A 57,671-nucleotide genomic window follows, 5' to 3' on the forward strand; every position below is an offset into this window, starting at 1 on the left:
CGTACCGGCTCGGCATGCGGCTGTACTTCGCGGGGGCGCTCCACCGGCGCTCCGGCCAGCCGTTCCGAATGCAGCTGCTGCGCCGGTGCGTGGGCCGAGCCGCCAGGATGCTGGACGAGTCGCGCGTGGACGCGGACTGGGGGGACCCGGACAAGGGAGACCCGGGCGGCCGGCACCTGACGGCAGCCCTGGCGCGGCTGAGGACCCGGCAGGGCTATGTCGACCCCTACCGGCTGACCGCAGCCATGCAGGGGAAGCGCGCCGCCCTGTCGGCCGCCGCACTCCGGACGATCTACACATGAGCGCGACCCGCCAACGGGAGCGGACGCCGGACGGTGAACTGCTCGCCGCCGCCGCACAGCTGCGCGTGGACGCGGTGCGCGACGGGCTGGGTGAAGGACCGGTCCGCTGGGGGCTCGGGGTCGCGGTGGTGGTGGCCGACCTCGATGTGGAGACGTTCATCGCCGGGGCCGCCGGCTTCGCCCTGACACTGCCGGACGACGCCCGCGAGGGCTGGTACCGGTCGTTCACCAGAACGGTGTTCCTCGCGGGCCACCCCGCCACGGTGGCCGCCCTGCACCCGTACCGGCAGGCCACCGACGACGCCCGGTGCGCCTGGTACGGGCCGGCCCGCCGCAGCGCCCTGCAACCCCTCTCCCGGTTGCTGCGCGCCTTCCACGGGCCGGTGCCGGTGGAGGTGGCGGACGGGCCGCTGACGGTGCGCCTGCCGGGAACACCGTCGGGACGCGTCGTGGACATGGTGGTGGCGGTCGGCGGTGTCAGCACCGGCGAGTACCTGGTCCACGTACACCACCTCATCGCGGAGGCGGCCCTGCGCGGCCTGCTGCGACCCGGCGACGCGCTCAGGGTCGAGCACCGGCAGACCCTGGACGCCGCCGAGTTCCGCGACGACCTCGCTCCCGCCCGTGCCGACCACGTCCAGACGCGGATCGTCCCCAGCCGCACGGAGCCCGAACACCTCCGGCTGTACGGCTTGTTGACCCCGAACCGACTCGAAGGAACCAACTGAATGCAGCGCGAACGAATCCTCGCGGAACACCGTCGGCTGCTGGCGAGCCTGGACCGTCCGGAGGAGGTGCAGAGCGAACTCCTCGGCACGATCCTGGACCAGAACGCGGACACCGCCTTCGGCCGCGAACACGGTCTCGGCGCCGTCCGCACCCTCGCCGACCTGCGCAAGGCAGTGCCGATCCGCACCCACGAGGCCCTGATGCCCTGGATCGGGCGGACCATGGACGGCGAACCGAAGGTGCTGACCGACGACGCCCCGGTCGCCTACTTCTCGTCGAGCGGCAGCACCGGCCGGGAGAAGCACATCCCCGTCACCCGCGCCTATATGCAGCAGACGTTCCTGCCCTTCTACCACGCCGCCTTCGCCCCGCTGCTGCACACCCTGCCGCAGGCGCTGGCCGGATCGGACGGGGTGCTGAACCTGTGGCAGGACCCCTCCGCGCCGGTCGCCAGGGCCCGCAACGGACAGCCGCACCTCGGCACCAGCCAGCTCGACTACCGCCAGTTCGGCGAGGACTCCGCGGTCGGCCCCGGCAACGCGGCCCCGTGGAGCCGCATACCCGACGAACTGGCCGACGCCGGACCCTGGGACCGCAGCTACTACAAGCTGCGCCTCGCCGCCGAACAGGACATCAGGACCGTGATCGGCGTCAACCCGGCGATCATCAGCGGCCTGCCCTACCAACTGGCGCAGCTCTGGCCCAGGCTCGTTGAGGACATCAGGGCCGGCACCCTGGACGGACAGCCGCACACCACCCCCAACCCGGCGCGCGCCGACGAGATCGAGCGGTACGCCAGGACCTTCGGCACCGTCCTCCCCTACCATCTGTGGCCGCGCCTGTCCGCCATCCTGGTGTGGAACAGCGCGCTCGCCTCGCTCTACCTTCCCCGGGTACGGGAGACCTACGGGCCGGGCGTCCAACTGTTCGCCGCCCCCATCGCCTCTTGCGAAGGACCGGCCGGAGTGCCGGTCGACCGCCACCCCAGCGGCGCGCCCCTGTACCTACCGGGGTGCGTGTACGAATTCGTACCGGCGGACGGGCCGATCAGTGCCGACAGCGACACCCTGCTGCCCACCGAACTCGAACAGGACCAGGACTACCACCTGGTGTTCACCCACGTCGGCGGCATGTACCGGTGCGCCGTCACGGACGTCGTCCGGGTGGTCGGCCGGGTCGGCCGCACACCCAGGATCGAGTACACCGGACGCAACGTGGTGCGGTCCGCCGCCGGAGAGACCCTCACCGAGGCCGCCGCCCTGCGGGCGCTGCGCGCCGCCTGCGAGGACACCGGTGCGGAGATCCGCAACGCGACGTACCACCTGGACGCCGCTTCGAACGGGGCCGCCGGGCGCTATCGCGTCGCCGTCGCCTTCGCGGGCCCACCGGTCCCCGCCCTGGCCGCGGCCCTCGACTCCCGCCTGTCGGAACACTGCGCCGGGTACCTGGCGGGCCGCCGGGACGGGGCCATCGCCCCCGCCGAGGTGGTCACGGTCCATCCGGACGCCTTCCACCGCGAGTGGGAACGGACCATACGGGCCGGGCAGCGCCCGCCCCGGGTCAAGGACCGGGTCTTCCTGCCCGCCGAGGACGCCTGGCAGCGGATCGTCTCCGCGCGGCCCGACGACTCCGGCTGACCACCCCCATGCGAGCGACCGGACGAAGAAGGAAGAGAAGAGGAAGCGCGGCATGACCGATGCCATACCCGGCCGGGGACAGTACACCGAGGACGCCCGCCGGCAGCGGCTGAGCTGGTGGCGCGAGCGCAGCGGCACCGCGCTCGGCTCGCTGGAGAGGACCGGGCTGAGCGCGCCGAACCTGGTCGGCAACGTGGAGAACTTCATCGGCTCCGTCGAGGTGCCGGTGGGCCTCGCCGGCCCACTGCTGTTCGCCGGGGACACCGCACGCGGCAGCATCGTGGCCCCGTTCGCCACCTCGGAGGGCGCACTCGTCGCCTCGGCGTCCCGCGGCGCACGCGCCATCAGCGCATCCGGGGGCGTGGTCACGTCGGTCCTCTCGCAGCGGATGACCAGGGCGCCCGCGTTCGAGTTCGCCGACATCGCGACTGCCCGGCGGTTCACCGCCTGGCTGTACGAGCAGCGCGGGCAGCTGGAGGAGCAGGTGGGCCTGGTGTCCCGGCACACCCGGCTGGTCGGCATCGACCCGTACCAGATCGGCCGCTTCCTGCACGTGCGCTTCGCCTTCGAGACCGCGGACGCCGCAGGACAGAACATGACGACGGCGGCGACCTGGCAGATCTGTCGCTGGCTGACTGACGCACTCGCCCTGGAAGAGGGGCTGCGTCCGCGGAACATGCTGCTGGAGGGCAACCTCAGCGGCGACAAGAAGGTGACGGCCGGATCCATGCTGGCCGGCCGCGGCACCCGGGTCACCGCCGAGGCCCGGCTGAGCCGGGAGGCGGTGGCGTCCGTCCTGAAGACCACCCCCGAGGCGATGGTCAAGTGCTACACCACCACGGTCCTCGGGGCGCAGCAGGCCGGCATGACCGGGTACGGGGTCAACGCGGCGAACGTGGTCGCGGCGCTCTTCGTGGCGACCGGACAGGACGTGGCGTGCGTCCACGAGTCGGGAGTGTCGCTCTTCTCTCTGGAGCTGGACGGTGACGAGCTGATCGCCACGATCCTGCTGCCCAACCTGGTGGTGGGCACCGTCGGCGGCGGCACCGCGCTGCCCGGCCAGCGCGATCTGCTCACCACCCTCGGCTGCGCGGGCGCCGGAGGGGTCCGCAGGTTCGCCGAGATCGTCGCCGGGTTCGCCCTCGCCCTCGACATCTCGACCATGGCCGCGGTGGTCAGCGGCCAGTTCGCCGAGGCGCACCAAAGGCTCGGCCGGGCCAGACGGGTCGACTGGCTGCAGGCGGGCGATCTGAACGCCGCGCTGCTCCAGCCGGTACTGGCGCAAGGACTCGCCGACCCCGGACTGCACGTCACCGAGGTCACCGGGGCACCCCAGCTGTACGGCGACGGCATCGCCAGCGAACTCGGCGCGATGGGGGAGCGCCGCAAACTGACCGGACTCCATCCGCTCACCGTGAGCTGGACCTCCGGCGACGGCTCCTCCACCACGGCCGACCTGGTGGCCAAGGTCAAGCCGCGCGGCGAGGAGGTCGTCGCCGGCATCGCGATGCTGGTCTCGCTGTGCGGCCCCGAGGTGGCCCGCGCCTGGAGCCGCTGGGGCGGCGACACCGAGTTCACCGATACGCACCGCCGCGAACTGGCGGTGTACCGGCGGCCCGAGAGCGTACTGACCCGACTCCTGCCGCGCTGCTACGGCGTACTCGAGGACGAGGAACGCGAGGCCTACGTCGTCCTGATGGAACGGCTGCCCCGGGACGACCGGCCGTGGTCCCCCGACCGGGTCGAGCAGGCGCTGGCCGCCATCGCGCGGGTCCACGGCCACTGGCTCGGCCGGGACCGGCAACTCCTCGCCGAGGGGTGGCTGCACCGGGTGCCGGAGCCGACCGCTCTGGCCAAGGCGGGGGACCTGTGGGAGTCGCTGGTACGCCATGCCGCGGCGGAGTCGCCGCTGCTGCTCGACGCCTCACGGGCGCAGATCATGCTCGGCATCGTCGAGGACGCCGGCTACTGGACGCAGGAACTCCAGGAACAGCCGCGCAGCCTGGTCCACAACGACTTCAATCCGCGCAACATCGCCCTGCGGGACGGACAGCCGGTCGTCTACGACTGGGAACTCGCCACCCTCGGCGTGCCGCAGCGGGACGTCGTGGAACTGCTCGCGTTCTGCCTCCCGCCGGAGACCACCACCGCCGAGGTGGACCGGCTGCTCGACCTGCACGCGCGGGCCGTGGCCGCGGTGTCCCCAGAGGCGGCGGCCGTGGTCGCCGGCTGCGACTGGCGTCGCGGATACCAGCTGGCGCTGCGGGAGTTCATGACGACCCGGCTGGCGTTGTACGCGGCCGGGCACAGCCAGCGCGAGTTCGACTTCCTGCCACGGGTGCTGGACACGACGTTCGCCCTGTGGTCCCTCGAACAGGCACGGGACGGTGAGTGAGGTGCGCACAGCCCTGGTCGGCACGGACGGGACGGGCAAGACCACGGTGCTGCGCCGGATCCGCGAGACGCGGGAGGTGGGCGTCGTCCACGCCATCCGGTGCCACGACGACCCGCACAGCCCCTTCGCCGAACTCTCCCTGGCACTGGCCGGCGCGTCCGCCGCGGCGGACGCGCTGGGCCGCGTACAGCTCAAAGTCGCGGTGCTCTACCTCCAGCTGTGCCTGTACGGCCCGGCGGAACGGCAGGCGGGGGCGGGCCGGCGGATCCTGCTGGCCGACCGCCATCCGCTCATCGACCCGCTGGTGTACCTGCCGTTGTTCGCGCGCCTGGCGCGGGACGAGGAACCGGGCGACGACGTGCAGAACTGGTGGCGCAAGCAGGAGCCCGGCGCGGCACGCGCGGTGCGCGATTGGCTGCGGGAGTGCTCCGGCGGCACCGACCCCTGGCCGCTGGGCACCGAACTGCTGCGGCTGGGCACGCGATCCGGGCCGGAGATCCACCACGAGCTCGGCCGGCGGCTGGGCGTCACGACGCCCGATGCGGTGCTGCTGCTCGACCTGCCGGTCCAGGAGGCGCTGCGGCGCATCGGGGAACGCGCCGGCGGCAGCGAACTGCACGAGACGGTGTCCTTCCTCTCCTCGACCCGGCAGCGCTACGGAGAGGTGCTGGACTGGCTGGGCGGGGCGGGCGCCGGACGCGAGGTGGTGGTGCGGCGCATCGACTGCTCGGGGCTCTCCGTCGACGAGGTGGCGGGCCGGGTGTGGGAGGCGCTGGAGCAGCTGTAGCGGGGTGCCGGGCCCGGTGACGAAGCGTCCGCGGGCGTTCAGTCCTGGATGTTCCAGCCGTGGTCGCGCAGGCTGGCGGCCAGTGCCTTGGCCGAGGCGGGGGCCACCGCGAGTTGGACGTGCCCGGTCTGCCGGCCGGTGGAGTGCTCGACGGCGACGTCCTCGATGTTTACCCCGAGGAAGCCGACCTCGCCGAAGAGGCGGCCGAGTTCGCCGGGCTGGTCGCCGAGCACGACGGTGACGGCCTCGTAGGAGGCGGGCGGCGCGCCGTGCTTGCCGGGAATGCGGGCCTGGCCGGTGTTGCCGCGGCGGATCAGGTTCTCGATCCCGGCCAGGGAGGCCTGCCGTTCGCCCGCGTCGGCGGCCTGGAGCCCCCGCAGCGCGGCGACGGTGTCCGCCAGATCGGCGGCGACCTCCGCCAGGACGTCGGCGACCACGCTCGCGTTGGCGGCGAGGGCGTCGACCAGCAGGGCGGGCGTGGCGGCGGCGATCCGGGTGACCTCGCGGATGCCCTGGCCCGAGAGCCGGACGGCGGTCTCGTCCGCGTCCTCGAGGCGGGTGGCGATCAGGGAGGAGACCAACTGCGGTGCCTGCGAGATCAGCGCCACGGCGCGGTCGTGCGCCGCGGCGTCCATCACCCTGGGCGTCGCACCGCAGAACGCGACGAGTTCGAGCACCGCGTTGAGCGTCCCGGTGTCGGTGCCGGCGTCGGGGGTGAGCACCCAGGGCCAGCCTTCGAACAGGTCGGCGCGCGCGGCCAGCGGGCCGCGACGGTGCAGGCCTGCCATGGGATGGCCGCCGAGGTAGTGCGCGGTGTCCAGGCCGAGCGCGGCGATGTCCGCACGCGGGCCGGCCTTCACGCCGGCCACATCGGTGTAGCAGCGCGCGAGGCGGCGTCGCTGGCAGTCGGCGAGCACCGCGCCGACCTGTGCCGGCGGTACCGCGATGACGGCCAGGTCGACGCGGCCTCCGGGCGGTTCGGAGGTGCCCGCACCGAGGGAGGCGGCGGTCCACAGGACGTCCGGGTCGGCGTCCTCCAGGTATACGTCCAACCCGCGCCGGGTCAGTGCGAGGGCTATGGAGGTGCCGATCAGTCCGGTGCCGATGACGGCGGCATTGCGCATGGGTTGTTCACGTCCCTGGAACAGTGGAGTGTGAGTGGGTCCGCGCATTCGGCCCCGCGTGCGCTCTCCGTCCGGCGATCACGCCGGGCGGGCCGACCGCGACAGAGCATATGTCCCATCCACGGAGAGCGCCAGCGACGCCTGGCCGCAAGGGTGTTGACGGAACGTCAGGTAATTTTGGCCCGCGTCGGTGCGTGGCCTGCGGCATACGGCATGTGCGTGTCGTATGTTGGTGCATTGATTGCGCTTTTGCCCCTGTAATTCTGGTGACAGAAATCTCGCATTCCGCTTGTGGTTGACTCTGTAACTGCTTGACGCCGCCTGGGGTGCTCATTAGAGTGAACAGCAATTCAAAAGGCTTTCAGTGTGCGGGCTGATGTGCGCTCGCACGGCTGGTCGGCCGGACGAGTCTCGCACGGGGGAGTGGTTCAAGTTGAGGTATGCGGTGCGGACGGATGTATTGAGCATCCGCTGAGGTGCCTTCGGGTTGTGGCGTGAAATTTGACCCGCCCTTTACCCTCGGTCTACCGATTTTTTCCCCCGCCGTTGAAGGCGGGTCACCAGTGGCTCTTCATATGGGCCCCCATTTGTACCTTTCCGGCTGCTCCATTCAGCGCGAGAAAGTGTGCCGAGGAAGTCTTGGTGGGAAATTTCCGTGTTCATTTTTGATGCTATTGGCGCGCGAGCGGCCGAGCTGTCCGAGAAGCCTGCGATTGTCATGCTGGCCGCCGGTGAGGGCGAGGCCGAACGGCTGTCCTTCGCCGAGTACGACCGGCGCGCCCGCGCCGTCGCCGCCGGGCTCCAGGCCCGCGGCATGGCCGGCGAGCGGGTGCTGATCCTTCTGCCGCAGGGCGTGGACTACGCCGTCGCCTTCCTGGGCTGCCTCTACGCCAAGGCCATCGCGGTGCCCGCCTTCCCGCCGACCAGGAGCCGCAAGGGCGCGCGGGTCGACGGCATCGTCGACGACTGCGCCCCGCGGCTGGCGGTGGTGGGCGCCGACCGGGTCGAGCCGATGTCCCGCGACCTGCCCGCCTCCTGCGCGGTGACGACGACGGCCGAACTGTCGGCCAACGACCCCGAGTTGTGGCGCAGGCCCGAGGTGGGGCCCGACGACATCGCCTACCTCCAGTACACCTCGGGCTCGACCGGCCGTCCGCGCGGTGTGATGGTCACCCATCGCAACATCGTCCACCAACTCGACATGCTCGACGAGGGGCTGGGGCTGCGACCGGACGAGGTGTCGCTGTCCTGGCTGCCGCTCTTCCATGACTTCGGACTGGTCGCGGGACTGCTGTACCCGTTGCGGGCAGGTTCCACCAATGTGCTGATGGCGCCGATCGACTTCGTGCAGGATCCGCTGCGCTGGCTCACCGCGGCCACCCGCTACCGGGCCGCACTCGCCTTCGGCCCCAACTTCGCGCTCGACCTGTGCTGCGACCGCATCCGTCCCGAGGACCGTGAGGGCCTGGACCTCTCGGCGCTCCGCTCGTTCATGATAGGCGCCGAGCCGATCCGGCCGCAGTCCATCGAGCGCTTCGCCGGAGAGTTCGCGCGGTCCCGATGCGGCGCCGACGTCTTCACCCCCGCGTACGGAATGGCCGAGTCGACACTCGCCGTGACCCTGCGGCGGCGCGGCGAGCCGCTTGGCATCGCCTCCTTCGACGCCGCGGAACTGGGGCACGGCCGACTGCGGCAGGTGCCCGACGGCACCCCCGGGGCGCGCCGCCTCCCCAGCAACGGCGACGTCCTGCTGGACACCGAGCTGCTGATCGTCGATCCGCGGACGCACCGCGCACTGCCCGACGGGGAGTGCGGCGAGATCTGGCTCCGCGGCGACACCGTGAGCCCCGGCTACTGGCAGAACCCCGAGGCGACGGAGGCCACCTTCGGAGGCCGGCTGGCCGACGGCAGCGGCCCCTACCTCCGTAGCGGCGACCTCGGCGGACGTCTCGGCCGGGCGACGTACATCACCGGCCGGAGCAAGGACCTCATCGTCGTCCGCGGGGTCAACCACTACCCGCAGGACATCGAGCTGACCGTCGCCGACTCCCACCCGGCCCTCGAACGCGACAAGGGCGTCGCCTTCTCGGTGGAGGACCCCGAAGGTGCGGAACACCTGGTCGTGGTCAGCGAACTCACCCGCAGCGCCTTCCGGGAGGCCGACCGCGACGAGGTCGTGCGCAGCATCCGGCTCGCCACCGTCGAGGAGCACGAACTCGCGCCGCAGACCGTGGTGCTGATCCGCCCGGCCCAGCTTCCCCTGACCTCCAGCGGCAAGGTCCGCAGGCAGGAGTGCAAGCGGCTGTACCTGGCGGGCGAACTCAAGCCCGTGCACGTGTCGGCCGAGACCCCCGCCGCCGCCTCCCCGGCCGGTCCGGCCCGGTCCCGGGTGGCCGTGGCCGACTGGCTGACCGAGGCCATCGCCCGCCGCCAGGGGATCGACCCCCGCGAGGTCCAACCGGACGTCCCGTTCGGCTCGTTCGGTCTCGACTCCGTCTCCCTCGCCTCTCTCGCCGGTGACCTCCGCTCCTGGCTCGGCACCCCGGTCGACGCCAGGACCCTCTTCAACCACCCCACCGTCGCGGCCCTGGCCTCCGCGCTCACCGACGGCGCCGTAACCCCGCCCCGGCCGGCCGAGGCGGCCGAGCCGCAGGCGACCGCGGACCGGCCGCCGTCGCGGGACCGCGAGCCGATCGCCGTCGTCGGCATGGCGTGCCGGGTGCCGGGCGCCGGGGACGTGGACGCCTTCTGGCAGTTACTGCTCGACGGCCGCGACGCGGTGCGCGAAGTACCCGCCCGCCGCAGGCTGCTCGGCTACCGGCTGGAGCACGGCGAGCCCGGATGGGGCGGATTCATCGACGGCGTCGACGAGTTCGACGCGGCCTTCTTCGGCATCTCCCGCGACGAGGCCCGGCACCTCGATCCGCAGCAGCGTCTGCTGCTGACCACCGTGTGGCGGGCCATGGAGGACGCCGGCCTCGACCCGGCCGCGCCGGGCGCCGGCAGGACAGGCGTCTTCGTGGGCATCAGCACCCACGACTACGGCAGGCTCCAGGACCGGGCAGGCCGCACCGCCACCGCCCACGACGGCACCGGCCAGGCGGCCAGCATCGCCGCCAACCGGATCTCCTACCAGTGGGACCTGCGGGGCCCCAGCCAGGCGGTGGACACGGCCTGTTCGTCCTCCCTGGTCGCCCTGCACCAGGCGTGCGCCGCGCTGCGACTCGGTGACTGCGACGTAGCCGTCGTGGCCGGCGTCAACCTGCTCCTCGACCCGGCGCTGACCACCGGCTTCACCCAGGCCGGCATGCTGGCCCCGGACGGCCGCTGCAAGACCTTCGACGCCGCCGCCGACGGCTACGTACGCGGTGAGGGCTGTGGCGTGGTGGTGCTGCGCCGCCAGGGTGACGCGCTCGCCGCCGACGACCGGATCAGGGCCCTGGTCCAGGGTTCCGCGGTCTCCTCCGACGGCCGCAGCAGCACCCTGACCGCACCGAACGGAACGGCCCAGGAAGCGGTGCTGCGCGCGGCGCTCGCCGCCTCGGGCCTGACGGCAGGACAGGTCGGCTACGTCGAGGCACACGGCACCGGCACCCGGCTCGGCGACCCGATCGAGATGGGCGCCCTGCGCGCCGTCTACGGGGAGCCGTCCGGCACCGCACTGCACGTCGGCTCGGTGAAGAGCAGCATCGGCCACCTGGAGGCCGCGGCGGGCATGGCCGGGCTGATCAAGGCGGTGCTCTGCCTGGAGAACCGGCGGATCCCCGCCTCCCTGCACGTCGATACGGTCAACCCGCTGATCGAACTGGCAGGCTCCCGGCTGCGGATCCCCCGGGCGACGACGGCGTGGCCGGAAGGCCCCGGACAGGCGGCGGCCGTCAGCTCGTTCGGCTTCGGCGGCACCAACGCCCATGTGATCCTCTCCGCCGCACCCGAGCGAAGGCCCGCCGTGGAGGTGCTGGAGAGCGGGGAGTGGTCCCTGCTGCCGGTCTCCGCCAAGAGCGGCTCCGCGCTGCGTCGACTCGCCGCCGACTACGCGCAGTTCGCCGCGGGCGAGTCGGGTGCTGCCCCGTCCTGGCACGCGCTGTCCCACACCGCGGGTGCCCGGCGCCCCCACCACGACCACCGGCTCGCCGTGCTGGCCCGGTCGACCGGGGACGCGGCGCGGGCCCTGGCGGCGTACGGGAAGGGACTGCCGGACGACGCGGTGGTGTCCGGCGTCGCGGGCCGTGCGGGCGACGGTCCGGTGGCCTTCGTGTTCACCGGCCAGGGCGCCCAGTACCCCGGTATGGCCCAGGCGTTGTACTTCCGGCACACCGTCTTCCGCGAAGCCCTCGACCGGGTGGACGCGGTCGTGCGCGCCGAACTCGGCGTCTCCCTGCTGCCCACGCTGTGCGACGCCCCCGGTCCGAAGGTCGACCTCGAACAGACCCGCTTCGCCCAGCCGGCTCTCTTCGCGGTGGACTACGCGCTCGCCGAACTGTGGCGCGCGTGCGGGCTGCGGCCCGACGTGGTGGCCGGTCACAGCCTCGGCGAGTACGTCGCCGCGTGCGTCGCCGGCGCCCTGAGCGTCCCCGACGCCGTCCGCCTGGTGGTCGCCCGCGCGCGCCTCATGCAGGACCTCGCGGGGCCGGGGGCGATGTACGCGGTCCACGCCGACGGCGCACTGCTCGACGCCCTGCGCGCGGAACTCCCCGCCGACCGCTCGGTGGTCGCAGCCGCCCTCAACGGGCCCGCGGACCTGGTGATCTCCGGCGAGGAACGCGCGAGCGCCGAGCTGGCCGCCGACTGGGAGAAGCGGGGCGCCCGGGTCACCCGGCTGCACGGCACCCGCGCCTTCCACTCCCCGCTGATGGCGGACGCCGTCGCCGAGTTCGAGCGCTTCGCCGAGACGGTCGCCTACCGCACCCCCGGGATACCCGTGGTGTCCAATCTGACCGGCACCGCCGGGGCCGAGTACTCCGCCGGGTACTTCGCCAGGCACGCGCTGGAGCCGGTGCGGTTCGGCGACTGCCTGGACGCGCTGGCGGCGTTCGGCTGCACCACGGTGGTGGAGTGCGGGCCCCACCCGGTGCTCGGCCCGCTCGTCGAAGCCACCCTCACCACCGCGCTCTGCCTGTCCAGCCTGCACCGGGACGACACCGACGACCGGCGCTTCCAGCAGGGGCTCGCCCAGTGGTACGTGAACGGCGGGCGACCCGACTGGACGGGCATGCTGCACGACCGGGACGGCGCACAGGGCCGACCGCCGCAGCCCCTGCCGCTGCCGGGCCACCCGCTGGCGGCGACCCGCCACTGGTTCACCGACGGAGGCGACGGACACCACCCGCTGCTCGGCGCGCCCGTCGAGCTCGCCGACGCCGACGGGCACCGGTTCACCCGCACCCTGAGCGCGGCACAGCCGTGGTACCTCGACCAGCACCGGGCCGGCGGAAGGCCCGTACTGCCCGGCGCCGCGATGACGGAGTGGGCCGACGCCGCTGTGCGGGCGGTCGCCGGTGACGGACCGTGGGCGCTCCAGGGCGTGTCCTTCACCGCGTTCCTGCCGTTGCCCGACGACGCACCCGTCACCACCCAGACGGTGGTCCGGGCAGGCCGGGACGGGCACCGGATCAGCGGCTTCAGCAAGGCGCCGGGCGCGGACGGCTGGACCGAGCACGTCACGGTGGCCGCCGCGCGGGCGGTCGGACCGGCCCCGGACCGGAGGGTCGACCTCGACCTGCTGCGCGCGGGCCTGGCCGAGACGGACGTCGAGCCGCTGTACGAGAGACTGCGGGGGCGCGGCCTCGACTACGGGCCCGCCTTCCGCGGACTGCGCCGCCTGTGGTCGGCCGAGAAGGAGGCCGTCGGCCGGATCGAAGCGGAGCTGCCCACCGAGGACGTATCGGCCTACCGGGCACACCCCGCTGTGCTGGACGCCTGCTTCCACGTGACCGCCGCCTTCCTCGACGGCACCGGGGAACTGCTGCTGCCGGTGGGTATCGACCGGATCACCGTCCACCGCCCGCTGCCCGCGCAGCTGTGGTGTGTGGCCCGCGACGGAGGCACCGAGGCCGACGGCGTGCGTCTCTTCGACCTGGACCTGCTGTCCGACGACGGGCGGCCGCTGGCGACCGTCGAGGCGCTGCGGCTGCGGCCGGTCGCCCCCGAGCGGATCGCCGCCGCGGCCGGGGCACCCGTACGGGTGCTGCGCACCGACTGGGAGCCGGCCCCGGCGGAGGCCGCCGAGGTCCGGCCGGGCAGCTGGCTGGTCTTCGGAACGGACGCCGCGCTGGTCGACGACTGGTGCGCGGAGGCCCGAGCCGCTGATCCGATGGTGGCCGCCGTGCCGTCGGTGGTCGACCCCGGCGCCTCGGACGAGGAGCTGGCCCGCCTGATCTCCGAAGCGCGTGGCCAGGGAGGCCCGGTCGCCGGACTGGTCCTGCGGACGGCGCCGACGGGCGGCGGCCTCAGTGACCTCGCCGACCCCACCGCTCCGGCCGGTACCGCCTTCGCTGTCCTCCGGCAGTTCCTGGAGGCGTGCGCCGCCGACCGCCCCGATGTGGTCGTCTGCTCGACCGGCGCGGTCAGGGTGCCACAGGCGCCGACGCGGCCGGACGCCGGGCAGGCGGTGTTCACCGGGCTGGCCAAGGCGGTCATCGCCGAGTACCCCGAACTCAAGTGCGTCCAGGTCGACCTGGAGCCGGACGGCACCCAGCCGCCGCTCCCCGCCCTGCTCGCCCGGGTCGCCGGACTGCCGGGGCGCGGCCACCTCGCGGTGCGGGGCGCCCGGTGGTTCACCGCCCGGCTGCGGGAGTCGGGACGCGCGGCGGCGGTGACACCCGTCCCCGTCCGGCCCGACGGCAGCTATCTGATCACCGGTGGATTCGGTGCGCTGGGCCTGGCCACCGCGCGCTGGCTGGCCGGCCAGGGGGCCCGTTGCGTGGTGCTGACCAGCCGCTCCGTCCCCGCCGACATCCCGCAGGAGGTGGAGGAGCTGCGGGCCGCCGGGGTACGGGTCGAACTCTGGCCCGCCGATGTGGCCGATCTGTCGGCGGTTACCGGACTGCTCGGCCGAATCGGCCGTGAACTCGCACCGCTGCGCGGTGTCGTCCACGCCGCCGGGATCACCGACGACGCCCCGATGGCCGACCTCGACCGGGCGCGCTTCGATGCCGTCCTCGAACCCAAGGTCCGGGGTGCGCGCAACCTGCACACCCTGACCGCCGACCTGGCACTCGACTTCCTGGTGCTCTACTCCTCGCTCGCCGCCCTGACCGGCTCGGCCGGCCAGGCCAACTACGTGACCGCCAACGCCTTTCTGGACGGCCTCGCCGCCCAACGGCACCACGACGGACAGGCGGCGCTCAGCGTCAACTGGGGCCCCTGGGCCGAGGCGGGCATGGCCGCCCGCCCGGAACTGCTCGCCCGGCTCGCCCGGACCGGCATCACCGGACTCGACACCGCAGGGGCCCTGGCGGCGCTCGGCGACCTGCTGGGCGCCGGTCTCCCGGTGGCCGGCCTCGCGGCGGTCGACCTGGACCGGCTCGCGGCCACGGACAACCGGCGGCTGCCGTACACCCTGCTGGGCGAACCGGCCACGGACCGCGTCACGGACCGGGAACTGCCGGACACCACGGCGGAATCCGCCGCCGGCCGCACCGCCGCCCAGGTGGCCGAGATCGTCGAACTCGCCCTGCGCGACCCGCAGGCGGGCAGGGCCGCGATCGAGGAGGAGCTCCTCGGCGCCGCCCGTGAACTGCTCGGGCTGACGGCTCAGCAGCGGGACGAGCTGCGGCCCACCTTCGGGAACAGGAGGCTGAGCGAACTCGGACTGGACTCGCTGAGCGCCGTACGGCTGCGCAACCGGCTGCTGTCCGACTTCTCGGCCGACGTACCGCCCTCGTTCGTGTTCGGCGGCAACACCGTCACCGATGTGGTCGAACTGATTCTGCGGCAGGTCACCCTCCGGAGCTTGGTCGCCGACGACTCCGGGGCCGACGCCGACGCGGGCGGGGACGTCGAGGTCCTCACCCTCTGAGCCCCGCACGACGCGCGAAGCCCGGCCCCGCACACGCACTTCGTGCCGCCGGCCCGCGCCAGGGCGCCCCGCGCTTGTCCGCCGGGGCGCCCGCGCCCGCCCGCTCCCGTCCCCGGGCATCCCTGCCCGGACATCCGACTTCGTAGCGCCGTACCGCCTCCCCGCGGAGCCCCGTACCGCCTCCCGCGGAGCCTCGTACCGCTTCCCCGTGGTGGCGTCGGACCGACCCCGTCCGACGGCACCGACCTGCCCGAGTAGGAGTTCCCCGCCATGACAGAACCCGGAAAGCACACCGACCCGGCGGAGTTTCTCGCCCGGCTCGCCCAGCACGGCGTACGTCTGCGGCTGGTCGACGGCGAGCGCATCGAGGTGCGCGCAGCCGTCGGACAGCTGTCCGACGGGATCCGGCGCGAGCTCGCCGAGCGCAAGGCGGAACTGATCGGCCTGCTCAAGCAGGGCGACGCCGCCGCGCTCCCGCAGATCGTCCCCGACGAGGACCGGCGGCACGAGCCGTTCCCGCCGTCCGACCTCCAGATGTCGTTCCTGGTCGGCAGCAGCTCCCAGTTCGAGTACCACGTCCGGCCGCACCAGTACATGGAGTTCGACTTCGCGGAACTCGACCCCGAGCGCTTCGAGACCGCGCTGGGCGCCATGCTGCACCGCCAGCGCGGCAGCCTGGTGGTGGTGCGCGACGACCTCCAGCTGGAGACCGTCCGCGACCCGGCACCCGTGAAGGTCCGGGTCACCGACGTCCGGCAGGCCCCCGACGCGGAGGCGCAGGCCGTCATCGAGCGGACCAGGGACGAGATGCAGGCGGCCGAACTCCCGCTGGACACCTGGCCGTGGATGGACGTACGGATCACCCGCTACGGCGACGGCCGGGCGCGGCTGCACTACAACAACAACAACTTCTTCAGCGACGGCCCCGGCACCGGCCGCTTCCTCGACAGCGTGCTGGCCAGCTACCACGAGCCGTCCGCAGCCCTGCCGGAACTGCAACTGGGATACCGTGACTGCGTGCTGGCGCTGGCCGCCCTGGAGGAGTCCGAGCGCGGCGAAGCCTCCCGGAAGTACTGGTGCGACCGGATGGCCGACTGGCCACAGGCACCGGACCTGCCCCTGGTGACCGGCGCGGACACCCGCAGCAGGGCCCAGCTGACCCGCCGCGAGTTCACCCTGACCGCCGCGCAGTGGAGCCGCTTCAAGCAGCACGCGACGGACAACGGCGTCACCGCGACCAACGCGGTGTACGCGGTGTACGCGGAGATCGTGGCGTACTGGAGCGGCTCACGGCACTTCCTGCTGAACAACATGATGACCCACCGGCTGCCGCTCCACCCGCAGATCACCGAGGTGGTCGGCAACTTCGCCTCGCTGTACCCGCTGGAGGTGGACTGGCGGCACGACGAGGCCTTCCGGGACCGCGCCGGACGGCTGCAGACCCAGGTCATGACGGACGTCGAGCACACCTACTGGAGCGGGGTGAAGGTCCTCCAGCAGCTCAACCAGGTGCGACGCACCCCCGGAAAGGCGGCCTGCCCGTTCGTGGTGGGCAGCGGCCTGTTCATGGGGCACCTGGACCAGCCCGTCTTCAGCCACCTGGAGACCCCGCAGGTGCTGCTCGACAACCAGTTCTGGGAGCAGAGCGACGGCGGCCTCTGGGTGGTCTGGGACCTGATCGAGAGCATGTTCCCGGCAGGGCTCATCGACGCCATGCACACCGCCTACCGCGAGCTGCTCCTGCTGCTCGCCGAAGACCCGGCCGCCTGGGCCCGCTCCTCCTTCGACCTGCTGCCCGCCGAACAGCGCGCCCGCCGCGCCGCGGTCAACGACACCGGCCGCTCCGTCCCCGAGGGCCTGCTCGGCCGCGCACTGCCCCAGCAGGCCGGCCGACGGCCCGGCGCGAGCGCCGTGGTGGCGGCGGACGGCACCCTCGACTACGCGCAACTGCGGGAACGCGCGCAGGAGCTGGCTGCCCTCCTGCACCGCAACGGCGTCCGGCCCGCGGACTGCGTCGCCGTCCTGCTGCCCAAGGGCGCCGAACAGATCGCCGCCGTGCACGGCGTGCTCGCGGCGCGGGCCGCCTACGTGCCCATCGACCCCGGCTGGCCCCGGGAACGCGTGGGCGAACTTCTCGCGGACGCACGCGTCACCGCGGTGCTCACCTCCGAGGCCGAGCGGGACTCGCTCGTCCCGGTCGCCGGCTGCCCCGTACTGGCGACGACGCAGGCGACAGCCGTGCCGGGCCCGCCGGCCGTGCCCGAGGGCGATCCGGGGGACACCGCGTACGTGATCTACACCTCGGGGTCGAGCGGCAAGCCCAAGGGCGCCATGCTCGACCACACCGGCCCGCTGAACACCGTGGTCGACATCAACCGCAGGTTCGCCATCGGCCCGGACGACGTCGTCTTCGGCGTCTCCTCGCTCTGCTTCGACCTGTCCGTCTACGACGTCTTCGGCACCGCGGAGGCCGGCGCGACCCTGCTGCTGCCACCGCCCGGTACCACCGATCCGGGGCAGTGGGCCGACCTGGTCCAGGAACACGGGGTCACGGTCTGGAACTCCGTACCCGCCCTCATGCAACTGTTCGCGGAGGCCGCGGAGCAGGCCGGTCTGACCTTCCCGGCACTGCGTGTGGTCCTGCTGAGCGGCGACTGGATCCCGGTCCAGCTCCCGGCGCTGATCGGCCGGATCGCCCCGCACGCGCGGGTGGTGAGCCTCGGCGGTGCGACCGAGGCCTCGATCTGGTCCATCCACCACCCGATCGACCGGGTCGACCCCGACTGGGCGAGCATCCCGTACGGCCGCCCGCTCGGCAACCAGCACTGGCGGGTGCGGGACGCGGTCGGCCGGGACGCCCCCGACCGGGTCACCGGCGACCTGTACATCGGCGGTACCGGCGTCGCGCTCGGCTACCTCAACGACCCCGACCGGACGGCGGCCTCCTTCGTCACCGACCCGGTCACCGGCGAGCGGCTGTACCGCACCGGCGACCTCGGCCGCTATCTGCCCGACGGGGACATCGAGTTCCTGGGACGCGCCGACTTCCAGGTCAAGATCCAGGGCTTCCGGGTGGAACCGGGCGAGATCGAGCACGCGCTCGCCCAGCACCCCGCCGTACGGCACGCGGTCGTCGTCGCCCGCACCGCGGGATCGGGGCGGCAACTGGCCGGGTACGTCGTCGCCGAGCACGACGCACCGCGCCCGCGGCCGGAGGAGCTCATCGCCCACCTGGCCGACCGGCTGCCCGGCCACCTCGTGCCGAGCTTCGTCGTCGTCCTCGACGCACTCCCGCTCACCGCCAACGGCAAGCTGGACCGCCGCGCCATCGAGGCGATAGGCCCGACGTACGACGACCGGGCCCGGACGCACACCCCGCCGGGGACGGAGACCGAGAAGGCCCTCGTGGAGATCTGGGAGTCCGTCCTGGGGGTCGACCGGATCGGCATCCACGACGACTTCTTCGACCTCGGCGGGCAGTCCTTCGCGGCGCTGCGCGTCATCGGCATGGTCGGTACGCGGCTGGGGCTGCGCGCCCCGCTCGGGGCGCTGCTGGAACGCCGCACCGTCGCCGCCCTCGCCGAGCTGCTGGAACAGGACACCGGGCAGGACACCTGGTCCCCGCTGGTGGCGCTCGACGACACCGGCGAGGGGACGCCCTGGGCGCTGGTGCACCCGGCCGGCGGGAACGTGCTCTGCTACCGGGGCCTCGCGGAACTGCTGGACGGCCCCTGCCACGCCTTCCAGGCACCCGGCCCCGGCGTCGGCAGGCAACCGCTGGACACCGTGGAGGCGCTGGCCGAGTGCTACGCCGAGGCGCTGCTCGCCGTCCGCCCGCACGGGCCCTACCGGGTGGCCGGCTGGTCGTCGGGCGGGGTGATCGCCTTCGAGCTCGCCCGGCTGCTGGAGCAGCGGGGCGAGACCGTGGAGCGACTCGTGGTGATCGACTCCCCGGCCCCGGAGCGGGCCCTGGACCAGGAGGCGTCCGGGACGGGCGCGACCGGCGGGACGGAGAGGGCCGACGGAGCCGACGAGGCGGCCATGCTGCTGTGGTTCCTGGAGGACCTCGACGTCGGCTTCGACCCGGCGGCCGTCCGGCCGTCCGCGGCGGCGGAACTGGCCGCCGCGCCGGAGCCGGAGCGGCTCGCCCGCGCGGTGGAGCTCGCCCGCGCCCAGGGCCTGGAGGTCCCCGAGGCCGCGGACCTGGCGCTCAGCTGGCCGGTGTTCCGCGGGGTCATCACCGCCTGCCACCGCTACCGCGCGCGCACCGTCGCGGCCGACGTCACCGTGGTCCGGGCCGCGCACGGGAGGGTGAGCGAGTTCGAAGGCCACCCCCACACGGAATCCGCGGAGTGGGGCTGGGCCCCGCTCACCGGCGGCCGCACCACCGCCGCCACGACCGACGGCACCCACCACACCCTGCTCACCGGCGCCCATGTCGCGGCCGTCGCCGCGCTCATGACCACGTGTCCGGCTCAGCACTGAACCCAGCAGGAGGACCCGCCATGGACCACGACCTGATCTCGGAGCTCCAGCAGCTCGGCATCAAGCTGAGGCTCTCCGGAGACAAGCTCGACGTGATCGCGCCGCCCGGCGCGCTCACCGCCCCGCTCCGGGACGCACTGCGGGCGCAGCGCGACGAGTTGGTGACCATGCTGCGCGCCGCGGAGCAGGACGCCGAAGCGGCCCCGCTCACCGCGGGACACGAAGAGCGTCACGAGCCCTTCGTGCTGACAGACATCCAGCACGCCTACTGGATCGGCCACAACCGAGCCCTGGAACTGGGCGGGGTGGCCACCCACTTCTACTTCGAGCTCGACCGTGACGGCCTCGACGTGGCACGCCTCGAGCGCAGCCTGCGCAAGGTCATCGCCCGGCACGACATGCTCCGCGCCGTGGTCGGCCCGGACGGCCGCCAGCGGGTGCTGCCCGAGGTCCCGGAGTACGAGATCCGGTTCTACGACCGGACGGACGCGGACCAGGACTCCTTCGAGGAGCACCTGCGCACCCTGCGCGGCGAGCTCGACCACCAGGTCCTCGCCCCCGACATCTGGCCGCTGTTCGACATCCGCGCCACCTCGCACCGCGAGGGGCTGCGCCTGCACATCAGCCTCGATCTGCTGATCATGGACGCCTACAGCTTCGACCTGCTCTTCCGTGACTGGCAGCACTACTACGAGGACGAGAGCTGGGACCCCGAGCCGTTCGCCATCGGCTACCGGGACTTCGTCCTCGCGGAAGAGGCCAAGCGCGGCAGCGCCCGCCACCAGGCCGCCGAGAAGTACTGGCTGGACCGGCTCGACGAACTGCCGCCCGCCCCCGACCTGCCGCTGGCGGTCCAGCAGGGCCCCGCGGAGAGCACCGTCTTCACCCGGCGCCGGGCCGCGCTGCCCCGCGAACAGTGGGCCCTGGTCAAGAAGTACGCCCAGGAACGCGGCCTCACCCCCTCCACGGTCCTGCTGGCCGCCTTCACCGACGTACTGCGCCTGTGGTCGCTGCAGAGCGACTTCACGCTCAACCTGACCCTCTTCAACCGGCCCGCGGAGGCCCACCCTCAGATCGGCGGGATCATCGGCGACTTCACCTCGCTGACCCTGCTCCAGATGAGCGGCGGCCAGGACGAGACCTTCGCCCGGCGCACGGCCGGCTTCCAGCAGCAGCTGATGCGGGACCTGGAACACCTGTCGTACAGCGGCGTGCGGGTCCTGCGGGAGCGCGCCCGCAGGCGCGGCGCCGGTCTCGGCGCGGCCATGCCGATCGTCTTCACCAGCGCCCTCGGGTTCTCGGGGGACACCGACGCGATGGACGGCATGGCCTTCTTCGGAGAGTACCGGCACGGCGTGAGCCAGACCCCGCAGGTCTGGCTCGACCACCAGGTGCTGGAGGAGAACGGCGAGCTGGTCTTCAACTGGGACGCGGTGGAGGCCCTGTTTCCCGAGGGCCTGCTCGACGACATGTTCGCCACCTTCCGGACCCTGCTGGACAGGCTGAGCAGCGAGCCGGGCCTGTGGGACGCGCTGGGGCCCACCGTCTCGGCCCCGAGCCCGCAGCTGGCGGCGCGCACCGGCGTCAACGCCACCGCGCTGGAGCTGCCCGGCGGAACCCTGTTGAGCATCGTCGCCGACCAGGCGCTGCGCACACCGGACGCCACGGCGGCGGTGTCCGAGGACGGCAGCCTCCGCTACAGCGAGGCGATGGCCTCGGCCCACCGGCTCGCCCACCGGCTCACCGCGCTCGGCGCCGCGCCGGGCACCCTGGTCGGCGTCGTACTGGACCGGAGCCTGGAACAGATCCCGGCGGTCCTCGGCGTGGCGGCCTCCGGGGCGGCCTATCTGCCCGTCGATCCGCAGTGGCCCGCGGCCCGGCGGCAACAGCTGCTGGAATCCGGCCGGGTGAGCATCGTGGTGACCTCGGCCCGCCACCGGGACGGTCTCGACTGGCCCGAGCAGACGATCCTGGTGGCTCTGGACGACGACGAGACCCTGGCACAGCCGTCCACCGCACCGGACACCGCGCCCGCGCCGGAGGACCTCGCCTACGTCATCTTCACCTCGGGGTCCACGGGCTCTCCCAAGGGCGTGATGATCGACCACCGGGGCGCCGTCAACACCGTCCAGGACCTCAACAGGCGCTTCTCGGTCGGCCCCGCGGACCGGGTGCTCGCCCTGTCGTCGCTCACCTTCGACCTCTCCGTCTACGACGTCTTCGGCACCCTCGCGGCCGGCGGCACCGTCGTCCTGCCGAGCCCCGAGCGCGCGCACGACCCGGCCCACTGGGCCGAGCTGGCCGAGCGCCACGGCGTCACCGTGTGGAACTCGGTGCCCGCCCTGATGCAGCTCTGGGCCGACTCGCCCGCCCGGCTGTCCGAGGAACGCGCGGGCGACCTGCGGCTGGTACTGCTCAGCGGCGACTGGATACCGGTGGCACTGCCCGACGCGGTGCGTGCCCGCCACCCGCGCGCCGAGGTCATCAGCCTGGGCGGGGCCACCGAGGCGTCCATCTGGTCGGTGCACTACCCGATCGGCGAGGTCCCGCCCCAGTGGACCCGGATTCCGTACGGCAAGCCGCTGGCCAACCAGACCCTGCACGTCCTCGGCGACCGTTTCGAGGAACGGCCGGTGTGGGCGACCGGCGAGATCTGGATCGGCGGCACGGGCGTGGCCATGGGCTACTGGGCCGACCCGGAGCGCACCGCGGAGCGCTTCGTACGGCACCCGCGCTCGGCTGAACTGCTCTACCGCACCGGCGACCTCGGACGCTACCTGCCCGACGGAAACATCGAGTTCCTGGGACGCGCCGACTTCCAGGTGAAGCTCAACGGATACCGGGTGGAACTCGGCGAGATCGCCGCCACCCTGGAGCGGCTCCCCTCGGTGGGCCGGGCGGTCGTCCGGGTGGACACCAACCCCGTCACCGGCCGCCGCCAGCTCGTCGCCCACGTGGTACCGGACGGAAACGGTCCGGCACGGCCGGAGCCCGCGGAACTGCTCGCGGCGCTGGCCGGACTGCTCCCCGACTACATGGTCCCCAAACACTGCCTGCTCGTCGACGCGATCCCGCTGAGCGCCAACGGCAAGGTCGACGCCGCCGCACTGCCGGTGCCCTGGAGCGACCTGGCGGAACACGAGGTCGTCGCGCCCCGCGACGGGACCGAGGCGCGGGTGGCGGCCATCTGGGCGGAGGTCCTGGGGTTCGACGACTTCGGAGTGGAGGACAACTTCTTCGAACTCGGCGGCGACTCCCTGCACGCCGTGCACATCCTGACCGGGGTGCGGGACGCGTTCCAGTGGGAGGGCGACGTGGAGGAAGGGCTGCAACTGCTCTTCGAGAACCCGACGGTGGCCGGCCTGGCCGACCTGCTCAAGGCCCGGCTGGGGAGGTGACCCGGTGAGTACGCGAGAAGGGGTCCCGTACTGGGACGACGTGGTCGTCGGCGCGGGCTCGGCCGGAGCGGTCCTCGCCGCCCGGCTGTCCGAGCGGCCGGAACGCCGGGTGCTGTTGATCGAGGCGGGCGAGCCCCCGGACGCCGCGGGCGGGTCGCGGGAGCAGGCCGGGGTGCCCGTCCTCGCGGGCCGCAACTGGGACTACACCGCGCGGGCCTCCGCCGGCGGCAGACGGGAATTCCCGTACGCGGTCGGCAGGACCCTCGGCGGTTCCTCCGCCGTCAACGGCGCGCTCGCCCTGCGTCCGCTGCCCGCGGACCTCGACGTCTGGGCGGCGGCCGGCAACCCGGAGTGGACCTGGGAGCGACTGCTGCCGTACCTGGTCGGGTTGGAGACGGACCACGACGTCAAGGGCCCCGAGCACGGCACGGACGGGCCGCTGCCGATCCACCGGGTGGCCCGGGAGTCGCTCGCCACCACCGCACAGGCCTTCCTCCAGGGCTGCCGGCAACTCGGGCTGCCCGCTCTGGAGGACCTGAACTCCGGTGCCGCGCTCGGCGCCGGAATCACTCCCGCCAACGCCGTAGGAGACCGCCGGATCTCCACCGCGGAGAGCCATCTCGCGGCGGCCCGGGAGCAGCCCAACCTGACCCTGTGGACCGGCACCGTGGCGGCCCGGGTGCTGCTGGACGGCCACCACCGGGCCACCGGCGTCGAGGTGTGGCGCGACGGGCGGCTCCAGCGCGTCGGGGCGGGCCGGGTCGTCCTGGCGGCGGGCGCGGTCAACACGCCCGCGGTGCTGCAGCGTTCGGGCATCGGCGACCCCCGGCTGCTGGCCGGACTCGGCATCGATCCCGCCCTGGACCTGCCCGGCGTGGGACAGAACCTCGCCGACCACCCCGCGATCGTGCTCTGGTCGGAGCCCCGCCCTGGTGTCTGCCGGGCGGGCAGCAGCTGGCACCAGGTCACCGCGCGCTCCGCGTCCGATCCGGCCGCGGCGGGCGGCGCGGCGGACCTCGGGCTGTTCCTGCTGGACGCGGTGCCCACGGCGGCCAATCCGCTGATCGGCGGCATGCTCCGCGCCGAGCTGGCGGTGGGGCTGTCCGCCATGGTGCTGCGGCCCGCCTCCCGCGGCTCGGTCACGATCCGCGACGCGGACCCCTCGACCCCACCGGAGATCGTCCTCGGCCTGGCCACCGACCCGGCCGACGTGGAGCTCCTGATGGCCGCCGTACGGCAGGCCTGGGCACTCCTGCGGTCGGCGCCGATGGCCGGCCTGCTGGAACGGGTCCTGGTGTGGACCGACCGGATGGTCCGCGAGGACAAGATGCTGCGCGGAGCCGTCACCCGCTTCGTCTCGCCCAGCTGGCACGCCGTCGGCACCGCTCGCATGGGACCGGCGGACGACCCGGGGGCCGTGGTGGACCAGCGCTGCCGGGTCCACGGCGCCGAGGGGCTGTACGTGGTCGACGCTTCGGTGCTCCCGGTGATGCCCAGCGCCCCTCCGAACCTGACATGCCTCGCACTCGCCGAAAGGGTGGCCCGATGGATGGGCTGACGTACCGCTCCACCACCGCCCGGGAAGGGGAGTGGGCCGTCCGCCGCCGGCCGCTGCCACAGGCCCGGATGCGGCTCTTCTGCGTGGCGCACGCGGGCGGCGGCGCAGGCGCCTTCCGCTCCTGGGCGCCGTACCTGGAGCCCGGGATCGAGGTCGTCGCGATCCGTCTTCCGGGGCGCGAGACCCGCTTCCGCGAGCGCCCCTACGACCGGCTCGACGACCTGCTGCCGCCACTCCTGCGGAGCATCGCCCCGCTGCTCGACCGGCCGCACGCCTGGTTCGGCCACAGCATGGGCGCGGGCATCGCGTTCGAGGTCTGCCGTGCCCAGCGCCGGCTCGGGCTGCCCGATCCGGACCGGCTGCTCGTCGCGGGCCTGCCCGCACCGCACCTGCCGCGCCGGGCGACCCCGGTGCACGACGCGCCGGCCGCGGAACTCCTCGCCCGAATCGGCCAGTTGCACGGGACGGAGGACGCAGGCAGGGAGAACGGGACCCCGGTGAGCGGCGAGGCCGGCGCCACCCCGGCGGGCAACCCGATGCTGAACGTCATGCTGCCCACCCTGCGGGCCGACTTCGCCGTGGCCGAGACCCACACCCACCGCCCCGGCCCGGCGCTTGACTGCCCGCTCACCGTCTACGGAGGCCGGTCGGACGCCTCCACCACGAGGGAGGAACTCGCGGCCTGGTCGAGGCACTCCGATGCCGACACGACCGTCCGCCTCTTCCCCGGCGGGCACTTCTTCCCGCACGACGACCCGGACGGCTTCCTGCCCGTGCTGGCGGACGACCTGCTCGGCGGGCGGTCGCACCACGAGCCGGTGAGCAGCGGGGCGTACGGTCACTGACGCGGTGCGGTGCCGTACGGAGGGAACACAGCCGGTGCTTTAGCGGGGCGGGCGACAGTGGGCCGCGCGGATCGGTGCCCTGCTCAGGGAGCCGCCGCCGCTCCGTCTGCCCGGATTCCCCCGTTGCTCCCCCCGGGCAGGCGGAGCGTCTCTGCAGGACGCCCGGTCACCGCACCGGCTCAGTCCTCCGGGGCAGAGGCGGACACCGGCCGGACAAGCGGGACTTCAGCATGCGTCGGCATGCTGCCGCCGGGCGCACGCCCCGTGCCGCCCGCTCGGGAGCACGACGGAGGGACCGCAATGCGGGAGATGCAGGAGACGGACGAGGCCCGGGGGCCGGCAGCCGCAGAGGAACGGCCGGATCCGCGGCGCTGGTGGGTGCTCGGGGTGCTGTCCCTCGCCCTCTTCGTGATCGTCCTCAACAACAGCCTGCTCAATGTCGCCCTGCCCAGCATGAGGCGGGACCTGGGCGCGAGCATCGGCGAGACCCAGTGGGTCGTCGACAGCTATGCCCTGGTCCTCGCGGCCGGCCTGCTCACCGCGGGCACCCTGTCCGACCGCTATGGCCGCAAACGGGCCACCATGCTCGGCATGGCCCTGTACGGAGGGGGCAGCCTCATCGCGCTCACCGCGCAGGGCACCGGCCAGCTGATCGCCGCCCGGGCCGTGATGGGAGTGGCCGCGGCGATGGTCATGCCGGGCACTCTGTCGATCCTGGTGGACGTGTTCCCGGAACGGGAGCGGCCCCGGGCCATCGCCGTGTGGGGCAGCACGTCCGCCCTGGGGGTGGCCGTGGGCCCGGTGATCGGTGGCGCGCTGGCCGCCCAGCTCGGGTGGGGCTCGGTGTTCCTGGTGAACCTCCTGCCGGTGGTCGTCGTGCTGACCGCGGGCGTCTTCCTGCTGCCGGAGTCCGCGGCGAAGGTACCGCGCCCGATGGACCCGGTGGGTGCCGTCCTGGGCGGAGCCGCCATGGCAGGAGTGGTGTTCGGCGCCATCCAGGCATCGAGCCAGGGTTGGACGTCGCCGACGGTGCTCGGCGGGTTCGGGGCGGCGCTCGTCGCCGGGGGCGCGTTCACCGTCTGGGAGCGGCGGCATCCGAGCCCCATGGTGGACTTCGCGCTGCTGCGCCGACCGGTCTTCCTGGGGGCGAGCGCGGGGATCACGCTCCTGTTCAGCGGTGTGGCGGGCACGCTGTTCGTGCTGACCCAGTACCTGCAGTTCCACCTCGGATACAGCCCGTTGCGGGCCGGACTCGCGATCGCCCCCGTCGCGGTCGCGGTCGGCATCGGCTCATCCGTCTCACCCTGGCTGGCCCGGCGCACCGGCCCGCGCGGCGGCGTGACGACGGGCCTCGCGGTGGCCGCCGCAGGCATCTTGACGCTCGCCGCGAACGGAGCGTACCCGGGCATGCTGATCGGCCTGGCCCTGCTGGGCATCGGGGCCGGCGTGGCGTTGTCCCCGGCGACGGACACCGTGCTTCGACTGGTGCCGCCGGAGCGCGCCGGCAATGCCTCCGCGCTCAACGACACCATGCTGGAGCTGGGCAACGCCATGGGGGTGGCCGTCGTGGGCTCGGTGCTCGCCCAGCGGGCCGGCGGCCCGCACACCGCCGCCCCCTCCGACTTCGGGAGTTCCGCCGCCGCCGGCTTCGGCGCCGCCGCGGCGATCGTCGCCACGGGCGTCGTGCTGGCCTGCGTGCTGCTGCCGGGAGCGACACGGCCCGGGCGCCGGGAGCCGGGGCACGGGGGAGCGGAGGCGGACGCGCCGGAGGGATCCGGCCCGGCGACCCGCCGGCCGACGGCCCCCCGCTCCTGACCGATCCCAGCGCGCGACCTTCCGCGGTCCGCAGCACAAGCGAGCCCTTAGCAGGGCGAACCACGATCGGCGGTGCCCCAGCAAGCCTCGCCGGCGCCAAGCCTGCGGATCTCGGAGAGGTCAGGCACAGACGTTGACAAGTTTCCGCACCCCTACGGAACTGACCCTGGACCGAGGAGCCGTGGCCCGCGGCCTCGTCGCCCGCACCACCGGCTCCACGCCGGCGCAGGCAGGTGTCTGAGATGCAGGACCCGGCCTACCGCACCGCCGAGGAGCTGGACCGCTTCCTCGGCGACCCCGACGATCCGAGCGGCTGGTTCTCCCACGCGCGCTGCCTGGAACTCGACGAGAAGGAGGAGTTCCCCGCCGAGATCTGCCTCCGCCTCGACGACTGGGGGCTGCCCTCCTACTACGTACCCGAGGAGCACGGCGGCCGGCTGACTGGCTACCCGGGGCTGCTCCAGCTCATACGCGTCCTCGCCCGCCGCGATCTCACCGTCGCGATCGGCCACGGCAAGACCTACCTCGGCGGCGTCTGCGTCTGGGTGGCGGGACACGCGGAGCAGGCCGCGCGCCTGGGCGCCGATGTCCGGGCCGGGGTTCCCGTCTCCCTCGGCCTGACCGAGCGCGACCACGGCAGCGACCTGCTCGCCGGCGAGGTGCGCGGCGCCGCCGGCGCCGAGGGCTGGCTGGTCAGCGGCGAGAAATGGCTGATCAACAACGCCACCCGGGGCAGCCTGCTGTCCCTGCTCACCCGCACCGACCCGGCCGGAGGCCCGCGCGGCTTCAGCGTCCTGCTGGTGGACAAGCGCGAGCTGGACAAGGACGTGTACCACCACCTGCCGAAGGTCCACACGCACGGCATCCGCGGCGCCGACATCTCCGGCATCGCCTTCGACCAAGCCCGCGTCGACCGCTCCGCACTGGTCGGCGCCGAGGGCGGAGGTCTGGAGATCGCACTCAAGGCGCTCCAGCTGACCCGCACCCTGTGCGCCGCCCTCTCCCTGGGCGCCGCGGACCACGGCCTCAGGCTCGCCGTCGACTTCACCCTGCGGCGTGAGCTGTACGGCAAGCTGCTGGGCGACCTGCCGCAGGCGCGCCGGACGCTGGGCACGGCCGCGGCCGACGTACTGCTGCACGAGGCGCTGGCAATCGTCGCCTCCCGCCTGGTGCACACCCAGACCGACGAGATGAGCATCACCGCGGCGGTCACCAAGTACACACTGCCCAGCGGGACCGAGGACGTTCTCGCCCGGCTCACCCAGCTGCTCGGCGCCCGCGCCTTCCTGAAGGGCGTCCACGCGGGCGGCATGTTCCAGAAGGTCGAGCGTGACCACCGGATCGTCGGCCTGTTCGACGGGAACACGCTGGTCAACCTGAACTCCCTGGTCAATCAGTTCCGGTCGCTGATGCGCGGCCGACGGCGCGGCACCGGCGACGTGGCCGGTGCCCGGGCGGCCTACGACCTGTCCCTGCCGGTGCCGGAGCTCCGGCCCGACCGGCTGTCCCTGGTGGCACGGCACGGCAGCGGCGTCCTGGCCGGGCTCGGCGAGTCCGTCGCCCGGCTGACCGAGCTGGCCGGGGAGCAGCCCGCGCTGGCCCCGGCCGCCGAGGCCGCCCGGCGGATCGCGGACGTCAGCGACCGCGTCCACGCCGAGATGGAACGGTGGCAGGGCGTGCTCGGGGACGTGCCGCCCGCCGCGTTCGAGACCGCCCGCCGCTACACCCTCTGCCACACGGCGGCGGTATGCCTCGGCCTGTGGACTCACAGCGCGCGCCTGTTCACCGGCACCAGCGCCGCCCCGCTGTGGCAGGACGGCCTGTGGCTGCGCGCCGCCCTCGGCCGGCTGCTGGAGCGGCTGGGCGAGCCGGACGCCGGGGACGGCGAGGCGTACGAGGAACTGGTCGAGCACCTGGTCGCCACCCGGCGCTCCGGCGAGCTCTTCTCGCTGCACCCCTACCGGCTGCCGACGGAAGGCCTCCGGCCGGCGGACGACCCGACCACCGTGGGCAACTGACGTGAGCAATCGAGAGGACGCCATGCCGATGGGCAGCACGGCCAACGGGCCGTACGGAGCGGGGCCGTACCCGCCCGGCGGTCAGGAGGACCGGGTCGTCGCCCGGATCGCCGAGCTGGAGAAGCGACTGGGCGACCCCACCGACGCGTACGGCGAGATCTCGTACGCCAGGCTGCTGGAGGCCGACGAGCGCGCGGAGGTGTCCAAGGACGGCGAACGGGCGCTGGACGACCTGGTGCTCAACGCGGACTTCGTGCCCCACCGGCTCGGCGGCCGGCTGGAGCGTGTCGACACCCTCGTACGGGTGATGCGGCAGGTCTTCCGCCGCGACATCACCCTCGGCCTCGGCTACGGCGTCACCTCCTTCATGGCCGCCGTCAACGTCTGGCGATCAGGCACCGGCGAGCAGCAGCGGCGCCTCGCCGACCTGCTGCTGGACGGGGGGAAGGTGTCTGTCGCCTTCCACGAGCTCGCGCACGGGAACGACTTCGTGCACAACGAGTTCCAGGCCCGCCCGGTGGCCGGGGGATATCTGCTGAACGGCGCCAAGCAGGTCATCAACAACGCCGACCGGGCCGCCGCCTGGGTGCTGTTCAGCCGCACCAGCCCCGCGCCCGGCAGCCGCAGCCACTCGGTCGTGCTGGCCGAAGGAGCCGGGCTCGACCAGGACCGGTACCGCCTCCTGCCCCGCTACGACGCGGTCGGCGTGCGCGGCTGCCACCTGTCGGGCCTGGAGTTCACCGACTGCCCGGTCCCCGCCTCCGCGCTCGTGGGCGACGAGGGCAAGGGCGTCGAACTCGCCCTGCAGGCCTTCCAGATCACCCGCAGCGCCCTCCCCGGCATGGCTCTCGGGGCCGCCGACACCGCCCTGCGCACCGTCACCGGCTTCGCGCTCGGCCGACGGCTGTACCGCAAGTCCGTCATGGACATCCCGCACGCGAGGGCCACCCTGTCGGCCGCCTTCCTCGACCTGCTGATCTGCGACAGCCTCTCGCTGGCCGCGACCCGCGCCGTGCATGTGCTGCCGGACCAGACCAGTGTCTGCGCCGCCGCGGTCAAGTACCTGGTGCCGAAGATGCTCACCGAGGCGATGTACGACCTGTCGATCGTGCTCGGCGCCCGGTTCTACGTCCGGGAGGGCGAGTTCGGGATCTTCCAGAAGCACGTGCGCGACCTGCCGGTGCTGAGCCTCGGCCACGCCGGCTCGGCCGCCTGCCAGGCCACGATCATTCCCCAGCTGTCCCGGCTCGCGCGCCGCTCCTGGTTCAGCGACGACCCGGCGCCGGGAGCGGTCTTCCGGCTGCACGACGAGCTGCCGGACATCCCGTTCGACCGGCTCACCCTGGCCAGTGGCCGCGACGGGATCAGCGCCTCGCTGGTCGCGGCCGTCGACGAACTGCCCACCGGCACCCCCGAGGAGCGGTCGGCGCACGGTGTCGCGCTGCGCCTCGTGGAGGAGCTGCGGCGGGTCCAGGAGCAGAGCCTCGGCCTCGCCCCCCGGGACCGCACCGCCCTGGCCAGTCCGAGCGCCTTCGCCCTGGCCGACCGGTACGCGGTGCTGCTCGCCGCCGCCTCGGTGATCGGCGTCTGGCAGCAGGCCCAGGGCGGCTCCGACAGCTTTCTCGCCGACCCGGCGTGGCTGGGCGCCGCCCTGCACCGGCTCGCCCGGCGTCTCGGCCTGTCCGTGCCCGACCTGCCCGGATCCTGCGAGGAGCGGCTGCACAAAGAGGTGCTGGCCCGCTTCCGGGGGTCCCGCAGCTACGACCTGTACGACACCCCGCTGGCCGGCTGATCCGCCGAGCACAGCCGCTCTCCCGGGGTACGGGGCCCGGCGCTTTGCCGGACTTTTAGCGCGGCAGCACACGGTGGAGCCCCGCCGTCGTCTTCCCGTACGGACTGAACACGTCCGGGAGAGCCGCTCGAGGCGTTCTGATGTCGGCGGGCTCCCGCCCGCCGGGCGGTACTCCCTTTCACGGCTCCAGCCGGGCCGAGTGAGGCCGCTGCCGGATCGACGGTCAGCCGGACATGCGAAAGGCAGTCATGATCAATCTCTTTGAGCCCCAAGTCGGAGCGAGGGAACTCGCCGCGGTCGCCGAGACCTTCGAGGACAAGTGGCTGGGACACGGCCCTCGCACCCAGGCCTTCGAGGCCGCGTTCGCGGAGCACATCGGCGTGCCCGCCGAACACGTCGTGTTCCTCAACTCGGGTACCGCGGGACTCTTCCTCGCCCTGGAGACGATGGACCTGCAGGCCGGGGACGAGGTGGTGCTGCCGTCCCTCAGCTTCGTCGCCGCCGCGAACGCCGTACTCAGCTGCGGTGCCCGGCCGGTCTTCTGCGACGTCGACCCCCGCACCCTCAATCCCACGGCCGAGGACGTCGAGAGGGTGATCACGCCCCGCACCAAAGCAGTGGTCGTCCTGCACTACGGGGGCTCGCCCGGTGACATCGTGCGCATCGCGAGCCGCTGCCGGGAGCTGGGTGTCACCCTCGTCGAGGACGCGGCCTGCTCGGTGGCCTCCCGGGTGGAGGGGCGGGCCGTGGGGTCCTTCGGCGACATCGCCATGTGGAGCTTCGACGCCATGAAGGTCCTGGTCACCGGCGACGGCGGAATGATCTACCTCAAGGACCGGGAACGAGCGGTACGGGCCAGGCGGCTGGCCTACCACGGGCTGGCCCAGCCCAGCGGTTTCGGCCATGCGAAGGTCAGCTCCCGCTGGTGGGAGCTGGACATCCCCGAGCCCGGGCGCCGTGTCATCGGCAACGATCTCACCGCCGCGATCGGCGCCGTACAGCTGAGCCGGCTGCCCGAGTTCGTCAGCCGCCGCCAGGAGATCTGCGCCCTCTACGACCGTGAACTCGCGTCAGTGCCCGGCCTGTTGCTGCCTCCCGCCCTGCCGGACGGCCACGAGTCCACCCACTACTTCTACTGGGTGCAGACAGACCCGGAGATCCGGGACGACCTGGCAGACGACCTCTACAAGGAGGGCATCTACACGACCTTCCGCTACGCGCCGCTGCACAAGGTTCCCGCCTTCGGCTCCCAGAACCTTCGGCTGCCTCACTCGGACTGGGCCTCGGAACGGACCCTGTGCCTCCCCCTGCATCCCGGCCTCAGCGACGGCGACGTGCACACGGTCGCGGCGGCCGTGCGCAAGGCCGTCGAGAACCGGCGGGCGGCAGGGGCCCGGTGACGCCGTCGGTACGGGTCAGCAGGCGTCCGCTCCGCTACGTCTGCGGCATCCGGAACACGGCGGGTTCAGCGGGGCCACGGCCCGGCCACCGCGTACTGGACGGCGCTTCGGCGCAGCGCGCGCGTGGAGCCGCCGCACGGGCGCACAACGCAAGCGGTTCTTTAGAACCGGCCTGCACGCTCCTGGCGAACGGCAACCGCCAGCGTCGAACGGACAACCTCCAGGAGGTCAGCGATGCGCATTCTCTTCCACGTCTTTCCGGCATCGTCACATGTATATCCAGTCGTTCCCATGGCATGGGCGCTGCAGGCCGCCGGTCACGAGGTCGTGATGGCCGCCTCCGAGGCCCCGGTCGACCCGAACCTGTTCAAGAACATCGCCTCGGCCGGCCTCACCGCAGTGTCCCTGGGCGGCAAGGAGGAACTCGCCGAATCGCTGGCGCCCGCCCTCGCCGCCGCGAACAGCCCCAACCGGCGCACCGCGGCGATCGACCCGGACGACGAGGACTCCTGGCGCACCTGCCAGGCCATGCTGACCGTCCTGTTCAACGCGCACTATCCGCCGGAGCCGGCCGGCGGCGACCGCCGGCCGGTCGTGGACTCGCTGGTGGAATTCGCCCGTGACTGGCGCCCGGATCTGGTGCTGTGGGACCCGCTGGCTCCGACCGGGGCCGTGGCCGCGCGTGCCTGCGGCGCCGCCCACGCCCGGCTCCTGTTCGGCATGGACAACGTCGGCCTGGTCCGCTCCAAGATGCGGGAGGAACGGGAAGACCCGGCCTCCGGCCCGACGGAGGACCCGTGGATGCCGTGGCTGGAACCGATGCTGGAGCGGTACGGTCTCGACTTCACCGAGGAGACGCTGCTCGGCCAGTGGACCCTCGACCTGACTGCGGCCCGGATGAGCTACCCGCTGGATCTGAGCTACGTACCGGTCCGCTGGATCCCGTACAACGGCGGCGGCAGCCTTCCGAAGTGGCTGCACACCCGTCCCGAGCGGTCCCGGGTGGTCTTCACACTCGGCCAGACCCGGCGGCTCTTCGACGGTCCGCAGGGCGGCTTCCCGCTGCGGGAGTTCTTCGACTCCCTGTCCGACCTGGACCTGGAGATGGTCGCCACGCTGAACAGCGATCAGCTGGCTGCCGTGGGGACGCTCCCGGACAACGTCCGTGCCATCGGATACGTGCCGCTCAACCAGATACTGCCGACCAGCTCGGCGGTCATCCACCACGGCGGCGGAGGCACCTCCGGTGCCTGCGTGGCGTTCCAGGTACCGCAGCTGATCGTGCCGATCCCGTTGTGGGACGAGAACATCGTGGCGCGGTACATCCACCGCCGGGGTGCCGGACTGGTCGTCGACCCCGCGGAGATGGACGTCGACGGCATGCGCAAGGACCTCGTCCGGCTGATCACGGAGCCGTCGTTCCGCACCGGGGCCCGCGACCTGTACCAGGGCATGCTGGCCGCTCCGGCGCCGAAGGACGTGGTTCCGGTCCTGGAGAGACTGGTCACGGAGCATCGCGGCTGAAAGGCAGCGCCCACGAAGTGAGAGGATCACCATGAAGGCTCTCGTGCTGGCCGGCGGAACGGGCACCCGTCTACGGCCCTTTAGCTACTCGATGCCCAAGCAGCTCATCCCCATAGCGAACACGCCGGTCCTGGAATACATCGTGCGGGGCATCCTGGACCTGGGCGTGCAGGACATCGGCATCATCGTCAGCGGCCTCGACAACGGGATCCGGCAGGCCCTCGGGGACGGATCGCGGTTCGGAGTCCGGCTGACCTACATCCTTCAGGACGCTCCGCTCGGTCTTGCTCACGCGGTCTCCACCGCCCGGGACTTCCTCGGCGACGACGACTTCGTGATGTATCTGGGCGACAACATGCTGCCCGACGGAATCTCGGACATCGCCGATGAATTCGCCGCCCGCCGTCCGGCAGCCCATGTCGTGGTGGGCAAGGTCGCGGACCCGACCGCCTTCGGCGTCGCCGAGCTGGGCCCCAACGGTGAGGTACTGCGCCTGGTGGAGAAGCCGCAGCAACCACGCAGTGACCTGGCTCTGATCGGCGTGTACCTCTTCACCGCCGCGATTCACGAGGCGATCGCGGCCATCACGCCCGGTGCCCGTGGCGAGCTGGAGATCACCGACGCGATCCAGTGGCTGGTGGCGGCCGGCGCGGACGTGCGGGCCAGCCAGTACGAGGGCTACTGGAGGGACACCGGGAAGGTCGAGGACGTCCTGACGTGCAACGAGCGCATCCTGGACGACCTCCGGCCCTCCGTGGCCGGTGCGGTCGACGACGCCAGCGTGCTGGTGGGGCCGGTTGTCGTGGAGGAAACGGCACGCGTCGTGCGCTGTCGCATCGAGGGGCCGGCGATCATCGGTGCGGGCACAGTGGTGGAGGACAGCGACATCGGCCCGTACACGTCCATAGGACGCGACTGCACGGTCGTCGAAAGCCGGCTGGCGCATTCCATCGTCCTGGAAGGGGCCTCGGTCACCGGCCTCCAGGGCATGCACAGTTCCATCGTCGGCCGCTCCGCCTCCGTAGGCATCACCACGGAGGGCACGGACCGTTACCGTCTGGTCGTCGGAGACCACACCCACGTGGAAGTTGCGGCATGAGAATCCTGGTCACCGGCGGGGCTGGGTTCATCGGCTCCCATTTCGTCCGCAGCCTCCTCGCGAACAACTACGCGGGATGGGAGGGCGCCCGGGTCACCGTCCTGGACAAGCTGACCTACGCGGGCAACCGCAGCAACCTGCCGGTCTCGCACCCGCGGCTGGAGTTCGTCCAGGGCGACATCCGCGACGCGGGCCTGTTGCGCGAACTGCTGCCCGGGCACGACGCCTTGGTTCACTTCGCAGCGGAGTCCCATGTGGACCGCTCGCTGGCCGACGAGGAGGAGTTCTACCTCACCAACGTCCTGGGCACCCGGACCCTGCTCCACGCCGTGGTGGACAGCGGTGTCCAGCGGGTCGTGCACGTCTCCACCGACGAGGTGTACGGATCGGTGGAGGAGGGGTCCTGGACCGAGGACTGCCCGCTGCTGCCCAACAGCCCCTACGCGGCCTCCAAGGCCTGTTCCGACCTTGTCGCCCGCGCCTACTGGCGCACACACGGAGTGAACCTCTCCGTCACGCGCTGTTCCAACAACTACGGGCCGTACCAGCACCCCGAGAAGCTCATCCCGCTGTTCGTCACCAACCTGCTGGAGGGACAGCGGGTGCCGCTCTACGGCGACGGACTCAACATCCGCGAGTGGCTGCACGTGGACGACCACTGCCGCGGCATCCATCTCGTGCTCGACGGCGGCCGCCCCGGCGAGATCTACAACATCGGCGGCGGCAACGCCCGGACCAACCTCGCCCTCACTGAACGCCTGCTCGAACTGACCGGCCAGGGGCAGGACATGATCCGCTACGTCGCCGACCGCGCGGCACACGACCTGCGGTACTCCATCGACGACTCCAAGATCCGCACGGAACTGGGCTATGCGCCGCTGACCGGCTTCGATGAGGGGCTGGCCGCCACGGCGGAGTGGTACAGCGACAATCCGGGCTGGTGGAAGGCCGTCAAGCACGGAACCGAAGGTGCGGCCGGCTGAACCCGGCGGAGCCCTCGGGCTTCGTGCCACGGGGCTCGGGGGCACCGGCCACCCGGGTCGCCGCGTTCGGCTGCCACGTGGCAGCAACTGGATAACTCACGACCGCTGTGCCTCCCGGGGCGGATGCCGCGGCGCACGCCTCGATGCCTCGTTGCGGAAACCGCACGCGACCACGGCGCCGGCCAACGGAAGGACATGACGATGACTGTCAACAAGGACACCGTGCTGGATGTGGTGCGCCAGTACCACCGGGAAACCGCCTCGGACGCGGTGTTCGAGCCCGGAGTGACGGAGATCTGGCCGTCCGGCGCGGTTCTTGACGAAGAGGACCGGGTCGCCATCGTCGAGGCCGCACTGTCCATGCGTATCGCTGCCGGGCCCAGCTCGAAGAAGTTCGAGTCCGCATTCGCCAAGCTCCTGAAGCGGCGGAAGGCCCATCTGACGAACTCGGGGTCCTCGGCGAACCTCCTCGCCGTCTCGGCCCTGACCTCCGAGACGCTCGGTGACAGAAGGCTGAAGCCCGGGGACGAGGTGATCACGGTCGCGGCGGGGTTTCCCACCACCGTGAACCCGATCCTGCAGAACGGGCTCATACCCGTCTTCGTGGACGTGGAACTGCCGACGTACAACACCACGGCCGACCGGGTGGCAGCGGCGATCGGCCCCAAGACCCGGGCGATCATCATCGCCCACGCGCTCGGCAACCCCTTCGAGGTGGCCGAGGTGGCCCAGCTCGCCAAGGACCACGACCTCTTCTTCGTCGAGGACAACTGCGACGCGGTCGGCACCCTCTACGACGGACGGATCACCGGCACCTTCGGTGACATGAGCACGGTCAGCTTCTACCCCGCGCACCACCTCACCATGGGTGAGGGCGGCTGCGTCCTCACCTCCAACCTCCAGCTGGCCCGCGTGGTGGAGTCGCTGCGCGACTGGGGCCGGGACTGCTGGTGCGAACCGGGCAAGAACAACACCTGCTTCAAACGGTTCGAGTACCAGATGGGGAACCTGCCCGCAGGGTACGACCACAAGTACATCTTCTCCCACGTCGGTTACAACCTGAAAGGAACCGACATCCAGGCCGCGCTGGGCCTGACGCAACTCGCCAAGCTCGACGGCTTCATCGAGACGCGCCGCCACAACTGGAGCCGCCTGCGCGAAGGCCTGGACGGCCTGCCGGGCCTGCTGCTTCCCGAGCCGACCCCGCGGTCCCGGCCGAGCTGGTTCGGCTTCGTCATCACCGTCGACCCGAAGGCCCGCTTCACGCGCGCCGAACTGGTCGCGCACCTGGAGGAACGGAAGATCGGAACCCGGCGGCTGTTCTCCGGCAACCTCACCCGGCAGCCGGCCTACATCGGCCGTCCCCACCGCGTCGTCGGCGACCTCACCAACAGCGACATCATCACCGAGCACACCTTCTGGATCGGCGTCTACCCAGGGCTCACGGACGAAATGCTGGATTACGTGGTCGCCACCATCAAGGATTTCGTAGCCGAGCGCGGCTGAGAGTCCACCGCATCCACACATCGCCAGAAGCCAGGGGGAGTTACCTCGATGCCGTCCCATGTTCTCCAGAGGCGTGAGGTCCAGAGCCTGCCGGCGCGTCTCGCCGCGTCGGCCGCGACCACTCACGGGGCGCAGCTGCCCACCGAGCACTTCGACAGCTGGCTGGCCGAGCGGCGCACAGCCAACACCTTCCGCGTGGACCGCATACCGTTCGCGGACATGGACGGTTGGTCGTTCCAGGAACACACCGGGAATCTCGTGCACCGAAGCGGCCGCTTCTTCACCGTCGAAGGGCTGCACTTCACGGAAGACGGTCAGCCCCACGGCGACGGCCCGTACAGCGACTGGTACCAGCCCATCATCCGGCAGCACGAGGTCGGCATCCTCGGGATCCTGGTCAAGGAGTTCGACGGGGTACTGCACTTCCTGATGCAGGCGAAGATGGAACCGGGCAACCCCAATCTGCTCCAGCTCTCGCCCACGGTCCAGGCGACCCGCAGCAACTACACCAAGGCCCACAAGGGCGGGGACGTCAAGTACATCGAGTACTTCGTCGGGCCCGGCCGGGGCCGGGTCATCGTGGACGTACGTCAGTCCGAGCACGGCTCGTGGTTCTCCCGGAAGTCCAACCGCAACATGGTGGTGGAGGTGGCGGGGGAGGTGCCGCTGTCGGACGACTTCTGCTGGCTGACTCTTGGGCAGATCAATGAGCTGCTGCACCGCGACAACGTGGTCAACATGGACTCGCGCACGGTGCTGTCGTGCCTGCCCGTCGGGGACGAGTCGGGTGATGCCCTGCTCTCCGACACCGAACTGCTCTCGTGGATCACCGGTGAGCGCTCCCGGCACAGCGCGCGCGCCGAGCGGGTCCCGCTCGACCACCTCCCCGGCTGGAAGCGCGGAACCAGTGCGATCGAACACGAAGCGGGACGCTACTTCCAGGTCGTGGCCGTGTCCGCGCAGGCGGGGAACCGTGAGGTGACCGGCTGGACCCAGCCCCTGTTCGAGCCGGTCGGCCAAGGCATCCTCGCCTTCCTCACCCGTGAGGTCGAGGGCGTCGAGCATGTGCTGGTGCAGGCCCGGATCGAACCCGGTCTCGTCGACACCGTCGAGCTGGCACCGACCGTCCAGTACACCCCGGACAACTACGCCCACCTCCCGGAGAGGGAGCGCCCCCGGTTCGCGGAACGGGTGCTTCGCGCGGGCGGCGACCGTATCCGCTACGACGTCGTGCACTCCGAGGAGGGAGGCCGCTTCCTCAATGCCGAGAGCCGCTGCCTCATCGTCGAGACGGATGCTCCGCTGGACGCTCCGGCCGGCTACGCCTGGGTCACCCCCGCGCAGCTCACCTCCCTGGTCCGGCACAGCCACTACCTCAACGTCCAGGCCCGCACCATGCTCGCCTGCCTCAACGCGACGAGGACCGGAACCCGATGACCGCCCCACTCCGGGTGGGGGTGATGGGATGCGCGAACATCGCGGTACGCCGAATGCTGCCCGCCTTCGTCTCCAGCCCGGACATCGAGCTCGCGGCGGTGGCCAGCCGCGATCCGGACAAGGCGCGGCAGACCGCCGAGCGTTTCGACTGCCGTGCCGTCCACGGGTACGAAGAGCTCCTGGAACTGGACGACATCCAGGCCCTCTACGTGCCGTTGCCCGCGGCCCTGCACGCCCGGTGGGTCGAGGCGGCGCTGCGCACGGGCAGACACGTCCTCGCCGAGAAACCCGTCACCACCCACTACGCGCGCACCAGCGAGCTGTTCGAGCTCGCCTCCTCTCGTGACCTGGTGCTCATGGAGAACGTCATGTTCGTCCATCACCGCCGGCACGAGGCCGTGCGGCGCCTGATCGCGGACGGAGCACTGGGTGAACTGCGCTCGTTCCACGCGGCATTCACCATCCCGCCGCTCGCGGACAGTGACATCAGGTACAGGCCGGAGCTCGGCGGCGGGGCCCTGCTGGACGTCGGGATCTATCCCCTGCGGGCCGCACTGCACTTCCTGGGCCCCGAACTCGACGTCGTCGGCGCCCACCTCGCCCAGGGGGCGGGACGGCAGGTCGACACCTCCGGCGCAGCACTGCTGAGTACTCCCGGCGGCGTGACGGCCCAGGTCACCTTCGGCATGGAGCACGCCTACCGCTCGTCCTATGAACTACGGGGTAGCGAGGGGAGCTTGACCGTCGACCGGGCGTTCACCCCGCCCGCCGGACACGTCCCCGTCATCGGGCTCCACCGCGGCGCGACGACCGAGGAGATCCGCCTGGAGCCGCACGATCAGGTGGCGGCCACCGTAGCGGCCTTCGCCGCTGCCGTGCGCACCGGAACCTCGCCGGACGCCGGCGGCACCCTGCGGCAGGCGGAACTCCTCGACACGATGAGCCGGCTTGCCTCGCGCCCGCCCGCGCCCGCTCCCCGTGCTGCCGCGTCACCTGGCCCGCGCATCCTGACTCCGAGGCGTGGAGGACAGCCATGAACCATCTGATTCCGAGGTGTGGAAGATGACCACGATCTATCAGCGTCTCCGATCCGCGAAGGCCGGGACCGACAGCGGGCCGGTGCAGTGGGAGGTGGTCGTCATCGCCTTCCTGACCGTTCTCCTCGACGGATACGACACCGCCGTACTCGGCTTCGCCGTGCCCACGATCGCGGGGGAGTGGAACCTGGACGAGTCGGCGTTCACTCCGGCCCTCGCGGTCACCAACCTCGGTGTGGTGATCGGCTACGTGTGTTCCGGGCGGGCCGCCGCGCGCTTCGGGCACAAGCGGCTGATCGTCACCGGAACCGTGGCGTTCGCGGCGGGGTCCGCACTGACCGTGCCGGTGGACTCGGTGATGACGCTCGGCGCGGCACGCCTGGTGACCGCCCTCGGCCTCGGCATCGTCCTGCCCTCGTGCGTCGCGCTCGCGACGGACCACGTGCCCCCGGCACGCCGGGAGGCGGTCAGCGTAGGGGTCGTGCTGGGGATCACCCTCGGGGCCGTCGTCGGAGGGCTGGTCAGCGCACCCCTCGTCGAGACATTCGGCTGGACCTCCCTGTTCTGGGTCGGCGCCGCGCTGCCGGTCCTGCTGCTGCCGCTGTTGGTGCGGAGACTGCCCTCCGGACCCGTCTCCCGGTCCGCTTCGCCGACGGCGGCGGCCGACCCCGCCCTGCGGCGGCTGTTCGAACAGGGCATGGCCAAGTGGACCGTGCTGTTGTGGTGCCTCGCCCTGCTCATGTACGCGGTGAACTACCTGCTGCTCGCCTGGCTGCCGACGATGCTGACCAAGGGTTACGGATTCACCGCCGCGCAGGCTCCGGTGGGTGTGTCGATGATCGCCATGGGCGGAGTGCTCGGCGGACTTCTGCTGATCCCGCTCTGCTCCCGGTTCGGTGCGCCGCGCGCCCTGGCCGGGATGGTGGTGGTGGGTGTCGTCTTCCTCGCCGCCGCCTCTCAGGTGGACGCGGGCCGCGTGGTGCTGCTCGCGGTGCTCATCGTGGCCGGTGCCGGCATCGTCGCGGGCGTGGTCGGCCTGACGGCCCTCGCGGTGTCGCTCTATCCCGCCGCAGTCCGCACGACCGGCGTCGCCTGTGCCGCCGCGTTGGGCCGCGTCGGCTCCATCGTCGGCCCGGCAGTCGGCGGAGGTCTGATAGCGCTGGGCATGTCGAGCCGGAACATTCTGCTGCTGTCCGCGGTGCCCGTAGCCATCGGGGCCGTGCTGGTCTTCGCCTTCGTCGTACGGGCCCGCCGCATGGCACACCCCGCCCTGCCCGCGAGCGAGTACGCGGAACCGGCCTGATCCGGCGGGCCCCACACGGCCCCGCCGGTGCGACCGGCGGGGCCGGCCGGGGTCACCGGACCGGCGGAGGCGGAGGGCCGGAGGAACAGCGAGGCGGGCACCTCGACCCGGAGCCGGGACAGCCCCTGGCGGGCGTGCTCGAACGGATCGACGCCGGCATCGCCGCACTGCTGCCCGGCTGCCACGTTGCCGGGGGCGGGAGAAGGACCGCCGGTCGGCGGACCCGCACCTCGTGGTCAGCGACGGGTCGCCGAGCCGGTCAACGGCACGCCGATGCCCGCCGACCGCTCGGACGGTCTGCCGTCGCCGACAGGCCGTCACGGATCACGGGCCGTCATGGATCACGGAGGGACCATTGACCGACGAGGACGCAACGCGTCGTGTTCGTCGCGGCCGGCCGTACACCGAGGCTGACCAGCGACATCATCGTGACCGGCGCTCACTAAAGCCCTGGATAAGCCGATCTTTTTCGTCCGGCGGCGGCGATGTAGGTTCGCCGAAATCCCGCCTCCTCGAGCGGGAACGGGTTCACGCACTGTGATGGGCCGTGAGAGCTCAGGGGGTTGCCAGATGTCCGCAACATATCTCACCACTAGCGACGTACCCGGAAGGCGGGCGCAGGCCGCGGCGGTCATCGCCGGTCTCGGAACCTGCCTGCCGACCACCGAGATCGACAACGACGCTCTGTCCAGGGATCTGGACACCAGCGACGCGTGGATCCGCACCCGTACGGGCGTCGAGGCCAGGCGCCGGGTCGATCCACAGACGTCGATGCGCGATCTGGCCTGTGCCGCCGGCGCGAACGCCCTGCGTTCGGCAGGTGTGAACACGGCCGACGGTCTGATCCTCGCCACGTCCACTCCGGACCGCCCCTGTCCCGCCGGCGCCCCGGAGGTCGCCTCCCGCATCGGCCTCGGTCAGGTGGCGGCGTTCGACATGGCCGCGGTCTGCAGCGGCTTCGTCTACGCAGTCGCCTCGGCGGCCGGCCTGATCACCAGCGGAATGCTCGACAGCGTCCTCGTGGTGGCCGCGGAGACCTACTCCCGCATCGTCGACCCTGCGGACCGCGGCACGGCCGTGCTGTTCGGGGACGGCGCGGGTGCGGTTCTGCTGCGCCGCGGCACCGTGGACGAGCAGGGTGCCCTGCTCGCCTTCGACCTCGGCAGCGAGGGGGCGGACGCCGACTTGATCCACATTCCCGGCGTAGCGGAACAACCGACCGGAGAGCGCTGGTTCCGCATGTCGGGCCGGAAGGTCTACATACAGGCCATCGACCGGCTGGCGGGATCGGCACTGCGGGTGACCAAGGACTGCGGCTGGGGTCCGGAGGACATCGATGCCTTCGTCCCCCATCAGGCGAACGCCCGCATCATCGACGCGGTCGGGGACCGCCTGGGGCTGACGCCCGGGGCGGCGGTGAGCAATGTGGCCCGGCTCGCCAACACGGCGTCCGCGTCCATCCCGCTCGCCCTGGCCGACGGCGTCCGGTCGGGGCAGCTGAAGCCCGGCGCCCGAACCGTTCTCACTGCCTTCGGCGGTGGGCTGACCTGGGGCTCCATCGCCCTCACCTGGCCTGCGACCACACCTGTCGGCTCGGAGATCTGAACCGCCGACTTCATCCATCGAAGGGAAAACCCTGATGTTCGTCGACTACCTCACCACCCTGCTCACCGGCGTGTACAAGGTTCCCGGCCCCATCGACGCCACGAAGTCCTTCCGGGATCTGGAGGTCGACTCGTTGTCCCTGGCCGAGCTCGCCGCGCAGTTGGAGGACGAGTTCTCGATCACCGTCGAGGAGGAGGAGCTGGGACCGCAGACCACGGTGATCGAGCTGTCCGAGTTCCTCGAGACCCGGGGGGCGGTCCTGTCGGCATGACCCGCCACACTCACTCTCGCCCCGATGTGACCATCACCGGCCTCGGGCTGGTGACGCCGGCCGGCGTGGACACCGAGTCGGCGTGGAAGACGACGTGCGAGGGGCGGCCCGCGGCAGCGGCAGATCCACGCCTCGCCGGCCTGGGGGTCCCGTTCAGCTGCTCCGTGACGGACTTCGACGCCGAGCTGACACTCGGTGTGGAAGCCCGGAGGATGGCCCACTTCACCCAGTTCGCTGTCGCCGCCGCCCGAGAGGCCGTCGCCGACGCGGGGGCGGCCGGCCATGTCTGGGATCCCACCAGGGTCGGCGTCGTGGTGGGAACCGGCATCGGAGGACAGGACACCTGGGAGGAACAGGGCGCGCGCATGCGGGACAGGAGCCCGCGCGCGGTCAACCCCCTGACGGTTCCCAAGGCCATCGGCAACATCGCCGCGACCACCATCGCCATGGACCTCGGGCTGCACGGGCCGTCGTTCAGCACGTCCACCGCATGCGCCACCGGAACCACGGCGCTGGGGCTCGCCCTCGACCTGCTGCGGGCGGGCCGCTGCGACGTGGTCCTGGCCGGCGGCACCGAAGCCGCCGTGACCCCGCTGGTCACCACGGCCTTCGACCGGCTCAAGGCCCTGTCCCGACGGCAGGACGACCCGTCCGGCGCGTCGCGTCCCTTCGATCAGGATCGTGACGGCTTCGTGCTCGCGGAGGGAGCGGGCGTCCTCGTCCTGGAGCGGACCGAGGACGCCCGGGCCCGTGGCCGCCGCGGCTACGCACGGCTGCTGGGGTACGGATCCACCACGGACGCCCACCACCTCACCGCCCCGGACCCCGAAGGCCGCATGGCACAACTCGCCATACAGCGGGCCCTGGAGGACGCGCAGCTCGACCCCGCGGACATCGGGCTCGTCAACGCCCACGCCACCGGCACACCGCAGGGCGACGCCGTCGAGGCTCGTCTGCTGGAGCGGGTCTTCGGGGGCAACGTCGCCGTCACGTCGACCAAGGGGGTCACCGGCCACATGCTCGGCGCGACCGGAGCCGTTGAGGCCGCGTTCACAGCCCTGTCGATACGGGACGGGCTGATACCGCCGACCGCCAACTTCCACGCGCCCGGGCCGGACATCGCCGGGGTGGACATCGTCCACGGCAATGCCCGGTCCACGCAGGTGTCCGCAGCCGTGAGCAATTCCTTCGGCTTCGGTGGGCACAACGCAGTGGTCGTTCTCGGCCGCGCCTGACCGCGAGGGCAGGAGGCGGCCGGCGCCCCGCCACCGCAGGCCGGTCATGCTGCGGTGGCCGGGGCGTCGGCGTTCCTGCCACCTTCTCCTAAGGGCTGTCCCGCAATTCCCGGTGGATCAGCGCGCGGCGTCAGATGCGGTGCATCGCAAGGCGGAGAGGCGCCCGCATACTGGACGTATTCGGGCGTTTCGACAACGCGGCGAGGTGCCGCAGCTGTCGTCGTGCGCCCGCCGGGAATTGCGGGACAGCCCTTAGGTGGAGGGTCCGGCGGCTCGGCCGTCCGGAGACCGGCCGACCGCATCTGATCGCCCACCGGGTCCGCTTCGGGTCGTCCCGGTGCACGGCCGCCGTCGGACGCCTGCCGCTAAAGCGCGGCTAAGGGGGTGTTCCGGCACGCTGGGGGAACCGGGTCGTCCTGGCTACCGTGGGACTCCGGTTTCCGGTTTCCCTGTGCGCGGTTCCCGACGGTGCCGTGGAAGGAGCACAACACCATGCGCCGCATTTCCTCCGAGGTCCAGATCGACGCCGGCACCGAAGAAGTGTGGTCCGTGCTGACCGACTTCTCCCGGTTCCATGAATGGAACCCCTTCCTGGTGGAGGCCTCGGGCCGGCCAGTTGTCGGACAGCGCCTCAGTCTGCGGTTCCGGCTGCCGAACCGAGGCCGCGAGATGACGTTCCAGCCGACCGTGCTCGTCTGCGAACCGGGACGCCTCCTGCGCTGGCGTGGCCGCCTCGGCACGCCTGGAATCTTCGACGGCGTGCACAGCTTCGTGCTGACGTCCCGTGACGGGGGCACGCACGTCCTGCAGACGGAGACGTTCACGGGCGTGCTCGTCCGTGTCACCGGGTCGGTCATCAGCCAGAGCGAAGTGGGCTTCGGCCGGCTCACCGACGCCCTGAAGACTCGGGTCGAGGCCCGGACCACCGCCTGAGTGCCACTCTCCGTGCTCACAGGCAAGGGGTCGCAAGGGCCTCTTTAGCCCATCTCGGGACGATCGGCTCACCGTGACTCCTCCGGAAGGGCAGCACTGACGATGAATAGTGAGCTAACCGCACAGGTGTGCATAGTCGGAGGGGGGCCGGCGGGGCTCACTCTCGCCGTGGAGCTCGCCAAGCGTTCGATCTCCGTCGTGGTCGTGGAGCAGAGCGGCCACTTCGACCGGTCGTTCCGAGGCGAGTCCGTCTCCCCCGACTCGGTCTGGCTCCTGGACCGGCTGGGGCTCCTCGACCGGCTCGACGGCTCCTACCAGCAGATGCACCGCATGGAGATCATGGACTCGGGCAGTACGGTCCTGCGCGCCGATTTCAGGCGGTTCCCGTACCCGCACCCCTACCCGGTGGAGCTGCCCCAGCCCGCGCTGCTGTCGGCCCTCGCCGAGCTGGGAGAAGAACACCCGGAGCACTTCACCCTGGTACGCAAGGCAACGGCGACCGGCCTGCTGCAGGAGGGCGACGGACCCGTGACCGGGGTGCGGGCCCGCACCCCGGACGGCGAGGTGACCGTTCGGGCCGCCTTGACCGTGGCGGCGGACGGCCGGTTCAGCAAGGTACGGGAGATGTCGGGGCTGCCGTACACCCGCGTCCCGTTGGAGCGGGACGTCGTGTGGCTGAAGCTCCCCTTCCCCGAGGAGTGGGACGACCGCACGTACCGCATCCGCATCCACGGCGACCAGCACGGGCTGTTCATCCCCACGCGGCCGGACAGTGTGCGGGTCGGCTTCAACATCCCCAAGGGCGGCCTCAAGGAGCTCCGTTCCCAAGGGCTGCCCGCCCTGTACGCACGCCTGGATCGGCTCGCTCCCGAACTGTCGGGCGCTGTGCGTTCGGAGATCCGGAGCTGGTCCGACACCTCCATGCTGGACATCTTCACCACGCTGATGCCGCGCTGGCACCGTCCCGGGCTCGTTCTGACCGGCGACGCGGCGCATACCCTGACACCCATTCTCGGCCAGGGCGTCAATCACGCCATCATCGACGCGGTGACTCTGGCGCCGCTGGTGCAGCAGGCATTCAAGGCCGGCGGCACGACCGAGCAACTGACGAGCGCGGCCGAGCGGTTCCAGCGGGCGCGTGAAACCTCGGTGGACAAGTCCCGCGGCCTTCAGCTGCGCCAGGAACGGCTGTTCGCGCTGCACGGCGCGGGCAGTGTGCTGCGCCGCGTCCTCTACCGCGTGATGGACCACAGCCAGCCGCTGAAGCAGCGAGTGCTCGCGGGCGCCTACTTCCAGCTGCAGAAGCCCGGCCCGCACCAGACCGTCGCCCAGGGGCCCAACTCGCGTGTGTGAGCGCCCGGCCGGCCCCCGGTAGCCGCCGTGACGACACCGGGCCCGAACGCGCCGTCGGCCGTCACCAGCCCTGTCGGGCGGTGACGGCCGACGGCGTCAGCCGGCGGGCCGGCTTACCAGGTCACGGGCAGCCGGGTCAGCCCGTGCACCATCATGCCGCTGGTCATGCGCAGCTCTTCGACCTCCTCGGCGAGCTTGAGGCCGGGGAAACGGCGCAGCAGCGTCCCGATGACGATCTGCAGCTCGGCTCGGGCGAGTGCGGCACCGAGACAGTGGTGCGGTCCGTGCCCGAAAGCCAGATGCTGTCCAGCGGAAGGGCGGACCGGGTCGAAGTCGGACGCCTGCCCTTCCGGGAACCGGTCGGAGTCCTGGTTGGCCGAGCAGATCGCCGCGATCACCGCGCTGCCCTTCGGGATCACGGTGCCGGCCAGCTCCACGTCCTCCAGCGTGACGCGCAGCGGGCCCCCGTCGCCGATCGGGTTGATCCGCAGCAGTTCCTCCACCGCATGCTCGATCATCTCGGGGCGCTCACGCAGTGCGGCGAGGTGCTCGGGATGACGCAGCAGGGTGAGAACACAGGTCCCGATCATGGAGACGGTCGTCTCATGGCCGGCGACGAGCAGGATGATGCACATGGTGATCAGCTCTTGCTCGGTGAGCTTGCCGTCCTCGTCGTGCGCGGCGACGAGCGCCCCGATGAGGTCGTCGGTGGGCTCCTCGCGCTTGCGGTCGATGAGCTCCTTGAGATACGCGATCATCGACGCGCGCTGAGCCGCGGACTCCTCCTCGGTGTGCGAGGTGAGTGACACGAACGCGTCCGACCAGGCGCGGAAGCGGTCCCGGTCCTCGAAGGGCACTCCGAGCAGTTCGCAGATGACCATGACCGGCAGGGGAAAGGCCAGCTCGGTGTTGAGGTCGACCGGCCCGGACAGCTTCTCCATGGAGTCGAGCAGACCATCGGTCAGCTCCTGGATGCGCGGGCGAAGTTGCTGCACCCGGCGGTTGGAGAACTCCCGGATCACCAGCTTGCGCAACTGGGTGTGCTCGGGCGGGTCCATGGTGAACAGTCCACCGGCCAGCGGCGGTGTCTTCGAGAGCTGGGGCGCACCCGGTGCCACGGTGGCCGCACGGCTGTACGCGCCGTCGGCGAGCACCGTGCGCACGTCGTCGTAGCGACTGACCACGTATCCCGTGTCGCCGCTGGGAAGTCGAACGTGCGCGACAGGGCACTGGTCTCGCAGCTCGGCGTAGACAGGAGGTATCTCGACCGCTGACGGTCGGTGGAACGGGTAGCTGAGGGTGGGGTCGTCGGCCGCGGAGGGCTCGGTGGCCGCCTGCTGTTCAGTGTCCATGGAGAAAGCCTCCTGAGATGAGCGTAGGTCGAGGTCGTACGGAGCTTCGGTCGCCGCGCCCGGGGGCGCGCACGCCGATCGGCCGGCGCTCAGCGCTGCCAGCCGTCGGCAGTGCGCAATCCGTAGCCGAGCGCCCGGTCAGCGGCGATGTGCAGCAGCCAACCGAGTGCCAAGGTGAACAGGCCCGTGTTGTCACTTGGCCCGTCGCCCGGCAGGAAGGGGACGATGATGAGCCCCAGAACCGGGAGGATCGGCCGGTGGACGAGGTTGTAGGCCGCCACCCTGCCGCGTTGGAGCTGCCCGGGTTCGTGCGGCCCCCCCGGCCCGACGATCAGCGTCAGGTCAGGAGCGAGGAAACCCACGATGCCCAGCGGAATCGTCGCGCCGGGGTGGTTGACCATCTCGAGCACGGTCCAGGCCAGCAGGAATAAGGCGAGCAGGGCCCAGGCTCCACGGACCGAGCCCGAGGTCGAACTCCGGGTGGCCTTGTGGTGCGTTGGGGAAGTCATGCAGTCACTCCTTGCAGGGAGACGGCGGCCGAGATCCAGCTTGGGGCGGGGCACTAAACGGTGGGCAAAGCGACGACTCCAGCGGTGCGGGATCCGGTCGTGCCTCAGCCGTGCGTCGCACCCTTCTCGTCGAATCGGCCGGGTCCGCATCGCGGGGGCGGACGACCTCCTACCGGTCGGATGTCCACCTCGATGAGGTCCCCGGCGTGCGGGAGGTGTTGGCTCACTGGTCAGGGCCGGTTGACAGGTAGTCAGGTCATTACGTTCGGTTGTTGCCCGGTAAGCGTAGTGCTGTTCGGTGAACCGGACGGGCCGAAGTGGCCAACCGCTGCGCGGCGCGCCGGGGCCGTGGCAGCCTCGACGTGAACGCGGCGCGGCGCCGCTGAAGCCCCCGTGGGAGAGCCGCGAACAGCAGCGGACGACTGTCAGGTGAAGGAAGCGACCGCCTTGCCCGTGAAGGAGAGCCACCGGAGAGCGAGCGGTACCGGTCGCCCCTCCGCGACGACCCCGCGCCGGACTCGGCCGCCTCCGATTTGGCTGTTTTTTAGCGGGAGACCCCACCCTTGCGGCACGCCTTCCGGGGCCGGCCCCGGGGGGTGTCCCGACATCGGACGAGCCCCAGGCGGAACGGTATGACGCGTTACCTGTCCCAGACATCCCTGTCCGGACCGGACGAGGGGGCCGGGCTGCGGCTGCTCTGCTTCCCGTACGCGGGCGGCGGCGCGTCGGCGTACCGGAACTGGCAGCGCGGCCTCGACGCCCGGGGCGCGGGGGTGCGGGTGGTGCCCGTGCACCTGCCCGGCCGCGAGGGGCGGATGAACGAGCCCCGCTTCCGCGACATGCGGGACCTGGTCGCCGACCTGGACGAGCAGCTCGACAGCGAGCTGGAGCACCCGCACGTGTTCTACGGTCACAGCATGGGCGCGCTGATCGCCCATGCGCTTGCTCGCCGCCGCCAGCAGCGCGGTGCCCCGCTCCCGCTCGCTCTGGTGCTGAGCTCCTACCGGGCCCCACACCTGCCCGCGCCATCGATCGCCGAGCCGGGCGCGAGCGATGAGGAACTGGCCGCTGAACTCGCCCGGTTGGGAGGCATTCCGAAGGCCATCCTGAAGCACCCCGACTTCCTTGCCGCGCTGATGCCCATCGCCCGTGACGACCTGCTGCTGTGCACCACCTCCGGCGGGACCGGCACCGAGCCCGTGCGGGTGCCGATGCACCTGTTCGTCGGTGTCCAGGACCAGCTGGTGTCCCTGCCGCAGCTGCTGGCCTGGAGGGAACATGCCGGACACGGCTGCGAGGTGCGGACCATGCCCGGAGGGCACTTCTTCATTCGGGCCCACGAGCACTCCTTCCTGCGGGAACTCGCCGGCGTGACCAGCCGGTACGCCGACGAGGCGGCTCACGCCGATGCCCTGCCCTCCTGAGCACGGCACAGAGCCCGGCGCCGGGCCGGGCCGGGCACACGCAAGGAAGGCTTAAGTGGCGTCCCGCAGGCTTGGCGTGTCCGTCGGGCTCGGCGAAGGAGAGGCTGTGAGCGCGGTTGTGAACACCGTCACCGAAGAACGCACCGGGCCGCTGGACAGACTGCGCGCCCTGTACGACGAGGGGCGGTTGGCACAGGAGTTCCGGCAGGTGCCCGGGCTGTTGGCCGAACTGGCGACAGCGCCCGGAGCACCCGGGGGCGACCTGGTTCGGGCCGGCCAGCTGCTGTCCCGGCTGGACCCCGCACAGGTGCTGGACGCCTGCGAGGGGCTGGAGGCGGTCGCCGTGGCGGTGACCGGGCACTCCACCCTGGGCGCCCTCGTCGCGCCGCTCACCGCCGAACTCGCCCGCCACGGCTTCGTACCGAAGGTGCACTCCGGCGACTACGACTCCTGGCTGCGCGAACTCCAGGACACCGGCAGCGATGTGTACGCCACGGGCACAGACCTCGCCCTGTGCGTTCTGGACGCCCAAGTGGTCTTCGACGAACTGCCGCACCCCTGGCGGGTGGAGGACCTGGAACAGGCCCTCTCGGCCAAGTCGCGCCTGCTGGAATCGCTGGCCGCCCGCTACGTCGAGTACGGCACCGGAACCCTGGTGCTCAACACCCTGCCGCTGCTCTCCACCCACACCCGTCAGCTGGTCGACGCCCGGTCCCGGGCCCGCATCGGGATCGCGTGGCGGGAGTTCAACGCCGGTCTGCTGGGCATCGCCGCCGCCCATGAGCGGGTGCGGGTGATCGACCTGGACCCACTGATCGCCTCGGGCGGCCCGGTGAACGAGCCCCGGTTGGCCGCATACGCCAAGGCCCACCTCGGCGAGGAACTGCTCGCGGCGTACGCCCGCGAGGTCGGTCACCTGGCCCGCGGCCTGCGCGGGCGAGCCAAGAAGGTACTGGTGGTGGACCTCGACAACACCCTGTGGGACGGCATCCTGGGCGACGACGGACCCGAAGGCATCGTCGCGGCCACCACGTACCGGGGAGAGGCGTTCGGCCGGTTCCAGCGGGTGGTGGCGCAGCTCGGTTCCCAGGGCGTGCTGCTGGCCGTGGCCAGCAAGAACGACCGGGAACCAGTGCTCGAAGTGCTCCGCCACCACCCCGACATGGTGCTCCGGGAGGGCGACTTCGTCCGGGTGAACGCCAACTGGCAGCCCAAGGACGGCAATCTGCTGGACATCGCCGGGAAGCTCAACCTGGGTGTCGACAGCTTCGTCTTCGCCGACGACTCCCCCTTCGAGTGCGGGCTGGTGGCGAGCAACCTGCCCCAGGTGGCGGTCGTACGGCTGGACGAGGAACCGGCCCTGCACGTGGAGCGACTGCTCGCGGACGGCTGGTTCGACGTCGCCGAGCTGACCGCGGAGGACCGAACCCGCGCGGCCCAGTACGGGGCCGAGGCGGCGCGCCAGGACCTGCTGGAGAGCGTGGGCTCGATGGAGCACTATCTGGCCCAGCTCGACGTGCGCGTCGACCTCTCCCCGGTGCGGGACCACGAGGTGGCCAGGGCCGCCCAGATCACCCTGCGCACCAACCAGTTCAACCTCACCACCGAGCGGCTGCAGGCAGCCGACATCCGGTCCCGGCTGGACTCCGTCGCACATCGGGTGCTCGCCGTGCGCACCACCGACCGCTTCGGCGACAACGGGCTGGTGGGCCTGGTGCTGATGCGGATCGCCGAGGACGGGTGGCACATCGACAACGCGCTGCTCAGCTGCCGGGTCTTCGCCCGGGGCATCGAGCAGGCTGCTCTGGCGGCCGTGCTGGGACGTGCCCGCGAGGCCGGGGCGCCTGCCGTCCACGCCCGCTACCGGCCCAGCGCCAAGAACCGCAAGGTGAGGGACCTCTATCCGTCGCTGGGCTTCACGACGACGGGTGAGAGCGAGTCCGGCGAGATGACGTTCCGGCACGGCCTGGGCGTCCTGCCCGAGGTGCCGAGCCACGTTCACCTGGCCGCGGACTTCGCCATGGACGCGGACTGAAGGGGCGGCGGTGGCATCGGAAAGGCGAGGAAGACCACCGGTGCTCCGTGCGGCCCGGGGCCGGGTACGGGCACGGGCCGACCTCGGCCTGAGGGGCGGCGTGGTCACCGCGAGCCGCCCTGCCGCCCGCCCCACACCGGAGCGGGCCGCCGTATCGCTGGACGAGCCGCCTCCTACGCGGTGAATTCCAGGTACGTGGGGTCGGCCAACGACCGCGGGCGACGTCAGTGCACCCGGGGTCCACGCCGGCGGCTTCAACGACGGCTTTAGTGCCCGACCGAAGGATCAGTCCGGTTGTGTCGGCCGAACGAGGAGATTGATGATGGCGGACTTCCGATCGTTTGCGGAGTTGGTGCTCGCGCGAGGGGAACAACGTGAGGACGCGGACGCCTACCTGTTCCTGGAGTACGGGGTAGGAGGGCCGGAAACGGAGCGGCTCTCCTACGCCGGCCTCGACCGCGCGGCGAAGGGACTCGCCGCGTGGCTGCAGGACCGGGGGATGAGCGGTCGCCGGGTCCTGCTGCTGTACCCGTCGGGGCTGGACTTCGTCAAGGCGTTCGTGGGGTGCCTGTACGCGGGCGTGGTGGCCGTGCCGGCGCCACTGCCCACCGAGCAGGGCCAGGGCTTCCACCGAGTGTCCGCAATCGTCCGGGACGCCCAGGTCGGTGCGGTGCTGACCGTCGGGAAGCACGCGCCGGACATGGACGCATGGCTGGCGCAGGAGGGCTTCTCCGATGTGCGCTGCCTCGCGACGGACGCCTTCACCGGCGACCCGGCCGCCTGGGTCGACCCGAAGCTGAACCCCGACGACCTGGCGTTCCTCCAGTACACCTCCGGGTCGACGAGCGAGCCCAAGGGGGTGATGGTCTCGCACCGGAACCTCCTGGCCAACGAGGCCGCCATCCAGCGCTCCACCGGCAGCGACGCGGACACGGTCCTCGGCGGCTGGCTGCCCTTCTTCCACGACATGGGCCTGATCGGGCACGTACTGCTGCCTCTCTGGCTGGGCTCCAGGGCCGTGCTGATGTCACCCACCTCCTTTCTCCGTCGGCCCGTGCGCTGGCTGGAACTGGTGAGCGAGCACCGGGTGACCCTCTCCGCCGCCCCCAACTTCGCCTATGACATGTGTGTCCGGCGAGTGCCCGACACGCGTCTCGGAGGCATCGACCTGTCCAGCTGGCGGGTCGCCTGCAACGGCTCGGAGCCCGTCCGGGCCGACACCCTGCGGGCGTTCGCCGAGCGGTTCGCACCGTACGGGTTCTCCGCCGACAGCGTCTTCCCTTGCTACGGCATGGCCGAGACCACGCTGCTGGTCTCCGGCAAGCGGCCCGGCCGGACGGCGGTGCTGCGCGAAGTGGACACCGCCGGGCTGGAAGCGGGCCGGCTGGAAGGGCCGTTCCTCCAGGCACCGACTCAGACCCTGGCGTCGAGCGGCGTGGTGAGTGCAGAGGACTTCGAGGTACGCATCATCGACCCGAAGACCCGCGAGGAGCGCCCCGAGGGCGGGGTCGGCGAGATCTGGGTGCGCGGCGCCAGTGTGTCCGCCGGCTACTGGAGGAGACCCGAGGTCAACGCCGAGACCTTCGGCGCCAGGATCGCCGGTGCGGAGGAACTCGGGCCCTGGCTGAGGACCGGCGACCTGGGGGCGATGGAGCACGGCGAGCTGTTCGTGACGGGCCGTCTGAAGGAAGTGGTCCTGATCAACGGGCGCAACATCTACCCCTCCGACGTGGAGGGCGCGGTGCGCGCACTGGACCCGGCCTTCGGGCCCGGAGCCGTCTTCTCCGTCGACACCGACCAGGAACGACTGGTGGCGATCCACGAGGTCCACCCGAACGCCCTCGCAGGCGAGAACCTCATCAGCGCCGCCTCCCGAGTGCAGGAGCTGATCAGCCGCGAGTTCGCCGTGCCCGCGGGCAACGTGCTGCTGGTACGCCCGGGCGTCGTCCGCAGGACGACCAGCGGCAAGATCCAGCGGACCCTGATGCGCAAGCTCTTCCTGGACGGCGCCATCACCCCACTGCACGCCGTACTCGATCCGGGAGTACGCGAGCTCATCGGATCCCCGGGCCTGGAACCGGTGAGCTGACATGGCAAGTCCGCCCGTCAGCGGCAGCGCCTTCGCGCGCGCTCCAGGGCCCGCCGCCACCCGGGCCGGCACCCTCGCACGGACCCGAGATCAGTGCTCCGCCGCGATGTCGCGCGGAGCCCCGCCTTGCCCAGCGCATCGGACAGCACATGAGCGACCTGCCCGTCGGCCGCCCGGAGCAGAGCCACGGGAAGTGCTGCGGCACCTCCGCGAACACCGAGACGTGTACGACACACCACTCGCCGGCTGATCAGCCGGCGGCCAGACGCACCAACGCAGCGAGGAGTACGCCATGACTGTCCCCACCGGCCGCCCTGACACCCTCCATGAGCACACCGTCGAGACGCTGAGCGAATGGATCGCCCACCGGATCTCCCTCTACCTGAAGCGACCGGCCGGAGAGATCGCGTCCACCGTGCCGCTGGCCGAATACGGCCTGGACTCGGTCGCCGCCCTGAGCCTGTGCGGCGACATCGAGGAGGACTTCGACCTCGTCCTGGAGCCCACAGTGGCCTGGGACTACCCGACGATCGACGCGCTCGCCAGATACCTGGTGGAGGAGCTGCGCGCCACCGTGGGAGAGGCGTGATGCAGCCGGTTGCCCTGGTCGGCATCGACTGCCGCTTCCCCGGAGCCCCGGACCCCGCCGCGTACTGGGACCTGCTGATGCGGTCCGGCGACGGCGTCGGACCCGTACCCGAACAGCGGTGGAACGCGGACGAGTTCTACTCGGCCGCGGGGGCCGAAGGGCGCTCCAACACCGCCCAGGGCGGCTTCATCACCGACGCGGACGCCTTCGACCACGAGTTCTTCGCGATCTCGCCACGCGAGGCCGCCGCCATGGACCCGCAGCAGCGGCTGCTGCTGCAGTGCGCCTGGCGCGCGGTCGAGGACGCCGGTGTCGCGCCGCGGAGCCTGGCCGGAAGCGCCACCGGGGTCTTCGTCGGCGTCATGGGCAACGAGTGGGCGCACCTCCATCTCACCGACTACGCACGGGTCACCGCGCACGTCGGCTCCGGCAACGGCTACTGCATGACCGCGAACCGGATCTCCTACCACCTCGACCTCAAGGGGCCGAGCCTGGCGGTGGACACCGCCTGCTCCTCCTCGCTGGTCGCCGTCCACCTGGCCTGCAACGCCCTGCTGGCGGGGGAGTGCGACACCGCCATCGCGGCCGGTGTGAACGTGGCCCTCACTCCGGCCCTGGGCATCTTCTACACCCAGGCAGGGCTCTCCGCCCCCGACGGCCGGTGCAAGCCCTTCAGCAGCGACGCGAACGGCATCGGCCGCGGCGAGGGCGTCGGCGCGGTGGTCCTGCGCCGGCTGGAGGACGCGATCGCCGACGGGCAGCCCGTCTACGCGGTCATCCGCGGGACGGCCGTCAACCAGGACGGGCGCAGCAACGGCATCGTCGCACCCAACCGCTGGTCCCAGCAGGAGGTGCTGGCCGCGGCCTACCGGCGGGCCGAGGTGGAACCGTCCGACGTGACGTTCACCGAAGGCCACGGCACCGGCACCGTGCTGGGCGACATGATCGAGGTCAAGGCGCTCGGCGGCCTGCACGCCTCGCGGACCGGCAAGCCCATGGCACTGGGCTCGGTCAAGGGAAACCTCGGACACACCGAAGGCGCCGCCGGGGTCGCCGGGCTCATCAAGGTCGCCCTTTCCCTGCACCACCGCGTGGTACCGCCCAGCCGGTTCGCAGCCCGGGAGAATCCGGCGCTCAAGCTCTCCCAGCACGGCCTGCGGCTGCTCAAGGCGCCCTTGCGGCTGGCAAGCGGAGCCACCGTCGCAGGCCTCAGCAGCTTCGGAATGGGCGGCACCAACGCCCATGCGGTGCTGGAGTCCGTGCCCGCGCACGCCGCACGGCCGAGAAACGGCGAAACCGGCAGGGCCACCGGAATAGGAACCGCGGTCTTCACCGTGACCGCACCCACGGCCAAGGCGTTGCGCCGCAACCTGGTGGCACAGGCCGACGCCCTGCAGCGCCACCGGGTGGTGCCGGCCGGCGTGGTGGGCTGGAACAGCAACCGGCTCAACTCCGGACACCGGGTCCGGTTCGCCGCGACGGCCGACAGCGTCGGCGACCTGACGACCGTGCTGCGCCGGGCCGCCGAGGACGAGGAGCACCTGGCGGACCTCGCCGGCGAGTCCGCCCGACCGGTCCGGCCCGCGCTGCTCTTCACCGGCCAGGGCTCCCAGTACCCGGGTATGACTGCCGGGCTCTACCGCGACGCCCCGCTCTTCCGGCGGTTCCTCGACCGAGCCGACAAGGCGCTGCTCCCGCACACCAGCGGTTCGGTGCGCGACATGCTGCTCTCCGCGGACCCGGCGGTGCACCGCACCGGCTGGGCGCAGCCCGCCCTGTTCGCCGTCGGCTACGCACTGGCAGCCACCTTCGTCGAACTCGGGGTGCGCCCCGCGCTGATGCTCGGGCACAGCGTCGGAGAGTACGCGGCTGCGGTGATCGCCGAGGCGCTCCCGCTGGAGGAGGCGGCCCGGCTGATCGCCGCTCGCGGAAAGCTGATGCAGGAACTTCCGGACGGCGGTGGGATGCTGGCCGTCCGGGCCGACGCCGCCGCACTGGCGGAGCACATCGACGCGGAGCCGCTGCTCGGGATCGCCGCGGTCAACGGGCCGACGTCCACCGTGCTCTCCGGCCCTCTGACAGCACTGGCAAGGATCGAGGAGGAGCTGACCCGTGCGGGAGTGAGATCCCGCCGCCTGGAGGTCTCGCACGCGTTCCACTCGCCGCTGATGGACTCCATGCTGGAGCGTTTCGCGGCGGTGGCGGAGCAGACCGGAGGCACCGTTCCCGCCGTGCCGGTCCACTCCACGCTGCGCGGCAGGCTGCTGCGGGACGAGCCGATGGACGCCGCGTACTGGGTGGAGCACGTCAGAGCCCCGGTGCTCTTCGCCGACGCCGCACGGCAGCTGCTGGACGAGGCACCGACCCACCTCCTGGAGATCGGCCCGCGGCCGGTGCTCGCTCCCATGGCGCGCCGACTGCTCACAGCCACCCAGCAGGCCGAGGTCCGCAGCGTCCACCCGGTCCCAGGCGAACAGGCCGGCGGCCGGGAGCTTGCCGAGGCGGTCGCCGCACTCTTCCGCGGCGGAGCGCACATCGCCTGGGACGCCGCCTACGCCGGTCAGCACCGGGTGGCCCACCGCCTGACTCCGTACGCCTTCGCGGACGATCACCGGTTCTGGGCCCGCGGGCCGGCCCCCGCCGCACCGCCCGTCCGGACCGTGCGACAGGACGGCGTGCGGCCAGGCATCCCGATCGCGGACGCGTCGCAGCCCGTGGCGCTCTCCCCGGACCGCCGGCACGCAGCTGACCCGGTGGCCGAAACCGTGCTGGACGCCGTCGCCCGGGTGGGCAGGTACGCGGCCGATGCGGTCGACCCGCGGTCGAAGCTCTACGAGGACCTCGGCTTCGACTCGGTGATGGTGCTGGAGCTCAAGAACGAGATCGAGGAGCGGTTGCCCGACCTCGAACCGCTGAGCCTGGAGGACCTACTGCCCCGGCTCTCCTCGATCGGAGACCTGATCGGTTTCGTGCGCGAACGACGCTCCGCCGCCGCCTGAACCCGTCCCGTCGAAAGGACCCCACCATGCAGTCACCGCCCGACCGCGATCCCGCCGAGGTGTACGTCGCCTCGGTCGGCACC

General features: G+C 71.9%; 35 protein-coding genes (2 of these 35 cut by a window edge). 32 read left to right on the forward strand and 3 right to left on the reverse strand.

Features of this window, described 5'->3' with window-relative positions; all coding sequences use genetic code 11:
- The 5 genes in view from G3I41_RS16930 to G3I41_RS37675 are tightly spaced (at most 52 nt apart) and all read left to right on the forward strand, a layout consistent with a single transcriptional unit that may run on beyond the window.
- Window positions 1-302, forward strand: the end of a protein-coding gene (locus G3I41_RS16930; RefSeq protein ID WP_164401050.1) for a hypothetical protein. Its footprint begins 853 nt before the window's first position; the window shows 302 of its 1,155 coding nt (coding positions 854-1,155); the start codon falls outside the window, past its left edge; it ends in the stop codon at window positions 300-302.
- The gene (locus tag G3I41_RS16935; protein ID WP_164401051.1) at window positions 299-1,030 is read left to right on the forward strand and encodes a DUF6182 family protein; all 732 of its coding nucleotides are present in this window, start codon (window positions 299-301) and stop codon (window positions 1,028-1,030) included. Before G3I41_RS16930 ends, G3I41_RS16935 begins: the two co-directional genes overlap by 4 nt.
- Entirely contained in the window at window positions 1,031-2,668 is a 1,638-nt protein-coding gene (locus G3I41_RS16940) for a GH3 auxin-responsive promoter family protein (protein ID WP_164401052.1), read from the forward strand.
- A 52-nt stretch (window positions 2,669-2,720) separates the two neighbouring features.
- The gene (locus G3I41_RS16945) at window positions 2,721-5,063 is read left to right on the forward strand and encodes a phosphotransferase (protein ID WP_164401053.1); all 2,343 of its coding nucleotides are present in this window, start codon (window positions 2,721-2,723) and stop codon (window positions 5,061-5,063) included.
- A gap of 1 nt (window position 5,064) precedes the next feature.
- A complete protein-coding gene (locus tag G3I41_RS37675; RefSeq protein ID WP_164401054.1) occupies window positions 5,065-5,850 on the forward strand; it encodes a hypothetical protein in 786 nt (261 codons plus the stop codon).
- Between the two features lie 38 nt (window positions 5,851-5,888).
- Here G3I41_RS37675 and G3I41_RS16955 read toward each other — a convergent pair whose 3' ends face one another.
- Window positions 5,889-6,974 carry a prephenate dehydrogenase gene (locus G3I41_RS16955; RefSeq protein WP_164401055.1) on the reverse strand — a complete coding sequence of 362 codons (1,086 nt, stop codon included), beginning with the start codon at window positions 6,972-6,974 and terminating at the stop codon, window positions 5,889-5,891.
- Window positions 6,975-7,629: 655 nt separating this feature from the next.
- On the opposite strand from G3I41_RS16955, the gene G3I41_RS16960 reads away from it, so the two are divergent.
- The 21 genes from G3I41_RS16960 (at window position 7,630) to G3I41_RS17060 (ending at window position 46,591) form a co-directional block, all read left to right on the forward strand.
- Window positions 7,630-14,994 (forward strand): SDR family NAD(P)-dependent oxidoreductase, encoded by a 7,365-nt coding sequence (locus G3I41_RS16960; protein ID WP_343242148.1) that lies wholly within the window; start codon window positions 7,630-7,632, stop codon window positions 14,992-14,994.
- A gap of 270 nt (window positions 14,995-15,264) precedes the next feature.
- A complete protein-coding gene (locus G3I41_RS16965; RefSeq protein WP_164401057.1) occupies window positions 15,265-19,479 on the forward strand; it encodes a non-ribosomal peptide synthetase in 4,215 nt (1,404 codons plus the stop codon).
- Window positions 19,480-19,499: 20 nt separating this feature from the next.
- Window positions 19,500-22,877 carry a non-ribosomal peptide synthetase gene (locus tag G3I41_RS16970; RefSeq protein WP_164401058.1) on the forward strand — a complete coding sequence of 1,126 codons (3,378 nt, stop codon included), beginning with the start codon at window positions 19,500-19,502 and terminating at the stop codon, window positions 22,875-22,877.
- Window positions 22,878-22,881: 4 nt separating this feature from the next.
- Window positions 22,882-24,435: a GMC family oxidoreductase N-terminal domain-containing protein gene (locus tag G3I41_RS37680; protein ID WP_164401059.1), complete on the forward strand. Its 1,554-nt coding sequence runs from the start codon at window positions 22,882-22,884 to the stop codon at window positions 24,433-24,435.
- Window positions 24,423-25,280: a thioesterase gene (locus tag G3I41_RS16980; protein ID WP_164401060.1), complete on the forward strand. Its 858-nt coding sequence runs from the start codon at window positions 24,423-24,425 to the stop codon at window positions 25,278-25,280. Before G3I41_RS37680 ends, G3I41_RS16980 begins: the two co-directional genes overlap by 13 nt.
- Before the next feature lie 300 nt (window positions 25,281-25,580).
- Window positions 25,581-27,095 (forward strand): MFS transporter, encoded by a 1,515-nt coding sequence (locus G3I41_RS16985; RefSeq protein WP_239081667.1) that lies wholly within the window; start codon window positions 25,581-25,583, stop codon window positions 27,093-27,095.
- Window positions 27,096-27,337: 242 nt separating this feature from the next.
- A complete protein-coding gene (locus G3I41_RS16990) occupies window positions 27,338-29,113 on the forward strand; it encodes an acyl-CoA dehydrogenase family protein (protein WP_164401061.1) in 1,776 nt (591 codons plus the stop codon).
- 22 nt (window positions 29,114-29,135) lie between these two features.
- Window positions 29,136-30,905 (forward strand): acyl-CoA dehydrogenase, encoded by a 1,770-nt coding sequence (locus G3I41_RS16995; protein ID WP_164401098.1) that lies wholly within the window; start codon window positions 29,136-29,138, stop codon window positions 30,903-30,905.
- A 248-nt stretch (window positions 30,906-31,153) separates the two neighbouring features.
- Window positions 31,154-32,305: a DegT/DnrJ/EryC1/StrS family aminotransferase gene (locus G3I41_RS17000; protein ID WP_164401062.1), complete on the forward strand. Its 1,152-nt coding sequence runs from the start codon at window positions 31,154-31,156 to the stop codon at window positions 32,303-32,305.
- A gap of 291 nt (window positions 32,306-32,596) precedes the next feature.
- Entirely contained in the window at window positions 32,597-33,829 is a 1,233-nt protein-coding gene (locus G3I41_RS17005; protein ID WP_239081668.1) for a nucleotide disphospho-sugar-binding domain-containing protein, read from the forward strand.
- Window positions 33,830-33,860: 31 nt separating this feature from the next.
- Window positions 33,861-34,928, forward strand: coding sequence for a glucose-1-phosphate thymidylyltransferase (locus G3I41_RS17010; RefSeq protein WP_164401064.1), 1,068 nt, complete (start codon window positions 33,861-33,863; stop codon window positions 34,926-34,928).
- Window positions 34,925-35,911, forward strand: coding sequence for a dTDP-glucose 4,6-dehydratase (rfbB, locus tag G3I41_RS17015; protein ID WP_164401065.1), 987 nt, complete (start codon window positions 34,925-34,927; stop codon window positions 35,909-35,911). The genes G3I41_RS17010 and rfbB overlap by 4 nt, the downstream gene beginning before the upstream one ends.
- Window positions 35,912-36,112: 201 nt before the next feature.
- Window positions 36,113-37,417 (forward strand): lipopolysaccharide biosynthesis protein RfbH, encoded by a 1,305-nt coding sequence (gene rfbH / locus G3I41_RS17020; RefSeq protein ID WP_164401066.1) that lies wholly within the window; start codon window positions 36,113-36,115, stop codon window positions 37,415-37,417.
- A gap of 48 nt (window positions 37,418-37,465) precedes the next feature.
- Complete coding sequence (locus G3I41_RS17025; protein WP_164401067.1) at window positions 37,466-38,854, forward strand: NDP-hexose 2,3-dehydratase family protein; 1,389 nt, start codon at window positions 37,466-37,468, stop codon at window positions 38,852-38,854.
- Entirely contained in the window at window positions 38,851-39,891 is a 1,041-nt protein-coding gene (locus tag G3I41_RS17030) for a Gfo/Idh/MocA family oxidoreductase (protein ID WP_164401068.1), read from the forward strand. Before G3I41_RS17025 ends, G3I41_RS17030 begins: the two co-directional genes overlap by 4 nt.
- Before the next feature lie 25 nt (window positions 39,892-39,916).
- Window positions 39,917-41,194: an MFS transporter gene (locus tag G3I41_RS17035; RefSeq protein ID WP_164401069.1), complete on the forward strand. Its 1,278-nt coding sequence runs from the start codon at window positions 39,917-39,919 to the stop codon at window positions 41,192-41,194.
- Window positions 41,195-41,764: 570 nt separating this feature from the next.
- The gene (locus G3I41_RS17040; RefSeq protein ID WP_164401070.1) at window positions 41,765-42,799 is read left to right on the forward strand and encodes a beta-ketoacyl-ACP synthase III; all 1,035 of its coding nucleotides are present in this window, start codon (window positions 41,765-41,767) and stop codon (window positions 42,797-42,799) included.
- Between the two features lie 34 nt (window positions 42,800-42,833).
- A complete protein-coding gene (locus G3I41_RS17045; RefSeq protein WP_164401071.1) occupies window positions 42,834-43,070 on the forward strand; it encodes an acyl carrier protein in 237 nt (78 codons plus the stop codon).
- Complete coding sequence (locus G3I41_RS17050; protein WP_203601201.1) at window positions 43,067-44,305, forward strand: beta-ketoacyl-[acyl-carrier-protein] synthase family protein; 1,239 nt, start codon at window positions 43,067-43,069, stop codon at window positions 44,303-44,305. Before G3I41_RS17045 ends, G3I41_RS17050 begins: the two co-directional genes overlap by 4 nt.
- 492 nt (window positions 44,306-44,797) lie before the next feature.
- On the forward strand, window positions 44,798-45,238 hold the full coding sequence (locus G3I41_RS17055) for an SRPBCC domain-containing protein (protein WP_164401072.1): 441 nt from the start codon (window positions 44,798-44,800) through the stop codon (window positions 45,236-45,238).
- Between the two features lie 102 nt (window positions 45,239-45,340).
- Window positions 45,341-46,591, forward strand: a complete 1,251-nt coding sequence (locus tag G3I41_RS17060; protein ID WP_164401073.1) for an FAD-dependent oxidoreductase — start codon at window positions 45,341-45,343, stop codon at window positions 46,589-46,591.
- Between the two features lie 113 nt (window positions 46,592-46,704).
- On the opposite strand, the gene G3I41_RS17065 is transcribed toward G3I41_RS17060, so the two are convergent.
- Window positions 46,705-47,943, reverse strand: coding sequence for a cytochrome P450 (locus G3I41_RS17065; RefSeq protein WP_164401074.1), 1,239 nt, complete (start codon window positions 47,941-47,943; stop codon window positions 46,705-46,707).
- Window positions 47,944-48,032: 89 nt separating this feature from the next.
- Entirely contained in the window at window positions 48,033-48,452 is a 420-nt protein-coding gene (locus G3I41_RS17070) for a DUF4260 family protein (protein ID WP_164401075.1), read from the reverse strand.
- A 632-nt stretch (window positions 48,453-49,084) separates the two neighbouring features.
- Here G3I41_RS17070 and G3I41_RS17075 point away from each other — a divergent pair.
- The 6 genes from G3I41_RS17075 to G3I41_RS17100 form a co-directional block, all read left to right on the forward strand.
- On the forward strand, window positions 49,085-49,876 hold the full coding sequence (locus G3I41_RS17075; protein ID WP_164401076.1) for an alpha/beta fold hydrolase: 792 nt from the start codon (window positions 49,085-49,087) through the stop codon (window positions 49,874-49,876).
- Window positions 49,877-49,982: 106 nt separating this feature from the next.
- Entirely contained in the window at window positions 49,983-51,911 is a 1,929-nt protein-coding gene (locus tag G3I41_RS17080; protein ID WP_164401077.1) for an HAD-IIIC family phosphatase, read from the forward strand.
- A gap of 322 nt (window positions 51,912-52,233) precedes the next feature.
- The gene (locus tag G3I41_RS17085) at window positions 52,234-54,000 is read left to right on the forward strand and encodes a fatty acyl-AMP ligase (protein ID WP_164401078.1); all 1,767 of its coding nucleotides are present in this window, start codon (window positions 52,234-52,236) and stop codon (window positions 53,998-54,000) included.
- A gap of 292 nt (window positions 54,001-54,292) precedes the next feature.
- Window positions 54,293-54,589, forward strand: coding sequence for an acyl carrier protein (locus G3I41_RS17090; protein ID WP_164401079.1), 297 nt, complete (start codon window positions 54,293-54,295; stop codon window positions 54,587-54,589).
- Complete coding sequence (locus G3I41_RS17095; protein ID WP_164401080.1) at window positions 54,589-57,588, forward strand: type I polyketide synthase; 3,000 nt, start codon at window positions 54,589-54,591, stop codon at window positions 57,586-57,588. The genes G3I41_RS17090 and G3I41_RS17095 overlap by 1 nt, the downstream gene beginning before the upstream one ends.
- A gap of 26 nt (window positions 57,589-57,614) precedes the next feature.
- Window positions 57,615-57,671, forward strand: the start of a protein-coding gene (locus G3I41_RS17100; RefSeq protein WP_164401081.1) for a 3-oxoacyl-ACP synthase III family protein. Its footprint extends 984 nt past the window's final position; the window shows 57 of its 1,041 coding nt (coding positions 1-57); it begins with the start codon at window positions 57,615-57,617; its stop codon lies beyond the right edge, outside the window.

Origin of the sequence: Streptomyces sp. SID9727, from assembly GCF_010550605.1 — a bacterium.
Classification (GTDB): domain Bacteria; phylum Actinomycetota; class Actinomycetes; order Streptomycetales; family Streptomycetaceae; genus Streptomyces.

Coding starts and splice junctions, on each gene's coding strand:
- G3I41_RS17060 (WP_164401073.1), top strand. CDS start 45,341: ATGAATAGTGAGCTAACCGCACAGGTGTGCATAGTCGGAGGGGGGCCG.
- G3I41_RS17025 (WP_164401067.1), top strand. CDS start 37,466: ATGCCGTCCCATGTTCTCCAGAGGCGTGAGGTCCAGAGCCTGCCGGCG.
- G3I41_RS16985 (WP_239081667.1), top strand. CDS start 25,581: ATGCGGGAGATGCAGGAGACGGACGAGGCCCGGGGGCCGGCAGCCGCA.
- G3I41_RS17005 (WP_239081668.1), top strand. CDS start 32,597: ATGGCATGGGCGCTGCAGGCCGCCGGTCACGAGGTCGTGATGGCCGCC.
- G3I41_RS17085 (WP_164401078.1), top strand. CDS start 52,234: ATGGCGGACTTCCGATCGTTTGCGGAGTTGGTGCTCGCGCGAGGGGAA.
- G3I41_RS17065 (WP_164401074.1), bottom strand. CDS start 47,943: ATGGACACTGAACAGCAGGCGGCCACCGAGCCCTCCGCGGCCGACGAC.
- G3I41_RS17040 (WP_164401070.1), top strand. CDS start 41,765: ATGTCCGCAACATATCTCACCACTAGCGACGTACCCGGAAGGCGGGCG.
- G3I41_RS17045 (WP_164401071.1), top strand. CDS start 42,834: ATGTTCGTCGACTACCTCACCACCCTGCTCACCGGCGTGTACAAGGTT.
- G3I41_RS16980 (WP_164401060.1), top strand. CDS start 24,423: ATGGATGGGCTGACGTACCGCTCCACCACCGCCCGGGAAGGGGAGTGG.
- rfbH (WP_164401066.1), top strand. CDS start 36,113: ATGACTGTCAACAAGGACACCGTGCTGGATGTGGTGCGCCAGTACCAC.
- G3I41_RS16945 (WP_164401053.1), top strand. CDS start 2,721: ATGACCGATGCCATACCCGGCCGGGGACAGTACACCGAGGACGCCCGC.
- G3I41_RS17030 (WP_164401068.1), top strand. CDS start 38,851: ATGACCGCCCCACTCCGGGTGGGGGTGATGGGATGCGCGAACATCGCG.
- G3I41_RS16990 (WP_164401061.1), top strand. CDS start 27,338: ATGCAGGACCCGGCCTACCGCACCGCCGAGGAGCTGGACCGCTTCCTC.
- G3I41_RS17010 (WP_164401064.1), top strand. CDS start 33,861: ATGAAGGCTCTCGTGCTGGCCGGCGGAACGGGCACCCGTCTACGGCCC.
- G3I41_RS16940 (WP_164401052.1), top strand. CDS start 1,031: ATGCAGCGCGAACGAATCCTCGCGGAACACCGTCGGCTGCTGGCGAGC.
- G3I41_RS16955 (WP_164401055.1), bottom strand. CDS start 6,974: ATGCGCAATGCCGCCGTCATCGGCACCGGACTGATCGGCACCTCCATA.
- G3I41_RS17070 (WP_164401075.1), bottom strand. CDS start 48,452: ATGACTTCCCCAACGCACCACAAGGCCACCCGGAGTTCGACCTCGGGC.
- G3I41_RS17000 (WP_164401062.1), top strand. CDS start 31,154: ATGATCAATCTCTTTGAGCCCCAAGTCGGAGCGAGGGAACTCGCCGCG.
- rfbB (WP_164401065.1), top strand. CDS start 34,925: ATGAGAATCCTGGTCACCGGCGGGGCTGGGTTCATCGGCTCCCATTTC.
- G3I41_RS17090 (WP_164401079.1), top strand. CDS start 54,293: ATGACTGTCCCCACCGGCCGCCCTGACACCCTCCATGAGCACACCGTC.
- G3I41_RS17050 (WP_203601201.1), top strand. CDS start 43,067: ATGACCCGCCACACTCACTCTCGCCCCGATGTGACCATCACCGGCCTC.
- G3I41_RS16970 (WP_164401058.1), top strand. CDS start 19,500: ATGGACCACGACCTGATCTCGGAGCTCCAGCAGCTCGGCATCAAGCTG.
- G3I41_RS17055 (WP_164401072.1), top strand. CDS start 44,798: ATGCGCCGCATTTCCTCCGAGGTCCAGATCGACGCCGGCACCGAAGAA.
- G3I41_RS16995 (WP_164401098.1), top strand. CDS start 29,136: ATGCCGATGGGCAGCACGGCCAACGGGCCGTACGGAGCGGGGCCGTAC.
- G3I41_RS16935 (WP_164401051.1), top strand. CDS start 299: ATGAGCGCGACCCGCCAACGGGAGCGGACGCCGGACGGTGAACTGCTC.
- G3I41_RS16965 (WP_164401057.1), top strand. CDS start 15,265: ATGACAGAACCCGGAAAGCACACCGACCCGGCGGAGTTTCTCGCCCGG.
- G3I41_RS17035 (WP_164401069.1), top strand. CDS start 39,917: ATGACCACGATCTATCAGCGTCTCCGATCCGCGAAGGCCGGGACCGAC.
- G3I41_RS17095 (WP_164401080.1), top strand. CDS start 54,589: ATGCAGCCGGTTGCCCTGGTCGGCATCGACTGCCGCTTCCCCGGAGCC.
- G3I41_RS17075 (WP_164401076.1), top strand. CDS start 49,085: ATGACGCGTTACCTGTCCCAGACATCCCTGTCCGGACCGGACGAGGGG.